This is a genomic window from Oceanicella sp. SM1341 (assembly GCF_003448965.1).
Classification (GTDB): domain Bacteria; phylum Pseudomonadota; class Alphaproteobacteria; order Rhodobacterales; family Rhodobacteraceae; genus Paroceanicella.
This window is the reverse complement of record NZ_QRGC01000027.1, coordinates 1-56889: the sequence shown is the minus strand read 5'-3', so window position 1 is coordinate 56889 and position 56889 is coordinate 1. Positions and strand designations below refer to the sequence as shown.

General features: G+C 70.7%; 48 protein-coding genes (1 of these 48 only partly in view). 14 read left to right on the top strand and 34 right to left on the bottom strand.

Going from position 1 to position 56889, the window contains the following annotated elements:
* The 25 genes from add to D3P35_RS19960 all read right to left on the bottom strand — a co-directional run.
* Positions 1-885: the 5' portion of an adenosine deaminase gene (gene add / locus D3P35_RS20080; RefSeq protein ID WP_118137183.1), read on the bottom strand. Its footprint begins 102 nt before the window's first position; the window shows 885 of its 987 coding nt (coding positions 1-885); it begins with the start codon at positions 883-885; its stop codon lies off the left edge, out of view.
* Positions 882-2096, bottom strand: a complete 1215-nt coding sequence (locus tag D3P35_RS20075; RefSeq protein ID WP_118137181.1) for a phosphopentomutase — start codon at positions 2094-2096, stop codon at positions 882-884. The genes add and D3P35_RS20075 overlap by 4 nt, the downstream gene beginning before the upstream one ends.
* A gap of 19 nt (positions 2097-2115) precedes the next feature.
* Positions 2116-3423 (bottom strand): thymidine phosphorylase, encoded by a 1308-nt coding sequence (deoA, locus tag D3P35_RS20070; RefSeq protein WP_118137179.1) that lies wholly within the window; start codon positions 3421-3423, stop codon positions 2116-2118.
* Complete coding sequence (deoC, locus tag D3P35_RS20065; protein ID WP_118137177.1) at positions 3423-4190, bottom strand: deoxyribose-phosphate aldolase; 768 nt, start codon at positions 4188-4190, stop codon at positions 3423-3425. The genes deoA and deoC overlap by 1 nt, the downstream gene beginning before the upstream one ends.
* Before the next feature lie 45 nt (positions 4191-4235).
* The gene (locus D3P35_RS20060; RefSeq protein WP_118137175.1) at positions 4236-5012 is read right to left on the bottom strand and encodes a purine-nucleoside phosphorylase; all 777 of its coding nucleotides are present in this window, start codon (positions 5010-5012) and stop codon (positions 4236-4238) included.
* Positions 5009-5392 (bottom strand): cytidine deaminase, encoded by a 384-nt coding sequence (locus tag D3P35_RS20055; RefSeq protein WP_118137173.1) that lies wholly within the window; start codon positions 5390-5392, stop codon positions 5009-5011. Before D3P35_RS20055 ends, D3P35_RS20060 begins: the two co-directional genes overlap by 4 nt.
* Position 5393: 1 nt before the next feature.
* Positions 5394-6371: an ABC transporter permease gene (locus D3P35_RS20050; RefSeq protein ID WP_198670715.1), complete on the bottom strand. Its 978-nt coding sequence runs from the start codon at positions 6369-6371 to the stop codon at positions 5394-5396.
* Positions 6362-7465, bottom strand: coding sequence for an ABC transporter permease (locus tag D3P35_RS20045; RefSeq protein ID WP_118137171.1), 1104 nt, complete (start codon positions 7463-7465; stop codon positions 6362-6364). Before D3P35_RS20045 ends, D3P35_RS20050 begins: the two co-directional genes overlap by 10 nt.
* Before the next feature lie 82 nt (positions 7466-7547).
* Positions 7548-9065, bottom strand: a complete 1518-nt coding sequence (locus D3P35_RS20040; protein WP_118137169.1) for an ABC transporter ATP-binding protein — start codon at positions 9063-9065, stop codon at positions 7548-7550.
* Between the two features lie 114 nt (positions 9066-9179).
* The gene (locus D3P35_RS20035) at positions 9180-10157 is read right to left on the bottom strand and encodes a BMP family protein (protein ID WP_118137167.1); all 978 of its coding nucleotides are present in this window, start codon (positions 10155-10157) and stop codon (positions 9180-9182) included.
* A gap of 140 nt (positions 10158-10297) precedes the next feature.
* The gene (locus tag D3P35_RS20030) at positions 10298-11290 is read right to left on the bottom strand and encodes a BMP family protein (protein ID WP_232830573.1); all 993 of its coding nucleotides are present in this window, start codon (positions 11288-11290) and stop codon (positions 10298-10300) included.
* A 141-nt stretch (positions 11291-11431) separates the two neighbouring features.
* On the bottom strand, positions 11432-12937 hold the full coding sequence (locus D3P35_RS20025) for a sigma-54 dependent transcriptional regulator (RefSeq protein ID WP_118137165.1): 1506 nt from the start codon (positions 12935-12937) through the stop codon (positions 11432-11434).
* A gap of 7 nt (positions 12938-12944) precedes the next feature.
* A complete protein-coding gene (locus D3P35_RS20020; protein ID WP_118137163.1) occupies positions 12945-14567 on the bottom strand; it encodes a response regulator in 1623 nt (540 codons plus the stop codon).
* A gap of 154 nt (positions 14568-14721) precedes the next feature.
* Positions 14722-16368: a HAMP domain-containing sensor histidine kinase gene (locus D3P35_RS20015; RefSeq protein ID WP_118137161.1), complete on the bottom strand. Its 1647-nt coding sequence runs from the start codon at positions 16366-16368 to the stop codon at positions 14722-14724.
* On the bottom strand, positions 16365-16880 hold the full coding sequence (locus D3P35_RS20010; protein WP_118137159.1) for a molybdopterin-dependent oxidoreductase: 516 nt from the start codon (positions 16878-16880) through the stop codon (positions 16365-16367). The genes D3P35_RS20015 and D3P35_RS20010 overlap by 4 nt, the downstream gene beginning before the upstream one ends.
* Positions 16881-17098: 218 nt before the next feature.
* Positions 17099-18991 carry a propionyl-CoA synthetase gene (locus D3P35_RS20005; protein WP_118137157.1) on the bottom strand — a complete coding sequence of 631 codons (1893 nt, stop codon included), beginning with the start codon at positions 18989-18991 and terminating at the stop codon, positions 17099-17101.
* Positions 18992-19096: 105 nt separating this feature from the next.
* Positions 19097-21373, bottom strand: a complete 2277-nt coding sequence (locus D3P35_RS20000; RefSeq protein ID WP_118137155.1) for an NADP-dependent malic enzyme — start codon at positions 21371-21373, stop codon at positions 19097-19099.
* 220 nt (positions 21374-21593) lie between these two features.
* Complete coding sequence (scpA, locus tag D3P35_RS19995; RefSeq protein WP_118137153.1) at positions 21594-23741, bottom strand: methylmalonyl-CoA mutase; 2148 nt, start codon at positions 23739-23741, stop codon at positions 21594-21596.
* A gap of 178 nt (positions 23742-23919) precedes the next feature.
* Positions 23920-25917, bottom strand: a complete 1998-nt coding sequence (locus D3P35_RS19990) for an acetyl/propionyl/methylcrotonyl-CoA carboxylase subunit alpha (protein WP_118137151.1) — start codon at positions 25915-25917, stop codon at positions 23920-23922.
* A gap of 120 nt (positions 25918-26037) precedes the next feature.
* Complete coding sequence (locus D3P35_RS19985) at positions 26038-26280, bottom strand: hypothetical protein (RefSeq protein WP_118137149.1); 243 nt, start codon at positions 26278-26280, stop codon at positions 26038-26040.
* 142 nt (positions 26281-26422) lie between these two features.
* Positions 26423-26767: a hypothetical protein gene (locus D3P35_RS19980; RefSeq protein ID WP_118137147.1), complete on the bottom strand. Its 345-nt coding sequence runs from the start codon at positions 26765-26767 to the stop codon at positions 26423-26425.
* Positions 26764-27303: a hypothetical protein gene (locus D3P35_RS19975; RefSeq protein ID WP_118137145.1), complete on the bottom strand. Its 540-nt coding sequence runs from the start codon at positions 27301-27303 to the stop codon at positions 26764-26766. The genes D3P35_RS19980 and D3P35_RS19975 overlap by 4 nt, the downstream gene beginning before the upstream one ends.
* Positions 27300-27701, bottom strand: coding sequence for a RidA family protein (locus D3P35_RS19970; RefSeq protein WP_232830572.1), 402 nt, complete (start codon positions 27699-27701; stop codon positions 27300-27302). The genes D3P35_RS19975 and D3P35_RS19970 overlap by 4 nt, the downstream gene beginning before the upstream one ends.
* A gap of 18 nt (positions 27702-27719) precedes the next feature.
* Positions 27720-27971, bottom strand: coding sequence for a Rho termination factor N-terminal domain-containing protein (locus D3P35_RS19965; RefSeq protein ID WP_118137143.1), 252 nt, complete (start codon positions 27969-27971; stop codon positions 27720-27722).
* Positions 27972-28033: 62 nt separating this feature from the next.
* The gene (locus D3P35_RS19960) at positions 28034-29566 is read right to left on the bottom strand and encodes an acyl-CoA carboxylase subunit beta (RefSeq protein ID WP_118137141.1); all 1533 of its coding nucleotides are present in this window, start codon (positions 29564-29566) and stop codon (positions 28034-28036) included.
* Positions 29567-29718: 152 nt separating this feature from the next.
* Between D3P35_RS19960 and D3P35_RS19955 the strand changes: the two genes are divergently transcribed.
* Positions 29719-31131: a short-chain fatty acyl-CoA regulator family protein gene (locus tag D3P35_RS19955; protein WP_118137139.1), complete on the top strand. Its 1413-nt coding sequence runs from the start codon at positions 29719-29721 to the stop codon at positions 31129-31131.
* Between the two features lie 589 nt (positions 31132-31720).
* Here the strand turns inward: D3P35_RS19955 and D3P35_RS19945 are convergent.
* The 4 genes from D3P35_RS19945 to D3P35_RS19930 all read right to left on the bottom strand — a co-directional run bounded on the left by D3P35_RS19945 (position 31721) and on the right by D3P35_RS19930 (position 36400).
* Positions 31721-32305 carry a GNAT family N-acetyltransferase gene (locus tag D3P35_RS19945; protein WP_118137234.1) on the bottom strand — a complete coding sequence of 195 codons (585 nt, stop codon included), beginning with the start codon at positions 32303-32305 and terminating at the stop codon, positions 31721-31723.
* 14 nt (positions 32306-32319) lie between these two features.
* On the bottom strand, positions 32320-33579 hold the full coding sequence (locus tag D3P35_RS19940) for a pitrilysin family protein (protein ID WP_118137135.1): 1260 nt from the start codon (positions 33577-33579) through the stop codon (positions 32320-32322).
* Entirely contained in the window at positions 33576-34967 is a 1392-nt protein-coding gene (thrC, locus tag D3P35_RS19935; RefSeq protein ID WP_118137133.1) for a threonine synthase, read from the bottom strand. The genes D3P35_RS19940 and thrC overlap by 4 nt, the downstream gene beginning before the upstream one ends.
* Positions 34968-35104: 137 nt before the next feature.
* Entirely contained in the window at positions 35105-36400 is a 1296-nt protein-coding gene (locus D3P35_RS19930) for an O-acetylhomoserine aminocarboxypropyltransferase/cysteine synthase family protein (RefSeq protein WP_118137130.1), read from the bottom strand.
* 533 nt (positions 36401-36933) lie between these two features.
* Here D3P35_RS19930 and topA point away from each other — a divergent pair.
* The 3 genes from topA to D3P35_RS19915 all read left to right on the top strand — a co-directional run bounded on the left by topA (position 36934) and on the right by D3P35_RS19915 (position 42760).
* Positions 36934-39618 (top strand): type I DNA topoisomerase, encoded by a 2685-nt coding sequence (gene topA, locus D3P35_RS19925; RefSeq protein WP_118137128.1) that lies wholly within the window; start codon positions 36934-36936, stop codon positions 39616-39618.
* Positions 39619-39868: 250 nt separating this feature from the next.
* Positions 39869-42121 (top strand): ribonuclease R, encoded by a 2253-nt coding sequence (gene rnr / locus D3P35_RS19920; protein WP_118137126.1) that lies wholly within the window; start codon positions 39869-39871, stop codon positions 42119-42121.
* Between the two features lie 174 nt (positions 42122-42295).
* The gene (locus tag D3P35_RS19915; protein ID WP_118137232.1) at positions 42296-42760 is read left to right on the top strand and encodes an Hsp20 family protein; all 465 of its coding nucleotides are present in this window, start codon (positions 42296-42298) and stop codon (positions 42758-42760) included.
* 623 nt (positions 42761-43383) lie between these two features.
* Here the strand turns inward: D3P35_RS19915 and D3P35_RS19905 are convergent.
* The 3 genes from D3P35_RS19905 to ubiA all read right to left on the bottom strand — a co-directional run bounded on the left by D3P35_RS19905 (position 43384) and on the right by ubiA (position 46705).
* On the bottom strand, positions 43384-43719 hold the full coding sequence (locus tag D3P35_RS19905; RefSeq protein WP_157982237.1) for a hypothetical protein: 336 nt from the start codon (positions 43717-43719) through the stop codon (positions 43384-43386).
* A complete protein-coding gene (locus D3P35_RS19900; RefSeq protein ID WP_118137122.1) occupies positions 43706-45631 on the bottom strand; it encodes an OmpA family protein in 1926 nt (641 codons plus the stop codon). The genes D3P35_RS19905 and D3P35_RS19900 overlap by 14 nt, the downstream gene beginning before the upstream one ends.
* Before the next feature lie 108 nt (positions 45632-45739).
* On the bottom strand, positions 45740-46705 hold the full coding sequence (ubiA, locus tag D3P35_RS19895) for a 4-hydroxybenzoate octaprenyltransferase (RefSeq protein ID WP_118137120.1): 966 nt from the start codon (positions 46703-46705) through the stop codon (positions 45740-45742).
* Between the two features lie 10 nt (positions 46706-46715).
* Between ubiA and D3P35_RS19890 the strand changes: the two genes are divergently transcribed.
* The 4 genes from D3P35_RS19890 to D3P35_RS19875 are packed head-to-tail and all read left to right on the top strand — an operon-like array spanning position 46716 to position 49783.
* Complete coding sequence (locus D3P35_RS19890; protein ID WP_118137118.1) at positions 46716-47465, top strand: 16S rRNA (uracil(1498)-N(3))-methyltransferase; 750 nt, start codon at positions 46716-46718, stop codon at positions 47463-47465.
* Positions 47462-47992, top strand: a complete 531-nt coding sequence (locus D3P35_RS19885) for a hypothetical protein (protein WP_118137116.1) — start codon at positions 47462-47464, stop codon at positions 47990-47992. The genes D3P35_RS19890 and D3P35_RS19885 overlap by 4 nt, the downstream gene beginning before the upstream one ends.
* Before the next feature lie 55 nt (positions 47993-48047).
* Complete coding sequence (locus D3P35_RS19880; RefSeq protein WP_118137114.1) at positions 48048-49418, top strand: glutamate--cysteine ligase; 1371 nt, start codon at positions 48048-48050, stop codon at positions 49416-49418.
* A complete protein-coding gene (locus D3P35_RS19875) occupies positions 49418-49783 on the top strand; it encodes a glyoxalase superfamily protein (protein ID WP_118137112.1) in 366 nt (121 codons plus the stop codon). The genes D3P35_RS19880 and D3P35_RS19875 overlap by 1 nt, the downstream gene beginning before the upstream one ends.
* 110 nt (positions 49784-49893) lie before the next feature.
* On the opposite strand, the gene D3P35_RS19870 is transcribed toward D3P35_RS19875, so the two are convergent.
* Positions 49894-51321: a TldD/PmbA family protein gene (locus D3P35_RS19870; protein WP_118137111.1), complete on the bottom strand. Its 1428-nt coding sequence runs from the start codon at positions 51319-51321 to the stop codon at positions 49894-49896.
* 224 nt (positions 51322-51545) lie between these two features.
* Between D3P35_RS19870 and coxB the strand changes: the two genes are divergently transcribed.
* From coxB to D3P35_RS19840, 6 genes are all read left to right on the top strand, one after another.
* Positions 51546-52403, top strand: coding sequence for a cytochrome c oxidase subunit II (gene coxB, locus D3P35_RS19865; RefSeq protein ID WP_118137110.1), 858 nt, complete (start codon positions 51546-51548; stop codon positions 52401-52403).
* A 15-nt stretch (positions 52404-52418) separates the two neighbouring features.
* The gene (gene cyoE / locus D3P35_RS19860) at positions 52419-53378 is read left to right on the top strand and encodes a heme o synthase (RefSeq protein ID WP_118137109.1); all 960 of its coding nucleotides are present in this window, start codon (positions 52419-52421) and stop codon (positions 53376-53378) included.
* Between the two features lie 12 nt (positions 53379-53390).
* Positions 53391-53573: a hypothetical protein gene (locus tag D3P35_RS19855; protein ID WP_118137108.1), complete on the top strand. Its 183-nt coding sequence runs from the start codon at positions 53391-53393 to the stop codon at positions 53571-53573.
* Complete coding sequence (locus D3P35_RS19850; RefSeq protein WP_118137107.1) at positions 53566-54162, top strand: cytochrome c oxidase assembly protein; 597 nt, start codon at positions 53566-53568, stop codon at positions 54160-54162. Before D3P35_RS19855 ends, D3P35_RS19850 begins: the two co-directional genes overlap by 8 nt.
* 31 nt (positions 54163-54193) lie before the next feature.
* Positions 54194-54976, top strand: a complete 783-nt coding sequence (locus D3P35_RS19845) for a cytochrome c oxidase subunit 3 (protein ID WP_118137105.1) — start codon at positions 54194-54196, stop codon at positions 54974-54976.
* Between the two features lie 88 nt (positions 54977-55064).
* Positions 55065-55724: an SURF1 family protein gene (locus D3P35_RS19840; protein ID WP_118137103.1), complete on the top strand. Its 660-nt coding sequence runs from the start codon at positions 55065-55067 to the stop codon at positions 55722-55724.
* A gap of 33 nt (positions 55725-55757) precedes the next feature.
* Here the strand turns inward: D3P35_RS19840 and D3P35_RS19835 are convergent, their stop codons facing one another.
* Positions 55758-56474 carry an SIMPL domain-containing protein gene (locus tag D3P35_RS19835; RefSeq protein WP_118137101.1) on the bottom strand — a complete coding sequence of 239 codons (717 nt, stop codon included), beginning with the start codon at positions 56472-56474 and terminating at the stop codon, positions 55758-55760.
* Positions 56475-56889: the final 415 nt, after the last annotated feature.

The following is a 56889-nucleotide window of genomic DNA, read 5'->3' as shown; positions in this document are numbered from 1 at the left end:
GCTCCAGCCGAAGGCCTCGTTGAGGGCGGCGTATTCGAGCGCCAGCGACGTGTGGAAATAGGGCGGATCGTCGGTGGAGAGGGTCACGCCCACGCCCGCGCGGTCGAGCACGGCCACCGGGTGTTCCGCCCAGCCGGGGCAGAGCGACAGCGCGATGTTCGAGCCGGGGCAGACCTCCAGCACCACGCCCTCCTCCGCCAGCCGCGCCATCAGCGCGGGGTCGTCCGCCGCGGCGATGCCGTGGCCGATGCGCGCGGGCGCGAGGGCGTCGAGCGTCGCGCGGATGCTCTCGGGCCCGCAAACCTCGCCGGCATGGGCGGTGAGGCCCAGCCCCGCCTCGCGCGCCAGCGCGAAGGCCGGCGCGAAATCGGCGGCCGCAAAGCGCCGCTCGTCCCCCGCGAGGCCGAAGCCGCTCACGCCGGGCACGCCCGCCACCATGGCGGCCACGCGGCGCGCATCGTCCGGGCCCATGTGGCGCACGGCGACCGGGATGAACCGCGCCTCGATGCCCGGCACCCGCGCCGCGCCCTCGCGGATGGCGGCGAGCATGTCGGCCCAGGCCGCGCCATCGGCGGCGCAGAGCTGCGGGGCGAGGAAGATCTCGGTGTAGATCACCCCTTCCGCCGCACGGGCGCGCAGCACCGCCTCGGTAAGGCGGGTGTAATCCTCCGGCGTCTGCAGCACGGAGGTCGCCACCTCGTAGACCGCGAGGAACTCGGAGAAATCCGCCCAGTCATAGCTGCCGTCCGCGGCGAAGATATGGCCCAGGTTCAGCCCCTTCTCGGCGGCGAGGCCGCGGATGAACTCCGGCGGGGCGGCGCCCTCGAGATGCAGGTGCAGCTCCACCTTGGGCAGGGTGAGCCAGTCCCGCGCCACGGCGTTCATGGCAAGGCCAGGCACAGGAAACTCCGCCCGTGCGCCCCGGGCGCGAGCCCGAGATGTGCCGCGATGCTCTCGCCCACGTCGGCGAAGCGCACCAGCCCCACGGGGCCGGAGACATCGGGGCCCGCGCCCAGCACCGGCACCCGCTCGCGCGTGTGCTCGGTGCCGGCCCAGGTGGGGTCGTTGCCATGGTCGGCGGTGATGATCATCAGGTCTCCCTCCCGCAGATGGGCGGTGATCGCGGGCAGGCGCGCGTCGAACGCCTCGAGCGCGCGCGCATAGCCCGCCACGTCGCGCGGGTGACCATAGAGCGAGTCGAACTCGACATAGTTGGCGAAAACGAACGTGCCGTCGGGGGCGGTGCGGGCCATCTCGATGGTGTGATCCACCAGCGCCATGTCGTCCGCGCCCTTGAGCAGCTCGGATATCCCCCGATGGGCGAAAATGTCGCCGATCTTGCCGATGCCAATGGTCCGGCCGCCCGCGGCCACCACGCGCTCGCACAGGGTAGGCTCGGGCGGCGGAATGGCAAGGTCGCGCCGGTTTGCCGTGCGGCGGAACTCCTCCGGGCTGCGGCCCAGGAACGGCCGGGCGATCACCCGCCCCACCCGCATCGGGTGCACCAGCTTGGCCGCCACCTCGCAGACCTGCATCAGCCGCTCGAGGCCGAAGACCTCTTCATGTGCCGCTATCTGGAACACGCTGTCGGCGGAGGTGTAGCAGATCGGCTTGCCCGTCGCGATGTGCTCCTCCCCCAGCGCGCGCAGGATCGGCATGCCGGACGCGTGGCAATTGCCTAAGATTCCCGGCAGCCCGGCCTCCCGGATCAGCGCCTCGGTGAGCTCGGCCGGGAAGGCTGGCACGCTGCGCGGGAAGTAGTGCCAGTCCCAGGGCACGGGCACTCCGGCGAGCTCCCAGTGGCCGGAGGGGGTGTCCTTGCCCTTCGAGACCTCCTCGGCCGCACCCCAGAGGCCGGCGGGCGCAGGGCCGGCGGGCACCGGCGCGCCGGAGGCGAGGCCGACGGCCTCCCACAGGCCGAGGGCAGCGAGGTTGGGCAGGTGCAGCGGGCCGGAGCGCCCCTCCTCCGCCCGGCCGGCGGCGCATGCGGCGGCGATATGGCCCAGCGTGTTGGCCCCCTCGTCGCCGAAGGCGGCGGCATCGGGCGCGCCGCCCGCGCCCACGCTGTCCATCACCAGCAGGAAGGCGCGGGGCATCAGCCTGTCCTCCGCCCGTTCACGAGATCCGCTCCTTGATGAGATCGGCCTCGGGCCCGGGCCGCGCGGAGAGCGTATAGGCGGCGGCAAGGCGCGCGGCGGCGGCATCGGCGGCGGCCTCCGAGGCGGCGTGAACGCGGGCAATCGGCGTCTCCGCGTCGGCCCGCAGGCCGAGGCCCAGCAGCCGGTCGAAGCCCACCGCGGGGTCGATCGCATCGGCCCGCTTGCGCCGCCCGCCGCCGAGCTCGACCACCGCGAGGCCCACGGCCCGCGTGTCGATGCCGGTGACGAAGCCTTCACCGGGGGCGAAGACATCGCGCACCACCGGGGCCTTGGCGAGGATCTCCGCGTAGCGCTCGAGGAAATCGGCCGGGCCGCCGAGGGCCGAGACCATGCGCCCGAAACGCTCGGCCGCCGCACCCGACTGGAAGGCGTCGCGCAGCCGCGCCTCGCCGGTGGGCACGTCGGGCGCGAGACCGGCGAGGGCGAGCAGCGTGCCGCCCTGCGCCACCGTCACGTCCCAGAGCCGGCTGTCGATCTCGGCACCGGTGAGGAAGGCGGCGGCATTCGCCACCTCCAGCGCGTTGCCGGCGGCGGAGGCGAGCGGCTCGTTCATGTCGGTGATGAGTGCGGCCGTGGGGCAGCCCGCGCCGCCCGCCACGCTCACGAGGCTCTGCGCGAGGGCGCGGGCCTCGTCGGCCGAGGCCATGAAGGCGCCGTTGCCCACCTTCACGTCGAGCACCAGCGCCTGCAGCCCGGCGGCGAGCTTCTTCGAGAGGATCGAGGCGGTGATCAGGTCGAGGCTCTCCACCGTGCCGGAGACATCGCGCACGCCGTAGAAGCGCTTGTCGGCGGGCGCAATCTCGTCGGTCTGGCCGATCACCGCGCAGCCCACCTCGGCCACCACGCGGCGCAGTTCGTCCTCGCCGGGCTGGGTGCGGTAGCCGGGGATGGCGTCGAACTTGTCGAGCGTGCCGCCGGTGTGGCCCAGCCCGCGGCCCGAGATCATCGGCACATAGGCGCCGCAGGCGGCAAGCGCGGGGGCGAGCATCAGGCTCACGTTGTCGCCCACGCCCCCCGTGGAGTGCTTGTCGACCACCGGGCCCGGCAGGTCCCATTTCAGCACCTTGCCGGAATCGCGCATCGCCAGGGTGAGGGCCACGCGCTCCTCCGCGTCCAGCCCGCGCCAGATGATCGCCATCGCGAGGGCGGAAATCTGGCTGTCCTCGATCGAGCCGTCGGTGATACCGGCCACGAAGAAGCGCAGCTCCTCCGCGCTGAGCGCCCGCCCGTCACGCTTGGCGGTGATGACCTCCTGCGCGAGCATCAGTAGCCCTCCGCGATCCCGTCTTCGGCGGGTGTCTGGCCGGCGAGCGTGGCCAGCAGCGCATCGAGCAGCGAGGAGGCGCCGAAGCGGAAGGTGAGCGGGCTCACCCAGTCCTCGCCCATCACCTCGTCGGCGATCTCGAGATAGGAGGTGGCATCCTGAAGGCTGCGCACCCCGCCGGAGGGTTTCACCCCGATGAGCTTCTCGCGGTGCTGCGCCACCTCCTCGAGCATCAGGCGCACCGCGCGGTGGGTGGCGTTCATCGGCACCTTGCCGGTGGAGGTCTTGATGAAATCGGCGCCGCCGTCGATGGCGAGCGCCGCGGCGCGGGAGATCATCGCGTCATCGTTGAGGATGCCGGTCTCGAGGATGGCCTTCACCTTGGCCTCGCCGGCGGAGGTCTTCACCCGCTCCACCATGGCGCGCACCGCCTCCGGTTCGCCCTCCATCAGGTGGCGGTAGGGAATGACCATGTCGATCTCGTCGGCGCCGTCATGCACCGCCTCCTCGGTCATCGCCATCACCTCGGAGGCCGGGCGGTCACCGGTGGGGAAATTCACCACGGTGGCGACGCGGACGGTGGTGAGGCTCAGCAACCCCTTGGCCTGGGCCACGAATTTCGGCCATATGCACACGGCGGCCACGGAGCCGTGCGGCGTGTCGGCGCGCTTGCACAGCGCGTCGATGTCATCGCCGGTGCACTTGTCTTCCAGGTTGGTGAGGTCGAGGCAGGCCAGCGCGCGCGCGGCCGCGATTTCAGGTGTCATGTGTCCTCCCGGGGCCGCCTCGGGCCCGTATTGTCATGCGCCGCCTCAGGCGAAGCTGCGCACGAAGTCCTTCACGAGGGCGCGGAACCGCGCCCGGGCCTTCGCGGCCTCCGATTTCGTCTCCGCGTGCGAGAGTGCCTCGCCGGTCATGCCCGCGGCAAGGTTCGTCACCACCGAGACCGCCGCCACCCGCATCCCGAGGAACCGCGCGAGGATGCATTCCGGCACGGTGGACATGCCCACCAGGTCTGCCCCCAGCGCGCGGACGGCGCGGATCTCGGCCGGGGTCTCGAAGCTCGGGCCGGAGAACCAGGCGTAGACGCCCTCGGGGATGTCGCCCAGCCGGGCGCGCAGCCCGGGGTCGTAGGCGTCGACCATGCTCAGGAACCGCGCGTCCGTCTCCTCGCCGATCAGCGGGTTCATGCCCGAGAGATTGATGTGATCGGCGATGGCGACAAGGCTGCCCGGCGCCCATTCCGCGCGGGTGGAGCCGGCGGAATTGGTGAGGAGCAGGTCGGTCACGCCAAGGTCGCGCAGGGTTTCCAGCACCGGGCGCATCACCGCGGCCCCCCCGCCCTCGTAGGCATGCACCCGGCCCGAGACCAGCGCCACGCGCACCCCGTCGAGCCGGCCGAGGACCAGCTCGCCCGCATGCCCCGAGACGGTGGAGAGCGGAAATCCCGGCAGTTCGGCAAAGGGAAAGCGCTGCGCCTCCTCCACCTCGTCGGCCAGCGCGCCGAGGCCCGAGCCCAGCACCAGCCCGATGGCGGCGGGCTGGCCGCCGGCGGCACTCACCTGCTGTGCGGCGGCGGTGAGGCTCATTCCAGGTGCCCCTTCGCGAAGGCACCGGGCAGCAGCTCGGCCACCGTCATGCGCGCGCGCGGGCCCTCGAGCCCGGCAAGGGTGACGACGACCTCCGGCGCGGCGAACTCGGCCAGCTTCTGCCGGCAGCCGCCGCAGGGGGTGACCGGCTCCGGGCTGTCGGCGATCACCAGCACCTCCTCGATCACCCGCTCGCCCGCGGCACACATGGCGGCGATGGCGCCGGCCTCGGCGCAGGTGCCCTCCGGATAGGCGACATTCTCCACGTTGCAGCCGGCGAACACGCCCGAGGGCGTGCGCAGCGCAGCGCCGACGAGGAAGCCGGAATAGGGGGCATAGGCCTTCTCGCGCACGGCCTTCGCGGCCTCGAACAGATCCATCTCAGCGCTCCTTCACGTATGGCACCCCGCCGGCCTTCGGCGCCACCGCCCGGCCGATGAAGCCCGCCAGCAGGATCACCGTCAGCACATAGGGCAGCACCGCGGTGGCCTGCGAGGGGATGGTGCCGATCAGCGGGAATTCGAAGCCCTGATAGCGGATCGCGAGCGCGTCGAGAAGCCCGAAGAGCAGGCAGGCGAACATGGTGGGGATCGGCCGCCACTTGGCGAAGATCATCGCGGCCAGCGCGATATAGCCCTTGCCGGCCGACATCTCGCGGATGAATCCCGCGTTCTGCGCGGTGGAGAGATAGGCCCCCGCGAGCCCGCAGAGGATGCCGGTGCAGATCACCGCGCGGTAGCGCATCCAGGCCACCGAGATGCCGGCGGTATCGACCGCGGCGGGGTTTTCGCCCACCGCGCGCAGCCGCATGCCGAAGCGCGTGCGGTAGAGCACCCACCAGGTGAGGGGCGCGGCGAGGAAGGCGACATAGACCAGCAGCTTGTGGCCCGAGAGCACGTCCGCATAGATCGGCCCGATCACCGGCACGGCGGCGATGGCCTCGGCGAAGGGCAGCGTGATGTCCTCGAAGCGGGCGGAGCCGGTGAGCTGCGGCGTGCGCCCGCCCTGCGAGAACCAGGCCTGCCCCAGCAGCGCGGTGATGCCGGACGCGATGAAGTTGATCGCGACACCGGAGACGATCTGGTTTCCCCGGTGGGTGATGCAGGCAAAGCCGTGCACCAGCGCGAGCGCCACCGAGGCGAGGATGCCCGATCCCAGCCCCAGCCACACCGAGCCGGTGACCGCCGCCACCGCCGCCGCCGCGAAGGCCGAGACCAGCAGCTTGCCCTCCAGCCCGATGTCGAAGATGCCGGCGCGCTCGGAGAACACCCCCGCGAGGGCGGCGAGCAGCAGCGGCGCCGAGATGCGCAGCGTGGCGTCGAGCACCTGCAGCAGGTCGTGGAACAGGCTCAGGTCCATGCCGCACCTCCCTTCTTGCGCGCGAAGATCCGCACCATGGCCGGGCGGAACATGTATTCCAGCGCCCCCGCGAAGAGGATGGCGAGGCCCTGGATCAGCACCACCATGTCACGGCTGATCTTGGGCATGTCGAAGGCCAGCTCCGCACCGCCCTGGTAGAGCACGCCGAAGAGCAGGGCCGCGAGCACGATGCCCACCGGGTGCGCCCGCCCCATCAGCGCCACGGCGATGCCCACGAAGCCGGCGCCGCCGGGGATGTCGAGGAAGATGCGGTTCTGCTCGCCCATCACCGGGTTGAGCGCCATCAGCCCCGCGAGCGCGCCCGAGAGCGCCATCACCGTGACGATGATGCGCGTGGCCGAGATGCCGGCATATCGCGCCGCGTCCGGGTTCGCCCCGAAGACGCGGATCTCGTAGCCCAGCTTGGTGCGCCAGATCAGCACCCACACCAGCACCGCCGCGACGAGCGCGATCAGGAACATGATGTTGAGCGGCGCGCCGCCGATGTCCTGCCCGAAGAGCCCCATCAGCCCCTCGAGATGCGGCAGCCGCGCATCCGCCTCGAAGGTGCGCGACTGCACGGAGGCATCGCCCTGCACCTTGAGGTGGTTCACAATGAGATAGCTCATCATCGAGGCGGCGATGTAGTTGAACATGATGGTGGTGATCACGACATGCGCGCCGCGCCGGGCCTGTAACCAGCCCGGGATCGCCCCCCAGACGCAGCCGAAGAGCGCGCCGCCCAGCATGGCGAAGGGCAGGATGGTCCACCAAGACAGGTAGCGGTCGAGCGCGAGGCACACGAGCCCCGCCCCCAGCCCGCCGACATAGGCCTGCCCCTCGCCGCCGATGTTGAACTGGCTGGCATGGAAGGCCACCGCCACGGCGAGCCCGGTGAATATGAAGTTCGTGGCGTAATAGAGCGTGAAGCCGATGCCCTCGCCATAGCCGAAGGCACCGTAGACGATGAGCCGCACCGCCTCCAGCGGGTTCTCCCCGATCATCAGCACCACCAGCCCGGCGACGAGGAAGGCCACGGCAAGGTTCACCGCCGGCAGCAACCCGTATTCGACCCATTTCGGCAGGGTGTTCATGCGACGGCCTCCACCATGCTCTCCTGATACTCCTTCAAGCCGCGGCCGTCCCGCGCCGCCAGGCTCTCGCTGCGCCCCGCGCTCATGCCGCGTCTCCGCCCACACCGGACATCATCAGGCCGATCTCGCCCTCCGGCGCGTCGGGCGAGACCTCGCCCACGATCACGCCGCCGCACATCACCAGCACGCGGTCGGAGAGGGCGCGGATCTCGTCGAGCTCGACCGAGACCAGCAGGATAGCCTTGCCCGCGTCGCGCAGCGCAATCAGGCGGCGGTGGATGGCCTCGATGGCGCCCACGTCGACGCCGCGGGTGGGCTGGCCGACGAGGAGCACGTCGGGGTCGCGCTCGATCTCGCGGGCGAGCACGATCTTCTGCTGGTTGCCGCCGGAGAAATTCGCCGCCTTCAGGAAGGGGTCGGGCGGGCGGACGTCGAAATCCTCCATGTGCCGGCGCGTGGCCTCCAGCAGCGCCGCGCGGTCGATCAGCGCGCCCTCGCCGTAATCAGGCGCGCGCTGGTAGCCGAGCATCACGTTCTCCCGGGCCTGGAACTTCGTCACCAGCCCGGCGCGGTGGCGGTCCTCCGGCACATGGGCGAGGCGGTGGCTGCGCATCCAGGCCGGGTCGCGCCCCGTGGCATCGGCACCGGCGAGCAGCACCCGGCCCTCGCTCGGCGCGCGGATACCCGAGAGCACCTCGAGCAGCTCCGACTGGCCGTTGCCCGACACCCCGGCAATGCCGACGATCTCGCCCGCCCGCACCTCGAGGCTCACGTCGTCGAGCCGGGTGACGCCCTGGGCGTCCTTCAGCGACACCCCCTCGACGGCGAGGCGCACCACGCCCGGGGCGGCGGCGCCCTTCTCCACGCGCAGCAGCACCCGCCGGCCCACCATCAGCTCGGCCAGCTCCTCCACCCCGGTCTCGGCGGTGCGGCGCGAGGCCACCATCTCGCCCTGGCGCATCACGCTCACGGTGTCGGTGATGGCCATGATCTCGCGCAGCTTGTGGGTGATGAGCAGGATGGTCTTCCCCTCCGCCCGCAGCCGCGCGAGGATGCGGAACAGATGGTCCGCCTCCTCCGGCGTGAGCACGCCGGTGGGCTCGTCGAGGATCAGCACCTCCGCGCCGCGGTAGAGCGCCTTGAGGATCTCCACGCGCTGCTGCAGGCCCACGGGCAGCTCGCCCACCACCGCGTCGGGGTCCACGCGCAGGTCGTATTCCTCCTCCAGCCGGCGCAGCTCGGCGCGCGCGGCGCGGCGGCCGGGGCCGAGCAGCGCGCCGCCCTCCACGCCAAGCATCACGTTCTCCAGCACGGTGAAGGGCTCCACCAGCATGAAATGCTGGTGGACCATGCCGATGCCGAGGCCGATGGCCGCCTGGCTGTCGCGGATCTTCACCTCGCGCCCGTTCACCAGGATCCGGCCGCGGTCGGCCTGGTAGAAGCCGTAGAGGATCGACATCAGCGTCGACTTGCCGGCGCCGTTCTCGCCGATGATGCCGTGGATCGTGCCCTTCTCCACCTTCAGGTGGATGTCGCGATTGGCGTGGACCGGGCCGAAGCTCTTGTCGACCCCGACGAGTTCGATGGCAGGCTGGCTCATGCCCCCTCCGCTGGATTTGTCATGGCGCCGAGCTTATTGCCTCGCGCGCGATCGGTGAAGGCCCCCTCCCGCGGCGCGGTTTCCCTGACGCTGCGGAACGCCGCCTCCCGGGCCTCACAGGAAGGGGCAGCCGCCGGGCTCGGCACTGTCGATCACCTTCACCTCGCCGGAGGTGATCTGCGCCACAGCGCGCTTCGCCGCGGCCTCGATCTCCGGGGTCACCAGCGCCGCGTTGTGCGCGTCCATCGCATAGGCCACCCCGCCCTCGGCGAGGCCGAGGCTGGTCACGCCGGGCCGCCAGGCGGAGAAGGCCTGCAGCACCGCCACGTCCACCCGCTTGAGCATGGAGGTGAGGACGTGGCCCGGGTGCAGCCCGTTCTGGTTGGAATCCGTGCCGATGCCGAGCACGCCGGCATCCGCCACCGCCTGCAGCACCCCGGTGCCGGTGCCGCCGGCGGCCTGCATCACCACGTCGGCGCCGCGGTCGATCTGGGCGCGGGCCAGCTCGGCGCCCCGCGCGGGGTCGGCCCAGGCAGCGGGCGTGTCGCCGGTGACGGCCACGAACACCTCGTCCTCCTCCGCCACCGAGGCCACGCCCTGCGCGTAGCCGCAGGCGAAGCGGCGGATCAGCGGGATGTCCATGCCGCCCACGAAGCCGATCTTCCCGGTCTCGCTCGCCAGTGCCGCCATCACGCCCACCACATAGGCGCCCTCCTGCTCGCGGTAGACCACCGACTGCACGTTGGGCGCCTCGACCACCATGTCGATGATGGCGAACTCGGTGTCCGGATAGTCCGGCGCCACGCGGGCCAGCGCGTCGGCATGCATGAAGCCGATGGCGACCACGGGCGAGAACCCCTTGCGGGCGAAGTTGCGCAGCGCCTGCTCGGATTGCGCGGGGCTGTCGATCTCGAACTCGCCGTAGCTGCCGCCGGTCTGCGCCTTCCAGGCCTCGGCGCCGATCCAGGCGCTCTCGTTGAAGGAGGCATCGAACTTGCCGCCCACGGAGTAGACGAGCGCGGGCTCGGCGACGGCAGGCGCGGGTGGCTGCGCAAGAAGCGCGAGGCCGAGGGCGGCGAGGGCAGATCTCATGCGGGCTCCCGGGCGGCTGGCGGAGGGATTTTGACCAGATGGTGTATGTTCGGCGGCAAAGATCAACGCAAAAGCGGCCCGGACACGAAAAACGCGGGCCCCCGGGGGGACCCGCGCCGCATTTTCAGGCAATCCTGCCCTCAGTAGGGGCAGGTGCTGTCGGCCATGTAGTCGTGCACCTCGACCTCGCCGGAGATGATCTTCTGCGCGGCCTCGTCCACCGCGGCCTGCATCTCGGGGGTCACCAGCTCGGCGTTGTTGTCGTCCATCGCGTAGCCCACGCCGCCTTCGGCGAGGCCCAGCACGTCGAAACCGGTGGAGTAGTTGCCGGCCTGCGCGTCCTCGAACGCGGCGTAGACGGCCTGGTCGACGCGCTTGAGCATGGAGGTGAGGATGTGGCCCGGGTGCAGGGCGTTCTGGTTCGAGTCCACCCCGATGCCCAGCTTGCCCGCGTCCGACACCGCGTTCAGCACGCCGATGCCGGTGCCGCCGGCCGCGTGGTAGATCACGTCCGCGCCGCGGTCCATCTGGCTGCGGGCGAGCTCGGCGCCCTTGCTCGGGTCGTTCCAGGCCGCACCGGTGTCACCGGTCATGTTCTCGAACACCTCGGCGTCGGGGTTGACCGATTTCACGCCGCCCACGTAGCCGCAGGCGAACTTGCGGATGAGCGGGATGTCCATGCCGCCCACGAAGCCCACCTTGCCGGTCTCGCTCGCCATCGCGGCCATCACGCCCACGAGGTAGGAGCCCTCGTGTTCCTTGAACAGGATCGAGCGCACGTTGGGCTTTTCCACCACCATGTCGACGATGCCGAACTGGGTGTCGGGGTATTCCTCCGCCACCTTCTCCACCGCGGCGGCCTGCGAGAAGCCGATGGCGAGGATCGGGCTGTAGCCCTGCTGGGCGAAGCGGCGCAGGGCCTGCTCGCGCTGCGCGTCGTTCTGGATCTCGAAATCGCGATACTCGATGCCGGTGTCCTCCCTGAACTTCTCGGCACCGGTATACGCGGCCTCGTTGAAACTCTTGTCGAACTTTCCGCCGAGGTCGTAGACGACGGCCGGCTTGAAGTCCGCCGCCTGGGCCGCGGCGGCGACAAGGCCCGCCACCGCGGCCAGCATGAGTTTGCGAAGCATGTCTGATCTCTCCTGTCTCGGCGCCCGGGTGCGGGCAGTTCCGCGCTCCCTGTAGCGGGAGTCACCTTGTAACGAAATGGCGCATGAATTCCGACGGCTTGGCAAGACTGTTTTTTGACCGGCCGAAAAAGCCCCGCGCGCTCAGGACCCCGAGCGCGCCCAGCCCTCGCGCTTGCGGTAGAGGGTGGAGGGCGAGACGTCGAGCATGCGCGCGGCGCGCGGGATGGACCCGGCGCAGGAGGCGATGGTGGCCTCGATGAACTCGCGCTCCAGCTCGGCGAGCGACATGCCCACCAGCGCGCCGATCGCCTCCTCCGGCCCGCCCGCGGCGGGTGCGGGCTCCGCCTCGAAGGATACGGCCTGCCGGCCGCCCTGCCCCGGCGCGCCCGGGCGCTGCCCGCCCTCCGAGCCGCCCTGCCAGGCCGGCGCCGCGGGCTCCGCCGCCGGGAAGGCGCGCGGCATGCTCTGCAGCCGCAGTTCGGGCGGCAGCATCTCCGGCAGCACCTCGGTGCCGTCGTTGAGCACCACGATGTTGCGCATCACGTTGAGCAGCTGGCGCACGTTGCCCGGCCAGGGCAGCGCGCGGAAGATCTCCCGCACCCGGGGCGAGAGCCGCAGGAAACTCCGCCCCTCCTCGCGCGCGAACTCGACGAGGCTGCGCTGCGCGATCTCGTTCACGTCCTCGCCGCGCTCGCGCAGCGGCGGCAGGTGGATGGGCACCACGTGCAGGCGGTAGAACAGGTCCTCGCGGAAGCGGCCGGCGCGCACTTCCTCGGCGGGGTCTCGGTTGGTGGCGCAGACGATGCGCACGTCGACCTTGCGCTGGCGCACCGCGCCCACCGGCTGGATCATCGAGGTCTGCAGGAAGCGCAGCAGCTTGGTCTGCAGCGCGAGGTCCATCTCGCAGACCTCGTCGAGGAACAGCGTGCCGCCGTCGGCCATGGCCGCGGCGCCCTGCTTGTCGGCGATGGCGCCGGTGAAGGAGCCGCGCAGGTGGCCGAACACTTCCGATTCCAGCAGGTCCCGCGGGATGGCGCCGCAGTTGAGCGGCACGAACGGGCCCTTGCGCCGGGTGGAGACGTTGTGGATGGCCTGGGCGCAGACCTCCTTGCCGGTGCCGCTCTCGCCGGTGATGAACACGGTGGCGGTGGAGCGGCCGATGTTGCCCACGGTCTCGTAGATCTGGTGCATGGTGGGCGAGGAGCCCACGAAGCCCTCGAAGCCGAGGCCGCGGCGGCCGCCCTCGGGCGCGCTGTCGGGAGCGGGCGCGGGGCTGGTGGTGGCCTCGCGCGCGTTGTGCACGGCCGAGAGCAGGCGGCGGTCGTCGAAGGGTTTCACCAGGAAGTCGAAGGCGCCCTCGCGCATCGCCTCCACCGCGCGGTTGATCGAGCCGTTGGCGGTGATCACGATCACCTTGCTGTCCTTGCCGCTGGCCGAGATGTGGCGCAGCACGTCGAGCCCGTCCGCGTCCGGCAGCATGAGGTCGAGCAGCACCACCCGGTTGCCGCCCGCGTCGTAGCCGGCCATGCCGTCGGCGGCGGTGAAGGCGGTGGTCACCTCGAATCCGGCATTGCGCAGGATGGTCTGGTAGACCATCGACAGGGAAGGTGTGTCCTCGATCAGGAGCAGCGCGCCGGCCTCGGTCATCCTCGCGTCACCCGGGCGCGCGCTGGCCTGCGACGAAGTCGATCAGGTCGGTGATGCTGCCCACGGCGCGGGTGCCGAGGTCGGAAATGGTTTCCCAGTCGTCGCGGTGCGCGGCGGAGTTGAGCTCCTCGGCGAGGTGCTGCACCCCGCTCGCCCCCACGGCGCCGGCGACGGAAATGAGGATATGGGTGCGCGCGCGCACCGTGCCCGCGTCGCGGGTGCGGATGCCCTCGGTGATGCCGGCGGCCACGCGCTCCAGGTCCTCCTGCACCTTGGTGAGCAGCTCGTGCATGCCGTCGGGCCCGATGGTTTCGGCGAGGGCGTCGAACACCCCGCGATCGACCACCGCATCCTCCACCCCGGCCTCCGGGCGGGCCGTGGCTGCGGCGGACTGCTCCTGCGGCATCGGCCGACCGAGCAGGCGCAGGATCTCGAGACCGAACTCGCTGATGCCCATGATCGGCTTGGCGATCAGCCCGTCGGCCCCGGCGGCGGCGATCTTCTCGCGGTGCTCGCGCATGGCGTAGGCGGTGAGCGCGATCAGCGGCAGGCGGGCGCGCGGGTCGTCGAGCCCGCGCACGTGGCGGATGACGTCGAGCCCGGAGACCCGGGGCATCTCGATGTCCACCAGCAGCAGGTCGAAGGGCTTCTGGTCGAGCAGCTCCAGCGCCTCGGCGCCGTCGGAGGCCACGGTCACCTCGGCGTTCATCGACTGCAGCATCTGCCCGGCCACGAGCTGGTTGGTGAGGTTGTCCTCGGCCATCAGGATGCGCAGCCCGCCCAGGTCGGGCAGCTTGGGGCCGGAGAGGCGCTCCTCGCCCTCGCCATGCAGGGGCACGGCGGCGAGGCTGCGGCGCAGCGGCACCGGGGCCGAGCCGCCGCCCTGCTCCTCCTGCGCGGCGGGCTCGGCGGAGGCGGTCTCGACCGGCAGCACCACCCGGGCCACGCAGCCCCGCGCATCGGTGCGGTTCTTCAGGCTGATGGTGCCGCCCATCTGCATCACCAGGCTGCTGGCGATGTGCAGGCCCAGCCCGGTGCCCGGCTTGGTGGGGCGCTCGGGGCGGCCGTAGGCCTGGAACAGCCGGTTGCCCAGCTCCTCCGGCAGGCCCGGCCCGGCATCGGTGATCTCGAACACCGGGGCGCCGCTCTCGTCGGTGCTGGCGCGCAGGCTCACGAAGCCCTCGTCGGTGAACTTCACCGCGTTGCCCACCAGGTTGGACAGCACCCGGCCGAGGCGCGTGGCATCGACGACCAGCACCTCGGGGGCGGTGATGTCGAAGGAGATGTCGAGCTTCAGGCCCTTGCGGGTGGCCTCCGCGGTCCACATCCGGCTCTGGCTGCGCAAGATGCCGGCGAGCTCGACCGCGGCGATATTGGGGGGCGCGTCCATCTCGGCCACGTCGAGCGCGCCCTCGAGCAGCCGCACCAGCAGGTCTGCCGATTCCGTGGCCCGGTCGATCTTGCTGCGGGTGTCCTCGTCGAGGCCGCGCGCATCGATCAGCGCCAGGCTGCCGGTGATTCCGCCGATCGCGGTGCGCATGTCATGGGCCAGCATCGCGAAGTAGCGCGCGGCCCCGGTGCCGGTAAGCTGCTCAGGCGTGAGTGCCGAGGTCGTCGTCGTATCGGCCAAGAATCCGGACTCCGTTGAACTGCGCAGGATGCAACCGAACGCAATGGATCACATCACTTTCCTACCAGAACGGGAAATCCCTTCCAAAGGTTTTCGGTATACGAAAGCCCGGGGAGGGGGGATTCCCCTCCCCCGCGCCGGAGGACCCGGCGGCTCAGGAGGCGATGCGCGTGCTCACCCAGTACTGCAGGGCACCGGGTTTCAGCGGCAGGTCGACGTAATCGTCGAACCCCTCGAAGCTGCCGGGCCGGCCGAGGCCGATGATCCGGGCCTCGGGGAAGGCGCGGCGGGCGATGGCGAGCTGGATCTGCTCCTCCTCGCCGCCCGCCTCGATGAACACGATGTCCGCCGGGCGGGACATGCCGTCCTCGTGGAACAGGATGTCCGGCCCCTTGAGGAAGGAGCGCGCGATCATGCCGAGCGCGGCGGAGCGGGTCTCGAGCCGCACGCAGGTCTCGTCGCGCACCACGGCCTCGGCGGGGATGCGCACCACCACGGCGATGCGCTCGTCGCCGATGCTCTCGAGCGAGATCTCGCCGCCCATGCGCTCCACCAGCATGCGCGCCACCGCGGGGCCGAGGGCGTCGGAGGCGAACTGGTCCGCCCCGCGCTCCGGCGCGCCGAGGATGAGCTCGGGCCGCCAGGTGGCGCCGCCCGCGCCGTAGCTGAAGGAGAGCACCGAGACGAGGTTGCCGCGGGCATAGGAGAGGTCGAGCCGCAGGTCATGCGCGCCGGCGTTGCTGAGCACGTAGGCCACGAGATGCGAGAGCGCCTGACGCATGCGCGGCAGGTCGCCCACCACCTCGCGCGGGCAGTCGCCGTCGGTCGCGACGGCGAGCGGCGTGCCCTCGCGCCGCGCCACCGGGTCGGACATGCCCTGCACCTCGCGGGCAAGGTCGACCGGGGCGAAGGGCCCGGGCTGCAGCTCCAGCCGGTCGTCCTGGATGGCGGAGAAATCGAGGATGTCGGCCAGCATGCCGATCATCTGGCGGCCCGAATGCTCGGCCTGCTCGATGAGGCGCAGCTGCGAGCGCGGCAGGCCGGGCTGCTTGGCGAGCGCGAGCAGGCCCAGCACGCCGTTCATGGGCGTGCGCAGCTCATGGCTCATCATCGCGAGGAAGCGGGATTTCGCCAGGTTGGCGCGCTCCGCGTCCTCGGCGAGGGCGAGATTGCTGGCCGCGAGCCTGCGGAACCGGCGCACCTCCACCGCGAGCACGATCATGCCGAGGATGCTCAGCACCACGGCGGCGAAGCTGAGGATGGCGGTCATCTGCGCGCTGGCACGCACGTTGTCGCGCATCTCGGCGGCCTTGCTCTCCTCGCCGTGCAGCACCGAGAGGGTGAGCTGGCGCAGCGGCTCGACATGGGCCTGGAAGATCGGGATCATCGCCAGTGCCGCCGGGGCGCCGCTGTCACGCAGGCCGACGACGCGCGGCTCCACCGCCTTCATGTCCTCGAACAGCGCCTCCACGGCCTGGCTCTGCGCATCGTACTCGGAGAGGCGGCGGCCCACGTCACCGGTCTTGAAGGTGGCGACACGGCTCCACAGCACGTCGAAGCGGTTGTTGACCGTCTGGGCCGACATGTCCGGCGCGTCCGCGGCGTATTCGGCCAGCGCCTGGGTGAACCGCGCCATCTCGAACTCGAGCTGGGCGGCAGACCACAGGATGGTCTCCTTGGTGGCCCGCTGCAGGGCGCTGAGGTCCTTGCGGAAGGCGTGCAGGCCCATGCCCGCCAGCCCGGCGATGCTCAGGATGACGACAAGCGCCAGCCCTCTCGTGATCCATCCATGCGCTTTCACTTCAGTTCAACTTTCACCAGCTGCCAGATCAGGCGGTTGTTGTACGAAGGATCCTGCAATTCGGCATGGTCATCCATCGGGTAGATCACCCAGATGGGCCCCTTGTCCCGGAGGGACAGGCGCTCGCCGTTCATCGCAAGGGCGAAAATGACATCGTATTGTTCGAATTCGGCGAGGTCGACCTCCACCGTGTAGTCGTTCACCGCGGTGAGGCGCACCCTCGTGGCGCTGCCGCGGCCGATCAGGCTGATGACGTCGCGCGCCAGCGGCCCGGTGAAATCGGTCTTGCCGTCGACGAACTCGTTGGTGGTGTTCAGGGTCCGCTGCGGCATGTCCTCCAGCGCCTGTTCGTCGAGCATCACCGTGTTGCTGCCGGCGGGAAGATTCGCGTTCGACAGGGTCAGCATGGTTTCCTGTGCCAGCGCCGCACCCCCCGGCATCGCCGCCAGCGCGGTGATGATCGCGATCGCCCGCAGGCCGATGCGCAGAACAGGGGGGAAAGCGTTGGTCATCTGTACTTCTCCTTTGCCTCGCCCGACTCCAAGCAAGAACCGCGCCTGCCGTTCCGGGGCAAAACATGACCGGAAAATCGCATTATGCAATGTCCGACCCGGAACCGTTTGCAATATGCAATGCAATCTGGCCGAGAGATGTTCTGACACCGGAAAATGACAAGCCCGTCACGCGGGTGGCGCGTGACGGGCTGCGGTATGCTCCGGTTGCCGGCGCGTCAGCGCGCCGGATAGCCGATCTCGGAGAGATTGGCACGGATTTCGTCGAGCACGGCGGGGTCGTCGATGGTCGCGGGCGTGCGGAAGGCCTCGCCGTTCGCCAGCCGCACCATGGTGGCGCGCAGGATCTTGCCCGAGCGGGTCTTGGGCAGCCGCTCCACCACCACGGTGAGCTTGAAGGCCGCCACCGGGCCGATCTGGTCGCGCACCATGGCAATGCATTCGCGAATGACCTCGGAATGCTCGCGATTGCACCCCCGATTGAGGCAGACAAAGCCCATGGGCAGCTGGCCCTTCAGCGCATCGGCGATGCCGATCACCGCGCATTCCGCCACGTCCGGATGCGCCGCCAGCACCTCCTCCATCGCTCCGGTGGAGAGCCGGTGCCCCGCCACGTTGATCACGTCATCGGTGCGGGCCATGATGTAGACATAGCCCTCCTCGTCGACATAGCCGGCATCCCCCGTCTCGTAATACCCGGGGAAATGGCCGAGGTAGGATTTCACGAAGCGCTCCTCGGCGTTCCACAGGGTGGAGAGCGTGCCCGGCGGCAGCGGCAGCTTCACCGCCACGGCGCCCAGCGTGCCGCGCGGCACCTCGTGGCCGCCCTCGTCGAGGATGCGGATGTCGTAGCCCGGCATGGCCACGGTGGGCGAGCCGAGCTTCACCGGCAGCGCCTCGATGCCCATCGGGTTCGCGGCGATGGCCCAGCCGGTCTCGGTCTGCCACCAGTGGTCGATCACCGGCACGCCGAGCACCTTCGCCGCCCATTCGATCGTGTCCGGGTCGGCGCGCTCGCCGGCGAGGAACAGCGCCTGCAGGCAGGAGGTGTCGTAGCCCGCGATCATCTCGCCCTTCGGGTCCTCGCGCTTGATGGCGCGGAAGGCGGTGGGGGCGGTGAAGAAGGCGCGCACGCCATGATCGCGGATCACCCGCCAGAAGGTGGCGGCATCGGGCGTGCCCACGGGCTTGCCCTCGAAGACCACCGTGGTGCAGCCCATCAGCAGCGGCCCGTAGCAGATGTAGCTGTGCCCCACCACCCAGCCCACGTCGGAGGCGGCCCAGAACACGTCGCCCGGGCGCATTCCGTAGATGTTCTCCATCGTCCAGTGCAGCGCCACCATGTGCCCGCCCGAGGGGCGCACCACGCCCTTGGGCTGGCCGGTGGTGCCGGAGGTGTAGAGCACGTAGAGCGGGTCGGTCGCGGGCACGGGCACGCAGGGCGCGGGCTCGGCGCCGGCCACGAACGCGCCCCATTCCACATCCCGCCCCGGCACCAGCGCCACCTGCGCCTGCGGCCGCTCGAGGATCACGCAGAACTCCGGGGCGTGGCGGGCCTGGGAGATCGCATCGTCGAGCAGCGGGCCGTAGGGCACCACGCGCCCCGGCTCGATGCCGCAGGAGGCGGAGAGGATGGCCTTCGGGGTGAAATCGTCGATCCGCACCGCGAGCTCATGCGCCGCGAAGCCGCCGAAGACCACCGAATGCACCGCCCCGAGGCGCGCGCAGGCCAGCATCGCCTCCAGCGCCTCGGGCACCATGGGCATGTAGATGATCACCCGGTCGCCCCGGCCGATGCCGCGCGCGGCGAGCGCGCCGGCCAGCCGCGCGACGCGGTCGCGCAGCTCGGCATAGGTGATGCGGCTCACGCTGCCGGTGACCGGGCTGTCATGGATGATGGCGATGCGGTCGCCGTGCCCGGCCTCCACGTGCCGGTCCACCGCGTTCCAGCAGGTGTTGGCCTCGGCCCCGGGAAACCACTCGTAGAGCGGGGCGCGGCTTGCGTCGAGCGCGCGCTCGGGGGGCACGTCCCAGTCCACCCTGCCCGCCTCGCGCAGCCAGAAGCCCTCCGGGTCCGCCTTCCAGGCGTCATGGACAGCCTTGTAGCTCATTGCCGTTCTTCCTCCCTGTGTCCGCGGCGCGCACGGGCACGCGCCACGGGTGTGCATCAGGTGACCGGCCGGGCCCTCTTCGGGGCCTCGGCCGCTGAAGCGCGCTCAGCCGTAATGCTGCACGGGTGTGCCGGCCAGCGCCGCGATGTTGATGAGCCCCCGCGTGGTGATCGAGGAGGTCACGATATGCGCCTTGTTGCCCATCCCCATCAGGATCGGGCCCACTTCCAGCCCGCCGGCCAGCATCTTGAGCACGTTGCGCGAGGCGCTGGCGGCGTCGGCATTGGCGAAGACCAGCACGTTCGCCGCCCCCTCCAGCCGGGAGTTGGGGAAGATGCGCTCGCGCAGGGTGGGGTCGAGTGCTGTGTCGGAATGCATCTCGCCCTCGTACATGAAATTGCGCGGCGCGCTGTCGAGGATGGCGAGCGCCTCGCGCATGCGCGGGCCGGTGCCGGTGTCGAGGTTGCCGAACTGCGAGTGCGAGCACAGCGCGATCTTCGGCTCCAGCCCGAAGCGGCGGACATGGCGCGCCGCGGCGATGGTGATCTCGGCGATCTGCGCCGCCGTGGGCTCCGGGTTCACATGCGTGTCGGCGATGAAATAGGCCCCGCTCTCCAGCAGCACCAGCGAGAGCGCGCCGATCTGGGTGAGCCCGTCACGGCCCAGCACGTCGTCGATGTAGCGCAGGTGCCACAGGTACTGGCCGAAGGTGCCGCAGATCATGCTGTCCGCGTCGCCCCGGTGCACGGCCACCGCGGCGATGGCGGTGGTGTTGGTGCGCATGATGGCCTGGGCCAGCGCGGGGGTCACGCCGCGGCGCTGCATGAGGTTGAAGTAGGTCTCCCAGTAGGCGCGGTAGCGCGGGTCGTCCTGGGGGTTCATGATCTCGAAGTCGCGCCCCGGGCGCACGGTGAGGCCGAAGCGCTCGCAGCGGCTCTCCATCACCTCCGGGCGGCCGACGAGGATGGGCGTGTCCACCCCCTCCTCCAGCAGCGCCTGGGTGGCGCGCAGGATGCGCTCGTCCTCGCCCTCGGCGAAGATCAGCCGGCGCGAGGCGGTGCGGGCCGCCTCCATCACCGATTTCATGATCAGCGAGGAGCGGTAGACCGAGCCCTCGAGGCGCGCGCGGTACTCGTCCATGTCCACCGGGCGGGTGGCGACACCGGTGGCCATCGCGGCCTCGGCCACGGCACAGGCGACGATGGAGAGCAGCCGGCGGTCAAACGGCTTGGGGATCAGGTAATCCGGGCCGAACACCATGCGCTCGCCCTCGTAGACCGCGGCGGTCTCGGCGGAGGTGGTGGAGCGGGCGAGCTTGGCGATGGCGCGCACGCAGGCGATCTTCATCTCCTCGTTGATCTCGGTGGCGCCCACGTCGAGCGCGCCGCGGAAGATGAAGGGGAAGCACAGGACGTTGTTGACCTGGTTGGGATAATCCGAGCGGCCGGTGGCGATGAGCGCCTCGGGCGCCACGGCGCGGGCGAGCTCGGGCATGATCTCGGGGCTGGGGTTGGCCAGCGCGAAGATGATCGGGCGCGGGGCCATGCGCGCCACCATCTCCTGCTTGAGCACGTTGGGGCCGGAGAGGCCGAGGAACAGGTCGGCGCCCTCGATCACCTCGCCCAGGGTGGCCGGCCCGCCGGGCTGGGCGAAGGCGGCCTTCTGCGGGGTCATGTCCTCCTCGCGGCCCTCGTGGACGAGGCCGTGCAGGTCGCACAGGAAGACGTTCTCGCGCTTCACGCCCAGCGAGAGCAGCATGTTGAGGCAGGCGATGCCCGCCGCCCCGCCGCCGGTGGAGACCACCTTGATCTCGCCGAAGGCCTTGCCCGAGACCTCGAGCGCGTTGGTGGCCGCGGCCCCCACCACGATGGCGGTGCCGTGCTGGTCGTCGTGGAACACGGGGATGTTCATGCGCTCGCGGCAGAGCTTCTCGACCACGAAACAGTCCGGCGCCTTGATGTCCTCGAGGTTCACGGCGCCGAAGGTGGGCTCGAGCGCGGTGACGATCTCGGCCAGCTTCTCCGGGTCGGTCTCGTTCACCTCGATGTCGAAACAGTCGATGTTGGCGAATTTCTTGAAGAGCACGGCCTTGCCCTCCATCACCGGCTTGGAGGCGGCCGCACCGATGTTGCCGAGGCCGAGCACGGCCGAGCCGTTGGACACCACGGCCACGAGATTGGCCCGCGAGGTGTAGCGCGCGGAATTGGCCACGTCCTCCTTGATGGCGAGACAGGCCTCGGCCACGCCGGGGCTGTAGGCACGCGACAGGTCACGCTGGGTGGCGAGCGGCTTGGTGGCCCGGATCTCCAGCTTCCCGGGGCGCGGGAACTCGTGGTAGTCCAGCGCCGCCTTGCGCGTGGCGTCGATCTTGTCGTCAGTCATGTGCTCTGCCCCATCATCCTTGACGTCTCCCGGGCCTGCCGCCGGGCCGAATGCCTCTTACACCCCATGCCGGCCACGCGCCAGCATCGCAGATCCATTCCCCGGGGCTGACATCACGTCCCCGCCAGGCCGCGGGGGCGCGACGGCATTTCCCCGCCACGGCTGCCGGCGCTGCCGGCCCGACGACCACCCCGGCGCGGCCCCGTGCCGGCATGGCGTATCACTCCGCGGCGGCGCGGGTGCGGGCCTCGCGCACCAGCGCGAGGATGTCGCGCGCCGCCTGCGGAATGTTCGTGCCCGGCCCGAAGATCGCCTTCACCCCGGCCTTGCGCAGGAACTCGTAATCCTGGCTGGGGATCACCCCGCCGCAGATCACGATGATGTCCTCCGCCCCCGCTTCGCGCAGCGCCTCGATCATCTTCGGCGCCAGCGTCTTGTGGCCCGCGGCGAGCGAGGAGATGCCCACCACGTGCACGTCGTTGTCGATCGCGTCCTGCGCGGCTTCCTCCGGCGTCTGGAACAGCGGGCCCACGTCCACGTCGAAGCCGATGTCGGCGAAGGCGGTGGCGATCACCTTGGCGCCGCGGTCATGCCCGTCCTGGCCCATCTTGACCACCAGCATGCGCGGGCGGCGGCCCTCCTCCTCGGCGAAACCCTCGATGTCCTTCTGGATCGCCTCGAAATCGGCGTCGCCCTCGTAGGCAGCGCCATACACCCCGGCGAGCGTCTTCACCTCGGCGCGGTGACGGCCGAACACCCGCTCCATCGCATCCGAGATCTCGCCCACGGTGGCCCGCGCCCGCGCGGCCTCCACCGCCGCCTCCAGCAGGTTGCCCTGCCCCAAGCGCGCCACCTCCTCCAGCGCGGCAAGGGCTGCGTCGCAGGCCGGCTGGTCGCGGCTGTCGCGGATGCGCTTCAGCCGGGCCACCTGCGCCTCGCGCACCGCGACATTGTCGACGTCGAGGATCTCGATCGGGTCGGGCTTCGCGGGGCGGTACTTGTTCACCCCCACGATCACCTCGTCGCCCCGGTCCACCGCGGCCTGCCGGCGGGCGGCACTCTCCTCGATCCTGAGCTTGGGCATGCCGGAGGCGACGGCCTTCGTCATGCCCCCCATGGCCTCCACCTCCTCCATCAGCGCCCAGGCGGCCTCGGCGAGATCGGCGGTGAGCTTCTCCACGTAGTAGGAGCCGGCCAGCGGGTCGACCACGTTGCAGATGCCGGTCTCCTCCTGGAGGATGAGCTGGGTGTTGCGCGCGATGCGGGCGGAAAACTCGGTGGGCAGCGCGATCGCCTCGTCGAGCGCGTTGGTGTGCAGGCTCTGCGTGCCACCGAGCGCGGCCGACATCGCCTCGTAGGCGGTGCGGATCACGTTGTTGTAGGGGTCCTGCTCCTGCAGGCTCACGCCGGAGGTCTGGCAATGGGTGCGCAGCATCTTCGAGCCGGGCTTCTTCGCGCCGAACCCGTCCATGATCCGGGCCCAGAGCAGGCGGGCGGCGCGCAGCTTCGCCGCCTCCATGAAGAAGTTCATCCCGATGGCGAAGAAGAAGCTCAGCCGGCCGGCAAAGGCGTCCACGTCCATGCCGCTGGCGATGGCCGCCTTCACGTATTCGCGCCCGTCCGCGAGCGTGAAGGCCAGCTCCTGCACCAGCGTGGCACCCGCCTCCTGCATGTGGTAGCCGGAGATCGAGATGGAGTTGAACCGCGGCATCTCTCGCGCCGTGAAGCCGATGATGTCGGAGACGATCCGCATCGAGGGCTCGGGCGGGTAGATGTAGGTGTTGCGGACCATGAACTCCTTGAGGATGTCGTTCTGGATGGTGCCGGAAAGCTCGGCGCGGCTCGCACCCTGCTCCTCGCCCGCCACGATGAAGCTCGCGAGGATGGGGATCACGGCGCCGTTCATCGTCATCGAGACCGACATTTCCTTCAGCGGGATGCCGTCGAAGAGGATCTTCATGTCCTCGACCGAGTCGATGGCCACGCCCGCCTTGCCCACGTCGCCCACCACGCGCGGGTGGTCGCTGTCGTAGCCGCGGTGGGTGGCGAGGTCGAAGGCCACCGAGAGGCCCTTCTGCCCGGCCGCGAGGTTGCGCCGGTAGAAGGCGTTGCTCTCCTCGGCGGTGGAGAAACCGGCATACTGGCGGATGGTCCAGGGGCGGCCGGCATACATCGTGGCGCGGGGGCCGCGGGTGAAGGGCTCCATCCCCGGCAGGCTGTCGAGATGGCTCAGCCCCTCGAGGTCGTCCGCGGTGTAGAGCGGCTTCACCGCGATCCCCTCCACGGTGTTCCAGGTGAGATCGTCGAGAGGCCGGCCCTTGAGTTCCTTCTCGGCCAGCGCACGCCAGGCGTCGAGCTTGTCGGTCATCGTTGCGTCTCCCTTGCCGGGTCCTCGGCGGACCGCTTGTCCTCCCCCCGGGAGGGCTCTCCCGGTGTGCCCGGGGGCGGTGCGCCGCCCTCCGGGCCTGAGTATCGGTGCCCCTCGGGGGCCACGTATCGGGGCCCTCCGGGCCCATGCATCGGGGCCCTCGGGGCCCACGCGGAATTCAGGCGAATTCCATGATCACGTCATCGACCGCGAGGCTCGCGCCCGGGGCGGCATTGATCTTCGAGACCACGCCGGCACGCTCGGCGCGCAGCACGTTCTCCATCTTCATCGCCTCCACGGTGCAGAGCGCCTGGCCCTCCTGCACCTCGTCGCCCTCCGCCACCGCGATGGACACCACCAGCCCGGGCATCGGGCAGAGCAGCAGCTTCGAGGTGTCGGGCGGCAGCTTCTCGGGCATCAGCGCCGCAAGCTCGGCGGCGCGCGGCGTCATCACCCGCACCGTGAGGTCGGCGCCGCGGAAGCGCATGCGCATCGCCCCGGTCACGGCGTCGAACTTCACGATCAGCGGGGTGCCGTTCACCTTCGCGCGCACCAGCGTCTCGCCGGGCTGCCAGCCGGTCTCGATGGCCAGCACCGCGCCGTTCACCGTCACGTCGCTCACGCCGTTGGTCTCGCTCACCGACACGTCGAACCGCCGGCCGCCCATCAGCACCACGGCATCCGGGCGCACCACGCGGCGGTGGTTGCGCATCGCACCCGAGATCTGCGCCGCACGCGCCTCCGCCCGCCGGTGCATCACGGCCGCGAGGGCCGCCAGCCGGTCAAGCTCCGCCCCGGGCAGCTCCGCGCCGCCGAAACCCTCCGGGTATTCCTCGGCGATGAAGGCGGTGGTGATCTCGCCGGAGACGAAGCGCGGGTGGTCCATCACCGCGGCGAGGAACGGCAGGTTGTGCCCGATCCCCTCCACCTCGAACCCGTCGAGCGCGTTGCGCATGCCCTCGATGGCGGCGGGCCGGTCCGGGCCCCAGGTGCAGAGCTTGGCGATCATCGGGTCGTAGTACATCGAGATCTCGCCGCCCTCGAACACGCCGGTGTCGTTGCGCACGGCATGCGTTCCGGTGGCCACCTCCTCGGGCGGGCGGTAGCGGGTGAGCCGGCCGATTGAGGGCAGGAAGTTGCGATACGGGTCCTCGGCATAGAGCCGGCTCTCCATCGCCCAGCCGGTCAGCGTCACGTCTTCCTGGCGCAGCGAGAGCGTCTCGCCATAGGCGACGCGGATCATCTGCTCCACCAGGTCGATGCCGGTGATCAGCTCCGTCACCGGGTGCTCCACCTGCAAACGTGTATTCATTTCAAGGAAGTAGAAGTTGCGGCTGCCATCGACGATGAACTCCACCGTGCCGGCGGAGCAATAGTCCACCGCCTTCGCGAGCGCCACGGCCTGCTCGCCCATCGCGCGGCGGGTGGCCTCGTCGAGGAACGGGCTCGGCGCCTCCTCGATGACCTTCTGGTTGCGCCGCTGGATGGAGCATTCCCGCTCGCCGAGGTAGATGCAGTTGCCGTGCTGGTCGCCCAGCACCTGGATCTCGATGTGCCGCGGCTGGGTGACGAATTTCTCGATGAAGATCCGGTCATCGCCGAACGACGCCTTCGCCTCGTTGCGCGAGAGCTGGAAGCCCTCCCGCGCCTCGGCGTCGTTCCAGGCGATGCGCATGCCCTTGCCGCCGCCCCCCGCCGAGGCCTTGATCATCACCGGATAGCCGATCTCACCGGAGATCTTCACCGCCTCCTCGGCGTCGGCGATCAGCCCCATGTAGCCCGGCACGGTCGACACCCCGGCCTCGGCCGCGAGCTTCTTCGAGGTGATCTTGTCACCCATCGCCTCGATGGCGCCCACCGGCGGCCCGATGAAGGCGACACCGGCCTTCGCCAGCGCCTCGGCAAACTCGGCCCGCTCGGAGAGGAAGCCATAGCCCGGGTGCACCGCCTCGGCGCCGGTGGCCTTCACCGCATCGAGGATCTTGTCGATCACGATGTAGGACTGGTTGGCCGGCGGCGGGCCGATATGCACCGCCTCGTCGGCCATGGCGACATGCAGGGCATGACGGTCGGCGTCGGAATAGACCGCGACCGTCTTGATGCCCATGCGCCGCGCCGTCTTGATCACCCGGCACGCGATTTCGCCCCGATTGGCGATCAGGATCTTCTTGAACATGGCTGCCCTTCCAGTCTCTCGGAAATGGTATTGGTGGGGGCAAGCCGATGTGCGGACACGCGAAAGCCCCCGCGCGGCGCGCAGGGGCCTCGTGTATCTCTCAGGCCCGAAGGCCGGCGCTCAGCGCCAGAGGGGCTTGCCCAGGTTGACGTCGTCCTCGTCGGTGACAGCGCCGGCGACCGCACCGGCACCTGCGCCCACGGCAGCACCCGTCGCGACCGAACCGCCGGTGATCGCGGAGCCCGCGCCACCCACGAGCGCGCCGATGCCGGCGCCGGACACGGCACGGTCACCCGAGCCGGAACCACAGGCCGCGAGGCCGAAAGCAGACGCGGCCAGAAGGGCGATGACGGAAACACGCATGGAACTTCTCCTCTCTCGTGATCTCGAACCGGCCGCAGGGCGACCTCTTCGACACAAGAACGTACGAAGCACGCGGTTCGTTCCGTCGCCCCCTGCGGCAGGGCGCCACGGGCGCGATCACGAAAGCGTTTGCGGGGCGTCATCACGCCTGCTCCGCCAGGTGCGGGAAGCTCTTCGCCACCGCGTCGAGGTCGACCCGCAGCAGCGCCTCGTAGGAGGTGGGGTCGAAGGGCTCGACCGTCACCACCTCGCGCCCCAGCAGCCAGCTCAGCCGGCCGGCGTCGAGATTGCCGCGCTCGAAGGGCTCGTCGCCGAAATGCTCGATGAGGGCGGCGAGGAAATACTCGTCCGCCTCCCGGTCCGCCGGGCGACGGTCACGGAAGCGCTCGCGCGCCTTCAGCTCGGTCGGCTTCGGCGAGGCGCGGCGGATGACGAACTGCATGTCCGTGCCCGGCTGCCGGCCGGGAAACCCGCGGTGCTTGATCATGTCGCGATCTCCCTTCCGGCCGCGCCGGCGCGATCTGCCTGCAGGGCCACGTCCGCGCCGCTTTCCTGTACCGCCGCGCCGGCACGTTCTGTTCCAATAGCCTCGCCCGCGCATTCCTTTTCAGTCGCCGCGCCGGCGCGTACCTTTTCAGCAGCCGCGCAAGCGCGGCGGTGGGCATGCATGGTCCAGCGGGCGCGCAGCCCGGTGTCGGAGAGGAGCTCGGCCGCCCGCGCCTCCCAAGCCGCCGAGACCGGGCCGCCGGCGCGCAGCGCACCGCCCGCGCCGAGCCTCAGCAGGGCCTCGCCCCCGGGCCGCTCCTCGGTCTCCACCGTCACCACCGGCGAAAAGCCCCGCACCCGGGACAGCGCGCGCCACAGGTCCTGGCGCACCTGCCGGGCCACGGCCGTGCGGAAGCGCTCGGCATCGCCGTCGAGCCGCACCGGCCATTCGGCCCGGGCCGCGAAATCGGCCCGCTCCGCCCCGCGCGCGGCGTGGCAGGTGCGTGGCCCGTCATGGCGCATCACCCAGTCGGTCATTCCGGCCTCCGGGCGAGACAGTCGATCTCCACAAGCGCGCCCACGGCCAGGCCGCTCACCCCCACAGTGGTGCGGGCCGGCAGGCGGCCGGGCGCGAAGAACGTCTCGTAAGTCTCGTTGAATTCGGCATAATCGCGGTCGAACCGGGTGAGGTAGCAGCGGCATTGCACCACGTGCTCCAGCCCCAGCCCCACGCCCTTGAGCACGATCTCGAGGTTGCGCATCACCCGCTCGGTCTGGGCGGCGATGCCCTCCGGCAGGGGCGCGTCGGGCGCCTCGGGGTCGGTGGGCATCTGGCCGGTGAGCACCACCCAGCCCGCGGCCTCCACCGCGTGGCTGAACGGCGCCACGGGGCGCGGGCCCTGCGGCAGCAGGTGGAAGATCGTCGCCCCGCTCACAAGGCCCTCCGCCGGGTGTCAACCGCTGCGCAATGCATCGATCAGCTCGTCCTTCGTCATCTTCGAACGCCCCTCCAGGCCGATCTCGCGGGCCCGGTCGTAGAGGTCGTCCCTGGTCCAGTCCTCGTAGGGCGGCGCCTTGCCGCCCCGCTTCGACGCAGCCTTGCCCGAATTGGCAATCCGCGCCGCCTTCTCGCGCGAGGCGCCCTCCTTGCGCAGCGCCTCGTAGGTCTCGTCGTCCTTCACGGACGGTCCGTGGTTCCGGGTCATTCCGGCCTCCTCTGCTCGGGGGATATCCCCCGAACGCGCGAAAGGCCGGCCGGGTTCGCCCCTCAGAGCGGGATGTTGTCGTGCTTCTTCCAGGGGTTCGTGAGCTTCTTGCCCCGCAACGAGGCAAAGGCACGCGAGACGCGCCGCCGCGTGGAATGCGGCATGATCACCTCGTCGATGAAACCTTTTTCCGCGGCAACAAAGGGGTTTGCAAAGCGTTCCTCATACTCGGCCGTGCGCGCGGCGATCTTCTCCGGGTCGCCCAGCTCGGAGCGGTAGAGGATCTCCACCGCGCCCTTGGCGCCCATCACCGCGATCTCGGCCGTGGGCCAGGCATAGTTGAAATCGCCGCGCAGGTGCTTGGAGGCCATCACGTCATAGGCGCCGCCATAGGCCTTGCGGGTGATCACGGTCACCTTCGGCACCGTGGCCTCGCCATAGGCGAACAGGAGCTTCGCGCCGTGCTTGATCACGCCGCCATATTCCTGCCCCGTGCCCGGCAGGAAGCCCGGCACGTCGACGAAGGTGAGGATCGGGATCTCGAAGGCGTCGCAGAAGCGCACGAAGCGCGCGGCCTTGCGCGAGCTGTCGATGTCGAGGCAGCCGGCCAGCACCATCGGCTGGTTCGCCACCACGCCCACGGTCGAGCCTTCCAGCCGGATGAAGCCGGTGATGATGTTCTTCGCGAACTCGGCCTGGATCTCGTAGAAATCGCCCTCGTCGGCCACCTTCAGGATCAGCTCCTTCATGTCGTAGGGCTGGTTGGCGTTGTCGGGCACCAGGGTGTCGAGGCTGTTCTCCACCCGGGCGGGGTCGTCGAAGAACGGCCGCACCGGGGGTTTCTCGCGGTTGTTGAGCGGCAGCAGGTCGACCAGGCGGCGCACCTCGATCAGCGCCTCCACGTCGTTCTCGAAGGCGCCGTCGGCCACCGAGCTCTTCACGGTGTGGGTGCGCGCGCCGCCCAGCTCCTCGGCGGTGACGATCTCGTTGGTCACCGTCTTCACCACGTCCGGGCCGGTGACGAACATGTAGGACGAATCGCGCACCATGAAGATGAAGTCGGTCATCGCGGGGGAATAGACCGCCCCGCCCGCGCAGGGGCCCATGATCACCGAGATCTGCGGCACCACGCCGGAGGCGAGCACGTTCTTCTGGAACACGTCCGCGTAGCCGGCGAGGGAGGCGACGCCTTCCTGGATGCGCGCGCCGCCCGAATCGTTGAGCCCGATCACCGGGGCGCCGTTCTGCACCGCCATGTCCATGATCTTGCAGATCTTCTGGGCGTGGGTTTCGGACAGCGAGCCGCCGAACACGGTGAAATCCTGGCTGAACACATAGACCATGCGGCCGTTGATCGTGCCCCAGCCGGTCACCACCCCGTCGCCGGACATCCGGGTGTCCTGCATGCCGAAATCGGTGCAGCGATGGGTGACGAACATGTCGAATTCTTCGAAGGAGCCCTCGTCGAGCAGCAGGTCGAGCCGCTCGCGCGCGGTGAGCTTGCCCTTCGCATGCTGGGCGGCGATGCGCTTCTCACCGCCGCCCGCGCGGGCGTCTGCGCGCCGGGCTTCGAGCTCTTCGAGGATGTCCTTCATAAGCGTGTCCTCCCGGGACCTGGGCCGTCTCGTTCCGCGCGACCATAGCGCCGGTGCGCGCGGGTGTGGAGCGTTGATTGGCGAAGTTGCGTAGTTTACAAACCAGGCAGACTGCGAATTGCGAACTTGCGAAGCCTCCCGGGAGGGCAGAGATGCAGCGCGACCAGAAACTCTATGCCGGTGTCCAGCTGCGCGAGACGCGCACCGCATCGGGCCTCACCCAGAGGGCCTTTGCGCAGAGGTTAGGCGTATCGCTCTCCTATCTCAACCAGATGGAGAACAATCACCGCCCGGTCTCGGCCGCGGTGGTGCTTGCGCTGGCGCGCGAGTTCGCCTTCGACCTCTCCACCCTGCGCGCCGGCGAGGCCGCCCGCATGACCGCCGACCTGCGCGAGGCGCTGGCCGACCCGGTCTTCGGCCCCTCGCCGCCGATGGCCGAGCTGCAGCTGATCGCCTCCAACGCGCCGATGCTGGCCCGCGCGGTGCTCAACCTGCACGCCGCCCACCGCGAGAGCCGCGAGCGCCTCGCCTCGCTCGACGAGGCGCTGGGGCGCGGCGACAGCGCCCTCCTGCCCCAGCCCTGGGAGGAGGTGCGCGACTTCTTCCACTATTGCGACAACTACATCGACGCGGTCGACCATGCCGCCGAGCGCTTCTCCGAGCGCGCGGGGATGACCGGCGCGGGCCAGCTGGAAAACGGCATCGCCTGGCTCGCCGAGCGCGGGGTGGAAACCCGGCGCGAGGCTTCCGGCCCCTTGCGCCACTACGATGCCGCCGCCCGGGTGCTGCATCTCTCGGCCCGCGCGCCGGCGCCGACGCTCGCCTTCCAGCTCGCCCACCAGGTGGCGCTGCTCGAGCATGGCGACCTGCTCGACGCCACGCTCGACCTCGCCCGCTTCCGCACGTCGGAGGCCCGCGCCATCTGCCGCATCGGGCTTGCGAACTATTTCGCCGGCGCCGCCCTGCTGCCCTACCGCCGCTTCCTCGCCGCGGCGCGGCAGGAGCGGCACGACCTCGAGGTGCTGGCCGAGCGCTTCGGCGCCTCGCTCGAGCAGGTGGCGCACCGGCTCTCCACCCTGCAGCGGCCGGGGGCGAAGGGGGTGCCGTTCTTCTTCGTGCGCGTCGACCAGGCCGGCACGATCACCAAGCGCCACTCCGCGACGAAGCTGCAGTTCGCCCGCTACGGCGGCGCCTGCCCGCTGTGGAACGTGCACCAGGCCTTCGAGACGCCGGGCCGCTTCCTGCGCCAGCTCGCCGAGACACCGGACGGCGCGCGCTACCTCTGCCTCGCCCGCGAGATCACCAAGCCCGGCGGCCGCTTCCGCGCCCCGCGCCAGCGCTTCGCCATCTGCCTCGGCTGCGAGATCACCCACGCCGAGGCGCTCGTCTACGCCGACGATCTCGACATCACCAACGCCACCGCCTTCGAGCCCATCGGCATCTCCTGCCGGATCTGCGACCGCACCGACTGCCACCAGCGCGCCGTGCCGCCGCTGGAAAAACCCCTGCGCATCGACCCCGACCGGCGCGACACCCTGCCCTACGGCATCGAGACCCAGTCCTGAGGGCGCGCGGGATGGCCTGCGGGGGAGCAACGCGCTCCTCGCCGAGGGGGCCTCGCGGCCCCCGCAGCTCGGCCCGCGTGGCGAAGGGCCCTGCGGCCCTCCGCCACCAGCGGCACCCTGGAGCATCGGGGGTAACCATGGGACGGCGGCAATCGGGCAGACCAGCCGCCACCCCGCGCGGGCGCCGGCCTGCATCGCAGGCCGGCGTGGCCCAACGCGGAGGCGACAGTCGCGCGCAGCGCGGGTGTCAACGGAGGGGCGGGAGGCCTCCCTGCCCGACCCGTGGTTCGAGGCTCGGGTGTCGGCCTCAGCCCGGAGCGCACCAGTGGATCCCGCCTTCGGAGGGAGGGACGCCGTGCAAGCCTCCACACCTCCCTGCGATTCCGGAGCCATTCCCGCGTCCCACTCCGACGAGGGTGGCTGGCCCGTGATACGCTCGCCCGCCCCACCCGGGGATGGAGCCGGATTGCCCGGGCTGCAGTGCGCTTCGGCTTCGGCTTCGGCTTCGGCTTCGGCTTCGGCTTCGGCTTCGGCTTCGGAAGCCACGCGGGCGGCAGCCACGCGGCGTCAACCCGCGAGTTGACAGCTGTCAACCCACGTCGGTGGGGCCCCGGCGGTCGCGGCGCAGGGTGGCGTAGAGCACGTGGGTGCGCCAGCGGCCGTTGATCTGCAGGTAGCTCTGGGCCACGCCCTCGTACTTGAAGCCGACGCGTTCGAGCAGCCCGCGCGAGGGGGCGTTTTCCGGCAGGCAGGCGGCCTCGATGCGCGAGAGGTCCATGCGCGCGAAGGCATGGGCCACCACCGCCTCCAGCGCCTCGGACATGTAGCCCTGCCGGGCGTAGGGCGCGCCCACCCAGTAGCCCACCGTGGCGGCCTGGGCCGGGCCGCGGCGGATGTTGTCGAGGGTGATGGCGCCCACCAGCGCGCCGTCGTCCTTGCGGATCAGGAACAGCGGCACGGCGCGTTCGGTCTCGATGGCGCGTTTTGCCCAGGCCACCCGGTTGCGGAAGGCCTGGGGCGAGAGATGGTCGGCGGCGCGCACCGGCTCCCAGCGGGCGAGGAAATCATGCCCGTCGCGGCGCAGCGCCGCCCAGGGGTGGTGATCCTCGCGCCGCGGGGGCCGCAGCACGAGCCGTGCCGTGGGGATACGGACCTGCGGAGCCTGTCGGAGCAGCCCCAGCACCAGTCTCAGGCCGCGAGGCGCTGCGCGAGGGCGACGTGGTCCGGCGCGGTGCCGACGGGGCCGTAGAGCGCCAGCGCCGGCGGGCGGACGAGCAGCGCGCGGGCATAGGCCCGGGCCCCGGCGGCGTCCACCGCGTCGATGCGCTCCACCGCTTCCGAGAGGTCGGGCACCCGGTCCCAGATCGCCAGCACCCGGGCGAGGCGCTCGCAGCGCGCGGAGGGCGATTCGAGCCCCATCAGCAGCCCGGCCTTCATCTGCGCGCGGGCACGGGCGATCTCGGCCTCGCCCATGTCCTCCGCGGCGCGGCGCAGCTCGTCGACCGTGATGCGCGCGAGATCGGCCACCTCGGAGGCGCCGGTGCCGGCGTAGATGGTGAGCGAGCCGGTGTCGGCATAGGCCGAGGCATGCGAGCCGATGGTGTAGCACAGGCCGCGCTTCTCGCGGATCTCCTGGAACAGGCGCGAGGACATGCCACCACCGAGCGCCGTGGCAAACACCTGCGCGGTGTAGACATCGGAATCGCGGTAGCCCGGGCCCTCGAGCGACAGGGCGAAATGCGCCTGCTCCAGCGTCTTCACCTCGCGCCGCTCGCCGCCCGAGAAGCGCGCGCCGAGCGCCTCGGGCACGCGCCGCGCCGGCATCGAGCCGAACACCTGCTCGGCCAGGCGCACCACCGCCTCGTGGTCCACCCCGCCGGCGGCGGAGAGGATCATCTGGTCCGGGGCGTAGAACTGGCCGGTGAAGCGGCGCAGGTCGCCCTCGCCGAAGCCGCGCACCAGGTCGGCCGGCCCGAGGATGGAGCGGCCGAAGGGCTGGTCGGGGTAGGAGACCTCGTGCAGCCAGTCGAAGATGATGTCGTCCGGCGTGTCGAGCGTCTGGCCGATCTCCTGCAGGATCACCCCGCGCTCCACCGAGATCTCCCGCGCGTCGAACGTGGGGTTCATCACGATGTCGCCGATCAGGTCGATCGCCAGCGGCACGTCGGCCGAGAGCACCCGGGCGTAATAGGCTGTCATCTCCTTGGAGGTGTAGGCGTTGAGATAGCCGCCCACGTCCTCGATCTCCTCGGCGATCTGCAGGGCAGAGCGCCGGGCCGTGCCCTTGAAGGCCATGTGCTCGAGGAAATGCGCGATGCCGGTCTCGCCTTCGCCCTCGTGGCGCGAGCCCGCGTTCACCCACACGCCGACGGCGGCAGACTGCAGCCCCGGCATGTGTTCGGTGACGATGCGGAACCCGTTGGGCAGGGTATGGGTGGCAATGCTCACGTGCGCGTGTCCTTGATCAGGGTCTCGAGGGTTGCGAGATCGTTGGCCACAACCTGCACCCGCTCGGGCCGCTCGTAAAGATCCGCCATGTGGACGGGCAGGCCCGGGCGCTGGCCGCAGGCCTCCTCCACGGCGTCGGGGAATTTCGCCGCATGGGCGGTGGCGAGGCTGACCACCGGCGTGCGCCGGCTGCCGTGCACCGCATCGGCCGCGTGCACGCCCACCGCGGTGTGCGGGCAGATCACCATCTCGTTCTGCTCGAACATGGTGGCGATGGTGGCCTTGGTCTCCTCCTCCGAGGCGCGGGCGGAATCGAACTCTGCCCGCAGCCGCGAGAGCGCGCCCTGCGAGAGGGTGAAGCCGCCGCCGGCGCGCAGCTCGTCCATCAGCCGCGAGACCGCATCGCCCTCCCGGTCGTAGAGGTCGAAGAGCAGGCGCTCGAAGTTGGAGGACACCTGGATGTCCATCGAGGGCGAGATCGAGGGGTGCACGCCTTCCTTGCGGTAGCTGCCGCTCTCGATCGTGCGGTGCAGGATGTCGTTGAGGTTGGTCGCCACGATCAGCCGCTCGACGGGCAGGCCCATGCGCTTGGCCACGTAGCCTGCGAAGATGTCGCCGAAATTGCCGGTGGGCACCGAGAAGCTCACCGCCCGGTGCGGCGCGCCGAGCGCCACGGCGGTGGTGAAGAAGTACACGGTCTGCGCCAGCACGCGCGCCCAGTTGATCGAGTTCACCGCCGCGAGGTTCACCGCGTCGCGGAAGGCAAAATCGTTGAACATGTCCTTCACGCGGGCCTGGCAATCGTCGAAATCGCCCTCCACCGCGATGGCATGGACATTGTCCTCCACCGGCGTGGTCATCTGGCGGCGCTGCACCTCCGAGACCCGCCCGTGCGGGTAGAGGATGAACACGTCGACCGAGGAGAGGCCGCGGAAGGCCTCGATGGCGGCGGAGCCGGTGTCGCCCGAGGTGGCGCCCACGATGGTCACCCGCTTGCCCGCCCGGGTGAGGGCGAGGTCGAAGAGCTGGCCGATGAGCTGCATCGCCACGTCCTTGAAGGCGAGCGTCGGCCCGTGGTGCAGCTCGGCGAGGAACCTGCCCGGCGCGTATTGCGCCAGCGGCACCCGCGCCTCGGAGCGGAAGCCGGCATAGGCGCGCGCGATGGCGCCGCGGAACTCGTCATCGGTGAAGGCGTCGCCGATGAAGGGGCGCATGACCCGGTAGGCCACTTCCTCGTAGGGCGCGCCGGCGAGATCGGCGATCTGCCCGGCGGTCATCTGCGGCCAGCTTTCCGGCACGTAGAGCCCGCCGTCGCGGGCGAGGCCGGTGAGCATGGCCTCTTCGAAGGAAAGCACGGGCGCATGGCCGCGCGTGGAGATGTAGCGCATTGAATACCCCTGCGGTTGTCGGGCCGTGTCATACCGCCCGCCGCCCGCCGTTTCCAGCGTATTTGCCGGATCTTTACTGGATGATTACCGGGTTTGCGCGGCGGGAAGCCCCGCGAAGGGCCCCGCCGCGCGGCTGTTCAGGCGGTTGCCGCCGCGAGCGCCTGGTCGAGATCGGCGATGAGATCGGCGGCACTTTCGATGCCGATGGACAGGCGCACCATGTCGGGCGCCGCCCCTGCCGCCTCCTGCTGCCCGGGATCGAGCTGGCGGTGGGTGGTGGACGCCGGGTGGATGATGAGCGAGCGCGTGTCCCCGAGGTTTGCCACGTGGGAGAAGATCTCCACCGCGTCCACCAGCTTCACGCAGGCCTCGTACCCGCCCTTCACGCCGAAGGTGAAGAGCGCGCCGGCGCCCTTGGGATAGAGCGCCTCGGCCCGCGCATGCCAGGGCGAGCTCGCGAGCCCGGGCCAGGTGACACGCGCCACGCGGGGGTCCGCCTCCAGCCATTCGGCCACGGCCTTCGCGTTTGCCACGTGCTTTTCCATGCGCATGGACAGGGTCTCGATGCCCTGCAGGGTGATCCAGGCGTTCATCGGGCTCTGGCACATGCCGAGGTCGCGCAGCCCCACCGCGTGGCCGTGCAGCACGAAGGCGAGCGGCCCGAAGGTCTCGTGGAATTTCAGGCCGTGGTAGGCGGGCTCGGGCGCGCTGAGGCTGGGGAAGCGGCCCGAGGCCGACCAGTCGAACTTGCCCGAATCGACCACCACACCCCCCATGGCCGAGCCGTTGCCCGAGAGGTATTTCGTGGTGGAATGCACCACCAGCGTGGCGCCCATCGCGATCGGGTTGCACAGGTAGGGGGTGGCGGTGGTGTTGTCGACGATGAGCGGGATGCCCTTGCGTTGCGCGATCTCCGCGAGGGCCGGGATGTCGGTGACATAGCCGCCGGGGTTGCAGATGCTCTCGCAGAAGATCGCCTTGGTGCGTTCGTCGCAGGCGGCCTCCAGCGCGGCGAGGTCCTCGGTGTCGGCGAAGCGCGCCTCCCAGCCGAAACGGCGGATGGTGTGGGAAAACTGGGTGATGGTGCCGCCGTAGAGCCGGTTCGACGACACGATATTGTCCCCCGGCCCCATGAGCGGGAAGAGTGCCAGGATCTGCGCCGCATGCCCCGAGGAGGTGGCGACCGCCCCCACCCCGCCCTCGAGCGAGGCGATGCGCTCCTGCAGGGCCGAGACGGTGGGGTTGGTCAGCCGCGAGTAGATGAAGCCGACCTCCTGCAGGTTGAACAGGGCGGCGGCGTGATCCGCGTCGCGGAACACGTAGGCGGTGGTCTGGTAGATCGGCGTCTGGCGCGCGCCCGTGGCGGGGTCGGGCTTGGCGCCACCGTGAACCTGCAGCGTGTCGAAGCCGTAGGAATGGGGTGCGTCGGTCATCGTGAGGTCCTCCGGTTGTCGTTTTGCGGGAGATTACCCAAATCCGTGTCCACGTCCACCGCGCTCGCGCGGTGGCGTCTTTTCATCGTCCACCGGGCTTGCACGGTGGCGTCTCATCTCGCCCACCGGGCCTGCACGGCGGCGCCTGTATCGTCCTCCGGGGCGCGCTTTCCTCCGTCGCCCGGTCCGGGGGGCGGGATGGCGGGCGGTCCCGGCCGGGCTTGCATGGCGGCCCGTCGTCCCCATCTGCCAGCCCTGCGGGGGTGTTGCCGTTCGCTCCGTCATCCGCGCCCGGACCGGCCGCCACGGGACGGCCCGGGCCGGTGCCGACGGGTTGCTCTCCTAGGGCATCGGCGGTGTCCGCGTCCGTGACGAAACGCACGCTTTACGGGGCGGAAGGCAGGGTCACGGCGGGGGTTGCGCCCCGCGCCAAGCCGGGGAACCATGCGGGAATCTGGCCAGTTGACATTGCTGCCCGCGAAACCACATGTTCCCGCTCCTCAGGGAACCGCGCTTTTTGTTCAGGAGTCTGCATGGCTGTCGTCGTCGTCGAATCCCCGGCCAAGGCAAAGACAATCAACAAGTATCTGGGCAGCGACTACACGGTTCTCGCCTCCTTCGGCCATGTCCGCGACCTGGTGGAGAAGGACGGATCGGTCGACCCGGACAACAATTTCGAGATGAAATGGGAGGTGGCGCCCGCCTCCCAGAAGCATGTCCGCGCCATCGCCGAGGCGCTTGCCTCCGACGACAAGCTCATTCTCGCCACCGACCCCGACCGCGAGGGCGAGGCGATCTCGTGGCACCTGATGGAGGCGCTCTCCAAGCGCCGCGCCCTGAAGAAGACCACCGAGGTGGAGCGGGTGGTGTTCAACGCCATCACCAAGAACGCGGTCACCGAGGCGATGAAGAAGCCCCGCGCCGTCGACATGGAGCTGGTCGAGGCCTATCTCGCCCGCCGCGCGCTCGACTACCTGGTGGGCTTCAACCTCTCGCCGGTGCTCTGGCGCAAGCTGCCGGGGGCGAAATCCGCCGGGCGCGTGCAGTCGGTGGCGCTGCGGCTGATCGTCGAGCGCGAGATGGAGATCGAGGCGTTCCGCGCCCGGGAATACTGGAGTGTCACGGCGGTGCTCGAGACGCCGCGGGGCCAGGAGTTCCGCGCCCGCCTCACCATGCTTTCGGGCAAGAAGCTCGACAAGTTCGACATCGCGAGCGAGGCCGCGGCCAGCCTCGCCGTGCAGGCCGTCACCTCGCGCGATCTCGCGGTCACCTCGGTCGAGGCGAAACCGGCGAGCCGCAACCCCGCCGCGCCCTTCATGACCTCCACCCTGCAGCAGGAGGCCAGCCGCAAGTTCGGCATGGGCGCCCAGGCCACCATGCGCACCGCCCAGAAGCTCTACGAGGCCGGGCACATCACCTACATGCGGACCGACGGCATCGACATGGCGCCCGAGGCGGTGATGGCCGCGCGCGACGTGATCGTCGACCGCTACGGCAAGGAGTACATCCCCTCCAGCCCGCGCATGTACAAGAACAAGGCGAAGAACGCCCAGGAAGCGCATGAGTGCATCCGCCCCACCGACATGTCCCGCGCGCCGGACCGGCTGTCGCTGGAGCCCGACCAGCGCAGGCTCTACGACCTGATCTGGAAGCGCGCGCTGGCGAGCCAGATGGAGGCCGCCCGCTTCGAGCGCACCGTGGTCGAGATCGCCTCGAAGGACGGCGAGGTGGGCCTGCGCGCCAATGGCCAGGTCGTGACCTTCGACGGCTTCCTGAAGGTCTACGAGGAGGGCCGCGACGAGGCCCCCTCGCGCGATGACGAGGAAGGCGACGGCGCCCGCCTGCCGGTGATCCACGAGGGCGAGAAGACCGCGAAACGGGACGTCTCCCCCGAGCAGCACTTCACCCAGCCGCCGCCGCGCTACACCGAGGCGACGCTGGTGAAACGCATGGAGGAGCTCGGCATCGGCCGCCCCTCCACCTATGCCTCGATCGTGACCACCATCCAGGACCGCGGCTACGTGCTGAAGGACAAGAACCGGCTGATCCCGCAGGACAAGGGCCGGCTGGTGACCGCCTTCCTCGAGAACTACTTCGGCAAATACGTGGGCTATGATTTCACCGCGGCGCTGGAGGAGGACCTCGACGAGGTCTCCGCCGGCAACAAGGACTGGCACGAGGTGCTGGCCCGGTTCTGGAAGGATTTCCACGCCGCCGTGGGCGAGACCTCCGAGCTGCGCATCACCGACGTGCTGGAGAAGATCAACGAGGTGCTGGCCCCGCACCTGTTCCCGCCCCGCGAGGACGGCAAGGACCCGCGCCTGTGCCCGAACTGCGGCGAGGGCCGGCTGTCGATGCGCACCTCGCGCGCCGGCGGCGCCTTCATCGGCTGCTCCAACTACCCCGAGTGCCGCTACACCCGCCCCATGTCGGGCGAGGTGGAAGGCGGCGATTTCGCCGGGCCGGACGGCAAGCTGCTCGGCCATGACGACAACGGCCTGCCGGTCACCCTGCGCACCGGGCGCTTCGGCCCCTACGTGCAGCTCGGCGAGCAGGAGGAGGGCTCGAAGGAGAAGCCGAAGCGCGCCTCCATCCCCAAGGGCATGGCGCTGGAGGACGTGGACCTGAAGCGCGCGCTCGACCTGCTGTCGCTGCCGCGGCTGATCGGCATGCACCCGGAGGACGGCGAGCCCGTGGAGGCCTCCATCGGCCGCTTCGGCCCCTACGTGCGCCACGGCAAGACCTACGCCAACATCAAGGACGCGGAGGAGGTGCTCACCATCGGCATGAACCGCGCGATGGAAGTACTGGCGCAGAAGGCCGCCCGCGGGGGCGGACGCGGTGCCGCGGCCCAGCCGCTGCGCGAGCTCGGCGAGCACCCGGACGGCGGCGCCCTGCAGGTGATGCCCGGCCGCTACGGCCCTTACGTGAAATGGGAGAAGGTGAACGCCACCATTCCCAAGGACGTGACGCCCGAGGAAATCACCCTCGAGGCCGCGGTGGAATTGGTGAACGCCAAGGCCGCGACCACCGGCAAGGGCCGCAAGAAGGCGCCGGCGAAGAAGGCGACAGCGGCGAAGAAACCCGCCGCCTCGAAGGCGAAGAAGACCACCGCCGCCAGCAAGAGCACCACGACGAAAGCCGCGGCCGCGAAGAAGCCCGCCGCGGCGAAGAAGAGCACGAAGAAAGCCTCCGAACTCGCTGAAGACGAAGGCTGATCTTCGCGCCACTCTGACGTGACAGGTTCCGCCCCCGGGCGGAACCGGGACCGGCGAGCGCCCCTCCCGCAGGGTGGGGTCGAGCCGGTCCTCCCCCCTCGGGCAGCGCGGGGTGTCAGCGCCTCGGGGGGCATCGAGCCCCCGCTCGGCGCTCGCCGCGCCGGGGGCGCGGCCCCGGCATTGCGAGGGCGGCACCCGGCCCCCGCATTCCCCGATGGCGGGCGTTTCGCGGCCATGCTAAGGGGGGCGCATGGCACATTTCCCTTCCAAGGACGACATTCTGGGCTGGATCCGGGACAACCCCGGCGCCGTCGGCAAGCGCGAGATCGCCCGCGCCTTCAACGTGAAGGGCGCGGACCGCATCGCCCTCAAGCAGCTCCTGCGCGAGATGCAGGCCGAGGGCGCCATCCGCCGCGACCGCAAGTCCTTCCGCGAGAAGGGCGCGCTGCCGCCTGTCTCGGTGCTGGTGCTCGAGGCGCCGGACGCGGACGGCGATCTCTTCGCCAGGCCCCAGGAGTGGGACGGCGACGAGGCCCCGCCGCGCATCCTCTTCGTGCCGAAGAAGGGCGACCCCGGCCTCGGCCAGGGCGACCGCATCCTCGCGCGCCTCACACCTGTCGAACACGCCGGCCACGCCTTCGAGGCCCGGCTGATCCGGCGCATCGGCTCGGGCCCGCGCCGCATCCTCGGGCTGTTCCGCAAGACCGACCAGGGCGGGCGCATCGTGCCCGTCGAGCGCAAGTCCGACCGGGACTGGCTGGTGCCGCATGGCGAGCATGCCGGCGCGCGCGACGGCGAGCTGGTCGAGGGCGAGATCGTCGGCAACCCGCGCCTCGGCCTGCCGCGCGCCAAGGTCGTCGCCCGGCTGGGCGACCCCGCCGCCCCGCGCTCGGTCTCGCTCATCGCCATCCACGAGCACGGCCTGCCGGTGGAGTTCTCCGAGGAGGCGATGGCCGAGGCGCTCGGCGCGAAGCCGGTCACCCTGGGGAGCCGCGAGGACCTGCGCCACCTGCCCCTGCTCACCATCGACCCCTCGGATGCCCGCGACCATGACGACGCCGTCGCGGCCCTGCCCGACGACGACCCGGAGAACGAGGGCGGCCACGTGGTCTGGGTCGCCATCGCCGATGTCGCGCATTACGTCCGCCCCGGCTCCGCGCTCGACCGCGAGGCGCGCAGGCGGGGCAACTCCACCTATTTCCCCGACCGCGTGGTGCCCATGCTGCCCGAGGAGCTCTCGGGCGACCTCTGCTCGCTGCACGAGGGCGTGGACCGGCCCTGCATCGCCCTGCGCATGGTGCTCACCGCCGACGGCACCAAGCGCTCCCACCGCTTCACCCGCGGGCTGATGCGCTCGCCGGCCTCGCTCTCCTACGAGCAGGCCCAGGCCGCGCATGAGGGCAACCCGGACGAAGCCACCGCCCCCCTGAACGACACCGCCATCGCACCGCTCTTCGCCGCCTACGGCGCGCTGAAGGCCGCGCGCGAGCGCCGCCAGCCGCTGGCGCTCGACCTGCCCGAGCGGCGCATCGTGCTCTCCGAGGAGGGCGAGGTGACCTCGGTCGCCTTCCGCGACCGCTTTGATGCGCACAAGCTCATCGAGGAGTTCATGGTGCTCTCCAACGTCTGCGCCGCCGAGACGCTGGAGCGCCGCAGCCGCCCGCTGCTCTACCGCGCCCACGAGGAGCCGACGGTGGAGAAGCTCGACGCCCTGCGCGAGATCGCCGAGAGCTGCGGCCTCACGCTGGCCAGGGGCCAGGTGCTGAAGACCGCCACCTTCAACCGCCTGCTCGACCAGGCCGCCGGCACCGATTTCGCCGAGATGATCAACCTCTCGGTGCTGCGCAGCCAGACCCAGGCCTATTACACCCGCGAGGCGATCGGCCATTTCGGCCTGTCGCTGGCCCGCTACGCGCATTTCACCTCGCCGATCCGCCGCTACGCCGATCTCGTGGTGCACCGCGCGCTGATCTCGGCGCATGGCTGGGGCAATGACGGGCTCACGGCGGAAGAGACCGACGCCCTGGAGGAGACCGCGAAGCACATCTCCATGACCGAGCGCCGCTCCATGGAGGCCGAGCGCGACACGACCGACCGCTACCTCGCCGCCTTCCTCGCCGACCGGGTGGGCAACGAGTTCGAGGGCAAGGTCTCGGGCGTCACCCGCTTCGGCCTCTTCGTGCGGCTCACCGAGACCGGGGCGGACGGGCTGATCCCCATCTCCTCGCTGGGCCGCGAGTATTTCCACTACGATGCCGATGCCCAGACGCTCACGGGCGAGCGCAGCCGCCGCGAGATCGGCCTTGGCATGCGCGCCACCGTGCGGCTCGCCGAGGCGGTGCCGGTCACCGGCGGCCTGCTCTTCGAGCTGCTCGAGATCGAGGGCAAGCCCGCCCCGCGCGGCGCCCCGGTGAAGGGCCGCGGCCCCACCCCGCGGCGCAAGGCGGTGAAGGCGCGCGCCAAGGGCTCGAAGCTCGCGAAGAAGGCGAAACGGCGCTTCTGAGCCGCCCGTCTCCCACCTGCATTTTCCCGCCCGCCGCCCCTCTTGAAGGGCCGGCGGGCGCATCCTATCTGAGCCTTGTCCGGAGGCCGCTACAGGGTTCGGACACAACGGAGAAAGGGCCCGTCCACGGCGGAGGGCCCGCTGCCAGACATCGCTCAAGAGAGGATGACCAAGATGCGTAACTTCGACCTGACCCCGCTCTACCGTTCCACCGTCGGCTTCGACCGCCTGGCCCATATGCTCGACAGCGTGGCCGCCAACGGCGAAACCGGCCAGACCAGCTACCCGCCCTACAACATCGAGAAGACCGGCGAGAACGCCTACCGCATCACCATCGCGGTGGCCGGTTTCTCCGATGCCGACCTCTCGATTGAGACCCGTGACGGCGCGCTGGTGGTCTCTGGCCGCAAAACCGAGACCGAGGGCGAGCGCAGCTTCCTCCACCGCGGCATCGCGACCCGCGCCTTCGAGCGTCGCTTCCAGCTTGCCGACCATGTCCGCGCCACCGAGGCGCGCACCGAGAACGGCCTGCTGCACATCGACCTCGTCCGCGAGGTGCCCGAGGCGCTCAAGCCCCGGCGCATCGAGATCGCGAGCGGCCCGGTGGTGAACAACGAAGCCCCGCAGCTGCAGAACTGAAACTCCGCTCCGCGCGGTCCCTCCCCCCTCTCGGGACCGCACGTCTGAGCGAAGCGAGGCCCGCGTCGCCCCCCGGCGCGGGCCTCATTCCGTTGCGCGCCCTTGCTTCGACCGCGCGCGACGGAACCCGCGCCGCGCTGCGTATGATCCTCGGTGCAAGCGTCCGCGTAGCGTTCAGCGTCCAGCGTCCAGCGTTCAGCGTTCAGCGTTCAGCGTTCAGCGTTCAGCGTTCAGCGTGATACAATCCCGGGCCCGGCCCGACCTCAAGGGTGCGGCAGCGCCTTCAGGGTCGCGTCCGGGCCCGGGAGCGTCGCGTAAGCGGGGCCCGGCAGCGCTGCCCCGGCGAGCCCCCTTTCCGCCCCGAGCCTCGGCAGCCGACATCGCGCCCCCCCCGGGGCAGGCCGCCGCTGCCCGGCCTCTGGCCCGGCCCGCACCGAACGCCTGCTCTCCGCGGAGCGCGCGCCATCCGGAACATGAGAAGACGCAACCGGCCCCGGGGGGCCTTCCCCGGTCCTGCCGCGCCGGGCGGCGGAGGGCCACCGGCCCTTCGCCACGCCTGCCGAGCTGCGGGGGCGCAAGCCCCCTCGGCGAGGCAGGCGTTCCCCGGGGGTCACCCCGCTGCGTCAGCTCTGCGGGGTGCTCCCCGAGAGGTCCTCGTAGGCCCGGCGCCATTCCATCGCCTCGCGGCGGGCGTTGCCGAGGCCGGACATGGTCGCTTCCAGCTCCGCGTCCTTCGCGGCGATCTGCCGGGCGAAGTCGCGGCGCATCTCGCCGAGCTCGAGGATCGCCGCGTCGCGCGCGTCGAGCGCCCGGCGCACGGTCTCGTCGGCCGGTTCCTGCGGGTGCGGCGCCTCGGCGTGGCGGTTGAGCCGCAGGAACAGCCAGCACAGCACCCAGCCCACCGCCGCCGCCAGCACCAGCACGATCGCGATCACCAGCGTGAGTCTAGTTGCGTCCATCGGGCTCCTCCAGGATGCGCAGGCCGATGCGGCGGTTGAGCGCCCGGCCGGCCTCCGTCGCGTTGTCGGCAATCGGGTCGGCCTCGCCATAGCCCTTCGCCCGCAGCCTGTCGAGCGGCACGCCGCGCGCCACCAGCGCCTCGAGCACCGCCCGGGCGCGGTCGCGGCTCAGCCGCAGGTTCAGCTCGTCCGAGCCCGAGGTGTCGGTGTAGGCGCCGATCTCGAACACCGCCGGCGCGCAGCCCTTCAGCGTCCCGGCCAGCGCGTCGACCACCGGCAGGCTCTCGGGCGCGATCCCGGTGGAGGCGGGCGGGAAGATCACCTGGTTCGCCGCCAGCGCGGCCCGCATCTCCTCGAGGCAGGTCTGCGGCGCGGGCAGGCTGGCGCGGGCCGCCGCCTCGGCGTCGTAGGACACCGCGAGCCGCAGGGTGCGCTCCGCCCCGGTCACCGGGGTGAGCAGGGCGCGCGCCTCCGAGCGGCCGTCGGGGTCGAGCGTGCGGCCGGCGAGGCTCAGGCCCGCCTCCTCCACCACGAGAATGCCGTTTTCCAGCAGCGCGAGCGCCTTCAGCCCGGCCATGATCCGGCCGGACCAGCCGTCGGGCAGCGTGGGCTCGATCATCATCCGGTCCTGCACCCGCTCGCTGCCGAAGAGCGACACGGCGAAGGTGTAGAGCGCGAGCTTGCCCGCCTCGTTGGGCATCGGTCCGCTGAGCTCGACCATGCCCTCGGCGTCGCGCCTGGCGCGGAAGGCGGCCGGCGGCAGGGTGGCGAGCGAGAGCGCCCCCTCCTCCTCGCTGTCGTCGCTGCCGATATGCGATTCGAGCGAGAACATCGCCGGCAGCGCGTCGCGCAGCTTCGTCACCTCGGTGTCGAACTGGTCCGGGTCCGCTCCCGAAGGCGCATCGAGCACCACGTCGGTATCGACGAAGGACAGCGTGCCGCCCCCGAGCGCCTCCACCGTGTCGAGCCCCGAGAGCACCGCCGCGCCCCAGTCCGCCGAGGGGGCGCCGAGGCCCACCGTGCAGTGCGGATCAGCCCCCGTCCCGCCCCCCGTCCCGCCCGTCGTCCCGCCCGGGGCCGGGGTTCCGACGCCGAGGGCGCGCAGCTTCGCCTCGATGGCATCGGCCTCCTCGCGGGTCTGGGCGGTGCAGGTCTCCACCACCAGCGGCGGCGGCGCGGCGGCCTCGCCCTGCTCCGGCGTGCCGGGGGCCAGCGAGAAGACATAGGGGCTCACCAGCGGGCGCGGCGCGATGATGTCGAGCCCGGCGATGCAGTCGCCGCCCTCGGCGCGCAGCCGGTCGGCGAGAGCCTCGGCCTCCTCCGGCGTGGCGGCCACGCCGGCCACGCTCACCGCGCAGCTCGCGAGGCCGATCTGCGCCTTCGGCAGGGCCACAAGCGCCTCGAGCGCCAGCGCGAGCGAGCGGTCCCAGTCCGCCGCCGGGGCGGCGCGCAGGGTCTCCGCCGTGTCGTCGAGGTCGACCCCGCCCGCCGTCTCGCCGATACCGCCGATGGCGCGCTCCAGCTTCGCGCGGCTGCCATCGTCGGGCAGGAGGCCGGTCACGGTCACCCGGGCGTCGTCGCGCAGGATCTCGAGACGGAAGGCGATGTCGGGGTCGGGTTCCGGGGCGCGCAGGGCGGTGGCGTCGCGCAGGCGCCAGGCCGAGATCTGCCGCGCCGCCACCTCCTGGGCCGCGGTGCGCGACAGCGGGTCCGGCGCCTCGCCCGAGAGCGTGACCATCAGCCCGTCGGCCCCGGCCGAGGCCCAGTGCTGGCCGGCGGCGCTGAGCGTGCGCGTGAGGGCCGCCACCGTCTCCGCCTCGATGCGCGCGGTGAGCGCCTGCCCCGCACCATAGCTGCCCGCCCCCAGGCCGATCAGGGAAAGCGTCAGGAAGATCGCCGCGCGGGTTCGCATCGGAGCGCCTCTGGATGCCGGGAAGGATGTCCCCGGGGTGTTAGGCCAGCACCGCCCCCGTTGCAAGGGCGGCACCGATCACAGGATACGTGATCACATCACGCGTGATCACAGCAGGCCCGCCAGCCCGAAGGCCGCGGCCAGGATGAGCCCCGCGTCGCGGTTGGCCCGGAACAGGTGCAGGCACAGGCCGGTGTCGTGGATGTCGAGCCGGCGCAGCTGCCAGGCGAGATGCGCGGCGAAGCCCGCCAGCCCGGCCAGCGCCACCCAGCGCGACAGCCCCTCCGTCGCCATCCCCACCGAAAGCCCGATCAGCAGCACCGACACCACGAGGAAGCCGCCGAGCCAGGCATGGGTGCGCTCGCCGAACAGCCGCGCGGTGCTCTTCACCCCGATGAGCGCGTCGTCCTCGCGGTCCTGGTGGGCGTAGATCGTGTCGTAGAACAGGGTCCAGGCGATGCCGGCGATGTAAAGCGGCACCGAGGCGAGGGCGAAGCCTTCCGCATGCGCCGCCCAGGCCAGCAGCGCGCCCCAGTTGAACGCGAGCCCGAGAAACACCTGCGGCCACCAGGTGAAACGCTTGGCGAAGGGATAGACCGCCACCGGCGCGAGCGAGAGGATGCCGAGCCAGATCGCCGCCGCCGGGAAGCTCAGCAGGATGGCGCAGGCGAGGAGCGCCTGCACCACCATCCACACCGCGGCGCCGCGTACGCTCACCTGCCCCGAGGGGATGGGGCGCGAGCGGGTGCGCGCCACCTGCCCGTCGACGTGCCGGTCGGTGATGTCGTTCCAGGTGCAGCCCGCGCCGCGCATCAGGAAGGCGCCGAGACCGCATCCCGCGAAGATCCACAGATCGTAGAGGCGCGGCCCCGCGGGGTCGGCCGCCATGGCGAGGCCGAGGCCCCACCAGCAGGGCAGCAGCAGAAGCCAAGTGCCCGCCGGCCGGTCGGCCCGCGCCAGCCGCGCCCAGGGCCGCGACCAGGCCGGGCAGAACCGGTCGACCCAGTTTTCGGCCGTCGCGTCGGCCACTCTTCCATCGGGGGCGCCATGGGCGCTAGAAACATGCTCGGACATGGGATGCGTTATGACAGACGAAACGGCAAAGATCAGGCTTTTTGTTGAGGCGCCGCTGGCGGCGGGCGCGGGGGTGCCGCTCACGAAGGAGCAGGCGCATTACCTCTTCGCGGTGATGCGCCTCGGCCCCGGCGGCCGGGTGGCGCTGTTCAACGGGCGCGACGGCGAATGGCAGGCCGAGGTGCTGGAGGCCGGCAAGCGCGGCGGCACGCTGGGCTGCCTCGCGCAGAGCGCGCCCCAGGGCCTGCCGCCCGACCTCTGGCTGCTCTTCGCGCCCATCAAGAAGGCCCGCACCGATTTCATCGTGGAGAAGGCCACCGAGCTCGGCGTGCGGCGCATCCTGCCGGTGTTCACCCGCTACACCAACTCCGAGCGCCTGCGCCCGGACCGGCTGCAGGCGCATTGCACGGAGGCGGCCGAGCAATGCGGCGGCACCTTCGTGCCCGAACTGGCCGAGCCCGCCCCGCTCGAGCGCGTGCTGGCGGGCTGGGACCCCGCCCGCGCCCTGGTGTTCTGCGACGAATCGCGTGACGCCCGGCCGCTGCACGCGGTGGCACCGCCCGCGCCCGCCGCCCTGCTCATCGGGCCCGAGGGCGGGTTCTCGCCCGAGGAGGCCGCCCGGCTGCGCGCCCTGCCCTTCGTGGTGCCGGTGTCGCTCGGGCCCCGCATCCTGCGCGCCGACACCGCCGCCGCCGCCGCCATCGCCCTCTGGCAGGCCCGGCGGGGCGACTGGGGCGGGCCGGAAGGGGCAGCGCCGTGAGCTTCCTGCGCCCCGAGGTGGCCGCTGGCCTGCGCCGCTGGGGCGAAAGCGGCGCGCTTGCCGTGCTCGCGCTCGGCCTCGCCTGGGCGGGCTGGCGCGCAGGGCTGCGCGGCGGCGCGGTGATGCCCTTCGTCTGGGGCGCGGGCGCGCTGCTCGCCGCGGGACTGGCGCTCACCGCCTTCCGCCGGGCGCGGCTGGCGCGCGAGGTGGCAGCACCCGGCGTGGTCACCGTCACCGAGTGGCGCATCGGCTACATGGGCCCGGTCACCGGCGGCTACGTCGACCTGCCCTCGCTCAGGCGCATCGATCTCGCCCCCGGGCCCGGCGGCACCGTGTGGCACCTGCTCGACGACAGCGGCCGCGCGCTCAGCGTGCCGGCCGCCGCGGCGGGGGCCGAGGCGCTCTACGACGCGCTCGCCCCCCTGCCCGGGCTCGACTGGCCCCGCGCCCTCGCGCTGCTCGACACGCCGCCCCGCCGGCTGGTAACCCTGTGGGAAAAGCCGCGATTGAACCTTCGTCGCCCTTGAAAGCATGCGGGCACATGTTTATTCACCGGCAGGTCAACATCATCAGGAGGGCCGCATGTCCATTCCACAACAAGGCGGCGGCCCGATCGAGCGTCACGAGCAGCTGGCGGAATATCTCGCCGCGGGCTGCAAGCCGAAAGAGGCCTGGCGCATCGGCACCGAGCACGAGAAGTTCGGCTACGACGCCAAGACCCTCACGCCGCTGCCCTATGACGGGCCCTGCTCGATCCGCGCCATGCTCGAGGGCCTGCGCGACCGTTTCGGCTGGGACCCGGTGCTGGAAGGCGACAAGATCATCGGGCTGACGCGCGACGGCGCCAATGTCTCGCTGGAGCCGGGCGGCCAGCTCGAGCTCTCCGGCGCGCCGCTCGAGACCATCCACCAGACCTGCGACGAGGTGAACCAGCATCTCGCCGAGGTGAAGGAGATCGCCGAGGGCATCGGCGCGGCCTTCATCGGCCTCGGCGCCGCCCCGGTCTGGACCCACGAGGAAATGCCGGTGATGCCCAAGGGCCGTTACGCCCTGATGACCCGCTACATGGGCACGGTCGGCACCCATGGCACCCAGATGATGTACCGCACCTGCACGGTGCAGGTGAACCTCGACTTCGCCTCCGAGGCGGACATGGTGGAGAAGTTCCGCGTGGCGCTGGCGCTGCAGCCGGTGGCGACCGCGCTCTTCGCCAACTCGCCCTTCTTCGAGGGCAAGCCCAACGGCCACCTCTCCTGGCGCAGCCGCATCTGGCGCGACCTCGACGCCTCGCGCACCGGCATGCTGCCCTTCGCATTCGAGGACGGGTTCGGCTTCGAGCGCTACGTGGAGTATGCCCTCGACGTGCCGATGTACTTCGTCTACCGCGACGGCAAGTATGTCGACGCGCTCGGCCAGTCCTTCCGCGACTTCCTCAAGGGCGAGCTGCCGGCCCTGCCGGGCGAGAAGCCCACCCTGTCGGACTGGGCCGACCACCTCACCACGCTCTTCCCCGAGGCACGGCTGAAGAAATTCATCGAGATGCGCGGCGCCGATGGCGGCCCCTGGCGGCGGCTCTGCGCCCTGCCGGCGCTCTGGGTGGGCCTCACCTACGACCAGGGCGCGCTCGACGCCGCCTGGGACGTGGCGAAGGGCTGGACGGCGGAAGAGCGCGAGCAGCTGCGCGTCGACGCCTCGGTGAAGGGCCTGCACGCCGAGATCGCCGGGCGCCCGCTGCGCGACGTGGCGCGCGAGGTGCTGGAGATCGCCGAGGCCGGGCTGAAGGCGCGCGCCCGCCCCGGCGCCGGCGGGCTGATCCCCGACGAGACGCATTTCCTCAACTCGCTGCAGGATATCGTCGCCTCCGGCAAGACCCCGGCCGAGGAGCTGCTCGAGCTCTACAACGGCCCCTGGCGGGGCGACCTGACGCCGCTCTTCCGCGACTTCAGCTACTGATGGAGCTGCGCGCCGCGATCCCGGTCCTGCGGATCTTCGACGAGGCGCTGGCGCGCGGCTTCTACCTCGACTGGCTGGGCTTCCGGCTCGACTGGGAGCACCGGTTCGAGCCCGGGCTGCCGCTCTACGCGCAGGTGTCGCGCGGCGGCCTGCGCCTGCACCTCTCCGGCCACCATGGCGACGCGAGCCCCGGCGCCACGGTCTTCGTGCCGGTCGAGGGGCTCGCGGGCCTCCACGCCGAGCTCGCCAGCCGCCCGCACCCCGGCCAGCGCCCGGGGGTCGAGCGCCGCGACTGGGGCCTCGAGATGACCGTCACCGATCCCTTCGCCAACCGCCTGCGCTTCACCGAGCAGCGCAGCGGCTGAGTGCCCCGCGCGGCGCTGCTCCGGGCCTGACCCGGAGCCTCGCGGGGCCCGCGCTGAACTTCGGGCGGAGAGGCCCCGGCTCTGCGGCCGGGGCGCCGGAGCGCGGGCTGTCAGACGCCGGCGCCGCCCACGGTGAGGCCGCCGATCAGCAGGGTCGGCTGGCCCACGCCCACCGGCACCCATTGCCCGGCCTTGCCGCAATTGCCCATGCCGGGGTCGAGCGCCATGTCGTTGCCTATGGCGCGGATGTGGCGCAGGGCGGTGGCGCCGTCGCCGATCAGCGTGGCGCCCTTCACCGGCGCGCCGATCACGCCGTTCTTCACCCGGTAGGCCTCGGTGCAGGAGAACACGAACTTGCCGTTGGTGATGTCGACCTGCCCGCCGCCGAAGCCTACGGCGTAGATGCCGTCCTTCAGGCCGCCGAGCACCTCGGCGGGGGCCATGTCGCCGCCGAGCATGATCGTGTTGGTCATCCGCGGCATCGGCGCATGGGCATAGCTCTCGCGCCGGCCGTTGCCGGTGGCCTCGACGCCCATGAGCCGGGCGTTCTGGCGGTCCTGCATGTAGCCGGTCAGCACCCCGTCCTCGATGAGCACGTTGCGGGCGGAGGGGGTGCCCTCGTCGTCGAAGGAGAGCGAGCCGCGCCGGTCCGGGATGGTGCCGTCATCGATCACGGTGACGCCCTTCGCCGCGATCTGCTGGCCCATCAGCCCGGCGAAGGCGGAGCTTTTCTTGCGGTTGAAATCCCCCTCCAGCCCGTGGCCGATCGCCTCGTGCAGCAGGATGCCGGGCCAGCCGGGGCCGAGGACCACGTCCATCACCCCGGCGGGCGCGTCCTCCGCCTCGAGGTTGACCAGGGCGACGCGCAGCGCCTCCTCGGCCACGCCCTGCCAGTGGTCAGCCGTGATCAGCGGCGCGAGCCCGTGGCGGCCGCCGCCGCCGGCCGAGCCGGTCTCGCGGCGGCCGTTCTCCTCCACGATCACCGAGATGTTCACGCGGGTGAGCGGGCGGGCCTCCCACAGGCGCTGGCCCTCGGGGCGCAGGATCTCGACCTCCTGCATCGAGGCGGCGACGGAGGCGGAGACCTGCTTCACCCGCGGATCGCGGCTGCGCAGCCAGTCGTCGATCTCGCGCAGGGTCTCGAGCTTCACGCCGAAACTGGCATCGTCGAACGGGTCGCGGTCGGTGTAGAGGCGGCGGTTGGTGGGGCGCGGCGGGGCGGCCAGAACCGCGTCCTCGCCGCGCACGGCGAGCCGGGCGGTGGTGAGGGCGCGCGCCAGCGAAGCCTCTGAAATCTCGGTGGAATGCGCATAGCCGGTGGCCTCGCCCGCCACGGCGCGCAGCCCGAACCCCTCGGCGGCATCGTAGCTCGCGGTCTTCAGGCGGCCGTCGTCGAACACCAGCGCCTCCGAGCGCCGGCGCTCCAGGAACAGCTCGCCGTCATCCGCCCCCGCCACCGCCTCGCGCAGCAGCGACAGGGCGCGGCCCTCGTCGAGCAGGGTTTCGAAGGGGCGGAAACGGGGGGAAGAATCGGTCATGTGAAGCTCCGCTGGGTGGAGGATTTCGGCGGCGGAGGGCGGCGTGAAGCGTCGAACTGCCGCAAAGGTCCAACTTGCCTGTAACGGCCCATTATGGTTTTTCGGGAAACTGAAACAACAGGGATTCCACACAAAGCCGTGTGGGGGCCCTTTCGGGCGCCTGCCGCGCCCGCGGGAGAGGGATCCGCGCCGCTGCCGGCGCACGCAGATCGAGGAAGATAACAATGCGACTGGCAAAATTCGCAATCGGGGCGGGAACGGCTTTCACCGGGGCGTGGCTCGCCACGGCCACCCTGGCGCAGGACACGCTGGAGACCATCGGCAAGCCGGTGCCCGGCGGGCTGCACTTCCAGCCGGCCGCCACCGAGCTGAAGGAGGACATCGCCTTCCTCGACGGCTTCCTGCTGGTGATCATCACCGCCATCGTGCTGCTGGTGACCGCCCTGCTCGCCATCTGCATCTTCCGCTTCAACGCGAAGGCGAACCCGAAGCCGGCCACCTTCACCCACCACTCGGCGCTGGAAATCGCCTGGACCGTGGTGCCCATCCTGATCCTGATCGTGATCGGCTCGCTCTCCCTGCCGATCCTGTTCAAGCAGCTCGAAGTGCCCGACAGCGACCTCACCATCAAGGTGACCGGCAACCAGTGGTACTGGAGCTACGAATACCCCGACGAGGAGATCATCTTCGACTCCGTGATGCTGCAGCGTGACCAGCTCGCCGAGCACGGCTACGCGCCGGATGAATTCCTCCTCGCCACCGATACCGCCGTGGTGGTTCCCGTGGGCGCCGTCGTGCGCCTGCAGATCACCGGCGCCGACGTGATCCATTCCTGGACCATCCCCTCCTTCGGCGTGAAGCTCGACGCAATCCCCGGTCGCCTGCAGGAGACCTGGTTCCGCGTCGACCGCCCGGGCGTGTTCTTCGGCCAGTGCTCCGAGCTCTGCGGCAAGGACCATGCCTACATGCCCATCGTCGTGAAGGCGATGGAGCCGGAGGCCTACGCAACCTGGCTGGAAGGCGCCAAGGAGGAGTTCGCGATGAACCCCGCCCCGCGCGACATCCGGCTCGCATCCAACTGAGGCAAATACCAAACGATGGCCGATACAAGCTGGAGCCTTGAGGAGACCCGTCCCGGAGACGCGCAGTTCGGCGATTACGTCGAGCTGCTCAAGCCCCGGGTCATGTCCCTCGTCATCTTCACCGCCGCGGTGGGGATGTTCGTGGCTCCGACGCCAGTGCACCCGATCATCGCCTTCGCCTGCATCCTGTGCATCGCCGTGGGCGCCGGCGCCTCCGGCGCGCTCAACATGTGGTGGGACGCGGACATCGACCGGGTGATGAAGCGCACCGCCGGCAGGCCCATCCCCTCGGGCCGCGTGACGGGGGAGGAGGCGCTCTACATCGGCCTCGCCCTCTCCGGGCTCTCGGTGCTGATGCTGTTTTTGTTCGGCAACGCGCTCTCGGCCGCCCTGCTGGCCTTCACCATCTTCTTCTACGCCGTGATCTACACGATGTTCCTCAAGCGCGCGACGCCGCAGAACATCGTGATCGGCGGCGCCGCCGGCGCCTTCCCACCGATGATCGGCTGGGCGGTGGCGAGCGGCAACGTGACCATCGAATCCTGCCTGATGTTCGCGCTGATCTTCATCTGGACCCCCCCGCATTTCTGGGCCCTCGCGCTGTTCATGAACTCGGACTACACCAAGGCCGGCGTGCCGATGATGACCGTGGTCGCCGGGCGCCGGCACACGCGCAACCTCATCCTGGGCTACACGGTGCTGCTCGCGGCCGTGGCCCTCGCCCTCGCCTTCACCGGCATCGGCGGGCCGGTCTACCTCGCCGCCGCACTGGTGCTGAACCTGGGCTTCCTCGCCGGCGCCATCCGCCTGTGGCGGCGCGACGAGGAGGTGGCCGGCGCCGATGCTTACCGCGCGGAGAAGCGCGTCTTCGCCTTCTCCATCTTCTACCTCTTCGCGCATTTCCTCGCCCTGCTGGCCGATGCCGGCCTGCGCGCGGCCGATCTCGCGCCGGTCGGCTGGCCGGTGCTGTTCTGAACGGAGGACGCCATGTTCAAGCCCGAGCACGAACTGCACAGCCGCCGCAAAGGGCGCAACACCTCGCTGGGGCTGATCCTCGGCGGGTTCGTGCTACTGGTCTTCCTGGTCACCATCGTGAAGCTGATGAACGGCCAGATGATCCAGGGGTTCGACCACACCTACCGCCCGGCGCTGGTGACCCCCGATGAGTGACCCGCGCCGCAACACCCGCATCGTGCTCGGCCTCGTCGCGCTGGTGGCCTTCATGGGCGCCGGCAGCTTCGCCGCGGTGCCGTTCTACAACTGGTTCTGCCGGGTCACCGGCTATGCCGGCACCACCGCCACCGCCGAGGCCGGCTCCGACACCGTGCTCGACCGCACGATGAAGATCCGCTTCGACGCCTCGCTCGAATCCGGCATGCCCTGGAGCTTCAGGCCCCTCCAGCGCGAGGTGGAGGTGAAGATCGGCGAGACCGGGATTGCCTATTACGAGGCGCACAATCCGCTCGACGTGCCGGTGGCAGGCTCGGCGAGCTACAACGTGGTGCCCTATTCCGCCGGCGGCTACTTCATGAAGATCGCCTGTTTCTGCTTCACCGAGCAGGTGCTGCAGCCCGGCGAGACCGTGCAGATGCCGGTCACCTATTACGTCGACCCGGAGATCGTGAATGACATCGAGGCGAAATACGTCCGCGAGATCACGCTCTCCTACACGTTCCACCGAGATGCGCTGCCCGAGCCGGAGGACACCTCCGCCCTGCAGACGCCCCCCAGCAGCAACGATACGACCGGCCTGAACTGAAACCGGCCCAGGACCAGCAGAGGGAACCCCGATGGCCCACGAAAAAAATCACGACTTCCATATCCTGCCACCGAGCATCTGGCCCTTCCTCGCCGCGGTCAGCGCCTTCGTCATGCTGTTCGGCACGGTGCTGTTCTTCAAGGAGAGCGGGCCCTGGCTGATGCTCATCGGCCTCGCCGGCGTGCTCTACGTGATGTACGGCTGGTGGTCGGACGTGATCGCCGAGAGCCGGGTGGGCGACCATACGCCGGTGGTCCAGATCGGGCTGCGCTACGGCATGATCATGTTCATCGCCTCCGAGGTGATGTTCTTCGCCGCCTGGTTCTGGTCCTTCTTCAAGAACGCGCTCTACCCGATCGAGGGCCATGTCTGGCCGCCCGAGGGCATCGAGACCTTCGACCCCTGGCACCTGCCGCTGGTCAACACGCTCATCCTGCTGCTGTCGGGCTGCGCCTGCACCTGGGCGCACCACGCGCTGGTGCACGAGAACGACCGCAAGGCGCTGAAGCAGGGCCTGCTCATCGCCATCATCCTCGGCGTGCTCTTCTCGCTCTGCCAGGCCTACGAGTACAGCCACGCGGCCTTCGGCTTCGCCGGCAACATCTACGGCGCCAACTTCTTCATGGCCACCGGCTTCCACGGCTTCCACGTGATCGTGGGCACGCTGTTCCTGGCCGTCTGCCTGCTGCGCGCCCAGGCCGGGCAGATCACCCAGGACAAGCACATCGGCTTCGAAGCCGCCGCCTGGTACTGGCATTTCGTCGACGTGGTGTGGCTGTTCCTCTTCGCCTCCGTCTACATCTGGGGCGGCTGAGCGGCCCCGGCCCGATACCATTCGCAACCCAAGACTCCCGGCGCGGACCCTCCCGGTCCGCGCCGCATGCATTCCGGGGGAGAGGCGCATGCGCCGGTTCTGGTTCCTGATCGTGATCGGCGGGCTCGGCCTCGCGGTGCTGCTCGGCCTGGGCGGCTGGCAGCTCCAGCGCCTCGCGTGGAAGACCGCGGTGCTGGAGGACATCTCCGCCCGCATGGCCGCCCCGCTCGCCCCGCTGCCCGCCACGCCCGACGAGGCGCGGGACGAGTACCGTTCCCTCACCCTCGAGGGCACGGTGGAGGAGGGCGCGCTGCACGTGCTCACCTCGCGCCCGCCGGACGGGCCGGGCTACCGGGTGATCGCGCCCTTCCGCCTCGCCGACGGCCGACGGATCATGCTCGACCGCGGCTTCCTGCCCGAGGCGCGCAAGGACACACCCCTGCCCTCCGGCCCGGACCGGGTGGAGGGCAACCTGCTCTGGCCCGATGACGTGAACAGCTTCACCCCGGCCCCGAACCGCGAGCGCAACATCTGGTTCGCCCGCGACACGGGCCCGATGGCGCAGGCGCTGGGAACCGAGCCGCTGCTGGTGGTCGCGCGCTCGGAGAGCCTCCCGGGCACCGACCCGATGCCGGTGAGCGTCAACATCCCCAACGACCACCTGGAATACGCGCTCACCTGGTTCGCGCTCGCCGCGGGCTGGGCGGGGATGTGCCTCTACTTCCTGTGGGTGCGCCGGCGGGGCTGAGCCCGCCGGCGCCGCAACCTCACCGGGGCCGCCTCACTCCGGCTGGGCCTCGCCCGGCGCCGGGGCGATCTCGAACACCATCGAGACCGAGGCGCTCACCGTGGTCTCGCCGCGCGCCAGCGGCACCGGGGCGGCCTCGGCGGCACTCATGCGGTACATCGGCACGTTGCCGCCGCCGCCCTGCTCGGAGATGCTGCGCACCCCGCCGAGCGCCACGCCGGAGGCATCGGCGTAGAGCGCGGCCCGGGCCTTCGCATCCTCCACCGCGGCGCGGCGGGCCTTCTCCATCGCCTCGGTCATGTCGGAGGCGGAGAAGGAGATGCCCTGGATGCTGTTGGCACCCTGCCTGGTGAGCCCGTCGAGCAGCCCGCCGAGCGCCTCGATCTCGCGCACGCGGATGGTCACCATGTTGCTGGCCCGGTAGCCGGTGATGCGCGCCTCGCCGCCGTCCTGCCGGTCGGCCCACACCGGGTTGAGCGAGAACTGGCTCGTCTGGGTGTCGCGCTCGGCCACGCCCTGCTGGGTGAGCAGGTCGAACACCCTTGTCATCGCCTCGGAATTGGCGGTGAGTGCGGCCTCTGCCGTCTCGCCTTCCGTGGTCACGCCGAGGGTGACGAAGGCCAGGTCGGGCACCAGAACGGCCTCGCCCTCGCCGGTCACCGAGATGGTGGGCGGGGCCTCCTGCGCCAGGCCGGAGAGCGGCGCGAGGCCGAGGACAATCCCTGTGAGGGCGGGGATCAGAATGCGCATGTTTGGGTCTCCTCTCCTCCCCGCCGGCCACGCTGCCGCGCGGGGGTTTCGGCCAAGTTTACTGGAACTTGGACGCAGCACCCTGTAACATCCTTGGACAACGCTTCCATAAAAATTCACGAGGCCGCCGCGCGGGGTTCCGCACCGGGGCACAGAGGTTCACGAGCATGAGACCGGGTCACAGCCTTTCGGGGCGAGACACATTCCGAACACGCGCCCCCCGCACGGGCTGCCGCCCTTTCGCGCCGGGCGCCGGCGCGCGCGACACCGCCCGCCGGGCCGGCCATGGCCTAGTGCTGGGCCTCGCGCTGCTGCTCTGGGGGGGCGCCGCGGCGGCGGCCACCGGGCCGGCAGAGTTCCGCGCGCCCGCCGAAGCCCCCGCGGCGGCGCTGGCGCTGCCCGAGGCGGCGCGGCT

Excerpts from the sequence above, each read along its gene's own strand:
- D3P35_RS20075 (WP_118137181.1), bottom strand. The coding sequence starts at position 2,096 with ATGCCCCGCGCCTTCCTGCTGGTGATGGACAGCGTGGGCGCGGGCGGC.
- deoA (WP_118137179.1), bottom strand. The coding sequence starts at position 3,423 with ATGCTCGCGCAGGAGGTCATCACCGCCAAGCGTGACGGGCGGGCGCTC.
- deoC (WP_118137177.1), bottom strand. The coding sequence starts at position 4,190 with ATGACACCTGAAATCGCGGCCGCGCGCGCGCTGGCCTGCCTCGACCTC.
- D3P35_RS20060 (WP_118137175.1), bottom strand. The coding sequence starts at position 5,012 with ATGAGCCTCACCGCCGCCGCACAGCAGGTGAGTGCCGCCGGCGGCCAG.
- D3P35_RS20055 (WP_118137173.1), bottom strand. The coding sequence starts at position 5,392 with ATGGATCTGTTCGAGGCCGCGAAGGCCGTGCGCGAGAAGGCCTATGCC.
- D3P35_RS20050 (WP_198670715.1), bottom strand. The coding sequence starts at position 6,371 with ATGGACCTGAGCCTGTTCCACGACCTGCTGCAGGTGCTCGACGCCACG.
- D3P35_RS20045 (WP_118137171.1), bottom strand. The coding sequence starts at position 7,465 with ATGAACACCCTGCCGAAATGGGTCGAATACGGGTTGCTGCCGGCGGTG.
- D3P35_RS20040 (WP_118137169.1), bottom strand. The coding sequence starts at position 9,065 with ATGAGCCAGCCTGCCATCGAACTCGTCGGGGTCGACAAGAGCTTCGGC.
- D3P35_RS20035 (WP_118137167.1), bottom strand. The coding sequence starts at position 10,157 with ATGAGATCTGCCCTCGCCGCCCTCGGCCTCGCGCTTCTTGCGCAGCCA.
- D3P35_RS20030 (WP_232830573.1), bottom strand. The coding sequence starts at position 11,290 with ATGCTTCGCAAACTCATGCTGGCCGCGGTGGCGGGCCTTGTCGCCGCC.
- D3P35_RS20025 (WP_118137165.1), bottom strand. The coding sequence starts at position 12,937 with ATGACCGAGGCCGGCGCGCTGCTCCTGATCGAGGACACACCTTCCCTG.
- D3P35_RS20010 (WP_118137159.1), bottom strand. The coding sequence starts at position 16,880 with ATGACCAACGCTTTCCCCCCTGTTCTGCGCATCGGCCTGCGGGCGATC.
- D3P35_RS20005 (WP_118137157.1), bottom strand. The coding sequence starts at position 18,991 with ATGAGCTACAAGGCTGTCCATGACGCCTGGAAGGCGGACCCGGAGGGC.
- D3P35_RS20000 (WP_118137155.1), bottom strand. The coding sequence starts at position 21,373 with ATGACTGACGACAAGATCGACGCCACGCGCAAGGCGGCGCTGGACTAC.
- scpA (WP_118137153.1), bottom strand. The coding sequence starts at position 23,741 with ATGACCGACAAGCTCGACGCCTGGCGTGCGCTGGCCGAGAAGGAACTC.
- D3P35_RS19990 (WP_118137151.1), bottom strand. The coding sequence starts at position 25,917 with ATGTTCAAGAAGATCCTGATCGCCAATCGGGGCGAAATCGCGTGCCGG.
- D3P35_RS19985 (WP_118137149.1), bottom strand. The coding sequence starts at position 26,280 with ATGCGTGTTTCCGTCATCGCCCTTCTGGCCGCGTCTGCTTTCGGCCTC.
- D3P35_RS19980 (WP_118137147.1), bottom strand. The coding sequence starts at position 26,767 with ATGATCAAGCACCGCGGGTTTCCCGGCCGGCAGCCGGGCACGGACATG.
- D3P35_RS19975 (WP_118137145.1), bottom strand. The coding sequence starts at position 27,303 with ATGACCGACTGGGTGATGCGCCATGACGGGCCACGCACCTGCCACGCC.
- D3P35_RS19965 (WP_118137143.1), bottom strand. The coding sequence starts at position 27,971 with ATGACCCGGAACCACGGACCGTCCGTGAAGGACGACGAGACCTACGAG.
- D3P35_RS19960 (WP_118137141.1), bottom strand. The coding sequence starts at position 29,566 with ATGAAGGACATCCTCGAAGAGCTCGAAGCCCGGCGCGCAGACGCCCGC.
- D3P35_RS19955 (WP_118137139.1), top strand. The coding sequence starts at position 29,719 with ATGCAGCGCGACCAGAAACTCTATGCCGGTGTCCAGCTGCGCGAGACG.
- thrC (WP_118137133.1), bottom strand. The coding sequence starts at position 34,967 with ATGCGCTACATCTCCACGCGCGGCCATGCGCCCGTGCTTTCCTTCGAA.
- D3P35_RS19930 (WP_118137130.1), bottom strand. The coding sequence starts at position 36,400 with ATGACCGACGCACCCCATTCCTACGGCTTCGACACGCTGCAGGTTCAC.
- topA (WP_118137128.1), top strand. The coding sequence starts at position 36,934 with ATGGCTGTCGTCGTCGTCGAATCCCCGGCCAAGGCAAAGACAATCAAC.
- rnr (WP_118137126.1), top strand. The coding sequence starts at position 39,869 with ATGGCACATTTCCCTTCCAAGGACGACATTCTGGGCTGGATCCGGGAC.
- D3P35_RS19915 (WP_118137232.1), top strand. The coding sequence starts at position 42,296 with ATGCGTAACTTCGACCTGACCCCGCTCTACCGTTCCACCGTCGGCTTC.
- D3P35_RS19905 (WP_157982237.1), bottom strand. The coding sequence starts at position 43,719 with ATGGACGCAACTAGACTCACGCTGGTGATCGCGATCGTGCTGGTGCTG.
- D3P35_RS19900 (WP_118137122.1), bottom strand. The coding sequence starts at position 45,631 with ATGCGAACCCGCGCGGCGATCTTCCTGACGCTTTCCCTGATCGGCCTG.
- ubiA (WP_118137120.1), bottom strand. The coding sequence starts at position 46,705 with ATGTCCGAGCATGTTTCTAGCGCCCATGGCGCCCCCGATGGAAGAGTG.
- D3P35_RS19890 (WP_118137118.1), top strand. The coding sequence starts at position 46,716 with ATGACAGACGAAACGGCAAAGATCAGGCTTTTTGTTGAGGCGCCGCTG.
- D3P35_RS19880 (WP_118137114.1), top strand. The coding sequence starts at position 48,048 with ATGTCCATTCCACAACAAGGCGGCGGCCCGATCGAGCGTCACGAGCAG.
- D3P35_RS19875 (WP_118137112.1), top strand. The coding sequence starts at position 49,418 with ATGGAGCTGCGCGCCGCGATCCCGGTCCTGCGGATCTTCGACGAGGCG.
- D3P35_RS19870 (WP_118137111.1), bottom strand. The coding sequence starts at position 51,321 with ATGACCGATTCTTCCCCCCGTTTCCGCCCCTTCGAAACCCTGCTCGAC.
- coxB (WP_118137110.1), top strand. The coding sequence starts at position 51,546 with ATGCGACTGGCAAAATTCGCAATCGGGGCGGGAACGGCTTTCACCGGG.
- cyoE (WP_118137109.1), top strand. The coding sequence starts at position 52,419 with ATGGCCGATACAAGCTGGAGCCTTGAGGAGACCCGTCCCGGAGACGCG.
- D3P35_RS19855 (WP_118137108.1), top strand. The coding sequence starts at position 53,391 with ATGTTCAAGCCCGAGCACGAACTGCACAGCCGCCGCAAAGGGCGCAAC.
- D3P35_RS19850 (WP_118137107.1), top strand. The coding sequence starts at position 53,566 with ATGAGTGACCCGCGCCGCAACACCCGCATCGTGCTCGGCCTCGTCGCG.
- D3P35_RS19845 (WP_118137105.1), top strand. The coding sequence starts at position 54,194 with ATGGCCCACGAAAAAAATCACGACTTCCATATCCTGCCACCGAGCATC.
- D3P35_RS19840 (WP_118137103.1), top strand. The coding sequence starts at position 55,065 with ATGCGCCGGTTCTGGTTCCTGATCGTGATCGGCGGGCTCGGCCTCGCG.
- D3P35_RS19835 (WP_118137101.1), bottom strand. The coding sequence starts at position 56,474 with ATGCGCATTCTGATCCCCGCCCTCACAGGGATTGTCCTCGGCCTCGCG.